The 57,671-nt window shown below is 56.9% G+C and carries 52 protein-coding genes, 1 tRNA gene and 1 pseudogene (2 of these 54 running past the window's edge); 16 read left to right on the forward strand and 38 right to left on the reverse strand.

Translation table 11 applies throughout. From position 1 onward, the window contains the following. The 8 genes from AB4Y89_RS06080 to AB4Y89_RS06115 all read right to left on the reverse strand — a co-directional run. A protein-coding gene (locus tag AB4Y89_RS06080; protein ID WP_442300014.1) for a penicillin-binding protein 1A crosses the window boundary here: on the reverse strand, nt 1–694 show its 5' end (the start). It extends 1,832 nt beyond the left edge of the window; 694 of the gene's 2,526 nt are visible here — the first part of the coding sequence; it begins with the start codon at nt 692–694; its stop codon lies off the left edge, out of view. A 105-nt stretch (nt 695–799) separates the two neighbouring features. Continuing rightward, nucleotides 800–2,002, reverse strand: coding sequence for a S41 family peptidase (locus tag AB4Y89_RS06085; RefSeq protein ID WP_442300015.1), 1,203 nt, complete (start codon nt 2,000–2,002; stop codon nt 800–802). A gap of 277 nt (nt 2,003–2,279) precedes the next feature. Beyond that, the gene (locus AB4Y89_RS06090) at nt 2,280–2,432 is read right to left on the reverse strand and encodes a hypothetical protein (protein WP_442300016.1); all 153 of its coding nucleotides are present in this window, start codon (nt 2,430–2,432) and stop codon (nt 2,280–2,282) included. A 132-nt stretch (nt 2,433–2,564) separates the two neighbouring features. Beyond that, entirely contained in the window at nt 2,565–2,765 is a 201-nt protein-coding gene (locus AB4Y89_RS06095) for a hypothetical protein (protein WP_442300017.1), read from the reverse strand. A 126-nt stretch (nt 2,766–2,891) separates the two neighbouring features. Next, complete coding sequence (locus AB4Y89_RS06100; RefSeq protein WP_442300018.1) at nt 2,892–3,206, reverse strand: L-rhamnose mutarotase; 315 nt, start codon at nt 3,204–3,206, stop codon at nt 2,892–2,894. Nucleotides 3,207–3,311: 105 nt separating this feature from the next. After that, a complete protein-coding gene (locus tag AB4Y89_RS06105; protein ID WP_442300019.1) occupies nt 3,312–4,808 on the reverse strand; it encodes a GH39 family glycosyl hydrolase in 1,497 nt (498 codons plus the stop codon). Between the two features lie 40 nt (nt 4,809–4,848). After that, entirely contained in the window at nt 4,849–6,285 is a 1,437-nt protein-coding gene (locus tag AB4Y89_RS06110; RefSeq protein ID WP_442300020.1) for an arabinose isomerase, read from the reverse strand. Between the two features lie 137 nt (nt 6,286–6,422). Further along, the gene (locus AB4Y89_RS06115) at nt 6,423–9,773 is read right to left on the reverse strand and encodes a TonB-dependent receptor domain-containing protein (RefSeq protein ID WP_442300021.1); all 3,351 of its coding nucleotides are present in this window, start codon (nt 9,771–9,773) and stop codon (nt 6,423–6,425) included. A gap of 228 nt (nt 9,774–10,001) precedes the next feature. Between AB4Y89_RS06115 and AB4Y89_RS06120 the strand changes: the two genes are divergently transcribed. After that, complete coding sequence (locus AB4Y89_RS06120) at nt 10,002–11,162, forward strand: substrate-binding domain-containing protein (RefSeq protein WP_442300022.1); 1,161 nt, start codon at nt 10,002–10,004, stop codon at nt 11,160–11,162. A 54-nt stretch (nt 11,163–11,216) separates the two neighbouring features. Here the strand turns inward: AB4Y89_RS06120 and AB4Y89_RS06125 are convergent, their stop codons facing one another. The 3 genes from AB4Y89_RS06125 to AB4Y89_RS06135 form a co-directional block, all read right to left on the reverse strand. Then, complete coding sequence (locus AB4Y89_RS06125; RefSeq protein WP_442300023.1) at nt 11,217–11,729, reverse strand: response regulator; 513 nt, start codon at nt 11,727–11,729, stop codon at nt 11,217–11,219. Nucleotides 11,730–12,165: 436 nt separating this feature from the next. Next, nucleotides 12,166–15,471, reverse strand: a complete 3,306-nt coding sequence (locus tag AB4Y89_RS06130) for a carboxypeptidase regulatory-like domain-containing protein (protein ID WP_442300024.1) — start codon at nt 15,469–15,471, stop codon at nt 12,166–12,168. Between the two features lie 120 nt (nt 15,472–15,591). After that, nucleotides 15,592–16,770, reverse strand: a complete 1,179-nt coding sequence (locus AB4Y89_RS06135; protein WP_442300025.1) for a substrate-binding domain-containing protein — start codon at nt 16,768–16,770, stop codon at nt 15,592–15,594. Between the two features lie 247 nt (nt 16,771–17,017). Here AB4Y89_RS06135 and AB4Y89_RS06140 point away from each other — a divergent pair, with 247 nt between their 5' ends. Next, nucleotides 17,018–18,241 carry an FG-GAP repeat domain-containing protein gene (locus AB4Y89_RS06140; RefSeq protein WP_442300026.1) on the forward strand — a complete coding sequence of 408 codons (1,224 nt, stop codon included), beginning with the start codon at nt 17,018–17,020 and terminating at the stop codon, nt 18,239–18,241. Nucleotides 18,242–18,286: 45 nt separating this feature from the next. Here AB4Y89_RS06140 and AB4Y89_RS06145 read toward each other — a convergent pair whose 3' ends face one another. The 5 genes from AB4Y89_RS06145 to AB4Y89_RS06165 form a co-directional block, all read right to left on the reverse strand. Beyond that, nucleotides 18,287–19,573: a four-carbon acid sugar kinase family protein gene (locus AB4Y89_RS06145; RefSeq protein WP_442300027.1), complete on the reverse strand. Its 1,287-nt coding sequence runs from the start codon at nt 19,571–19,573 to the stop codon at nt 18,287–18,289. A gap of 5 nt (nt 19,574–19,578) precedes the next feature. Further along, nucleotides 19,579–20,850 (reverse strand): ribulose-bisphosphate carboxylase large subunit family protein, encoded by a 1,272-nt coding sequence (locus AB4Y89_RS06150; protein ID WP_442300028.1) that lies wholly within the window; start codon nt 20,848–20,850, stop codon nt 19,579–19,581. A gap of 12 nt (nt 20,851–20,862) precedes the next feature. Continuing rightward, entirely contained in the window at nt 20,863–22,620 is a 1,758-nt protein-coding gene (locus tag AB4Y89_RS06155) for a beta-L-arabinofuranosidase domain-containing protein (protein ID WP_442300029.1), read from the reverse strand. A 260-nt stretch (nt 22,621–22,880) separates the two neighbouring features. Continuing rightward, nucleotides 22,881–24,152 (reverse strand): MFS transporter, encoded by a 1,272-nt coding sequence (locus AB4Y89_RS06160; RefSeq protein WP_442300030.1) that lies wholly within the window; start codon nt 24,150–24,152, stop codon nt 22,881–22,883. Beyond that, the gene (locus AB4Y89_RS06165) at nt 24,149–24,850 is read right to left on the reverse strand and encodes an aspartate/glutamate racemase family protein (RefSeq protein ID WP_442300031.1); all 702 of its coding nucleotides are present in this window, start codon (nt 24,848–24,850) and stop codon (nt 24,149–24,151) included. Before AB4Y89_RS06165 ends, AB4Y89_RS06160 begins: the two co-directional genes overlap by 4 nt. A 233-nt stretch (nt 24,851–25,083) precedes the next feature. Here AB4Y89_RS06165 and AB4Y89_RS06170 point away from each other — a divergent pair, with 233 nt between their 5' ends. Beyond that, nucleotides 25,084–26,244 (forward strand): hypothetical protein, encoded by a 1,161-nt coding sequence (locus AB4Y89_RS06170; protein ID WP_442300032.1) that lies wholly within the window; start codon nt 25,084–25,086, stop codon nt 26,242–26,244. Nucleotides 26,245–26,255: 11 nt separating this feature from the next. Further along, nucleotides 26,256–27,899: an alpha-L-fucosidase gene (locus AB4Y89_RS06175; RefSeq protein ID WP_442300033.1), complete on the forward strand. Its 1,644-nt coding sequence runs from the start codon at nt 26,256–26,258 to the stop codon at nt 27,897–27,899. A 241-nt stretch (nt 27,900–28,140) separates the two neighbouring features. Here AB4Y89_RS06175 and AB4Y89_RS06180 read toward each other — a convergent pair whose 3' ends face one another. The 5 genes from AB4Y89_RS06180 to AB4Y89_RS06200 form a co-directional block, all read right to left on the reverse strand. Then, nucleotides 28,141–29,064 carry an alpha/beta fold hydrolase gene (locus tag AB4Y89_RS06180; protein WP_442300034.1) on the reverse strand — a complete coding sequence of 308 codons (924 nt, stop codon included), beginning with the start codon at nt 29,062–29,064 and terminating at the stop codon, nt 28,141–28,143. A 21-nt stretch (nt 29,065–29,085) separates the two neighbouring features. Beyond that, on the reverse strand, nt 29,086–30,015 hold the full coding sequence (locus tag AB4Y89_RS06185; protein ID WP_442300035.1) for an NmrA family NAD(P)-binding protein: 930 nt from the start codon (nt 30,013–30,015) through the stop codon (nt 29,086–29,088). A 33-nt stretch (nt 30,016–30,048) separates the two neighbouring features. Continuing rightward, on the reverse strand, nt 30,049–30,372 hold the full coding sequence (locus tag AB4Y89_RS06190) for a hypothetical protein (RefSeq protein ID WP_442300036.1): 324 nt from the start codon (nt 30,370–30,372) through the stop codon (nt 30,049–30,051). A gap of 110 nt (nt 30,373–30,482) precedes the next feature. After that, nucleotides 30,483–30,977, reverse strand: coding sequence for a hypothetical protein (locus AB4Y89_RS06195; RefSeq protein WP_442300037.1), 495 nt, complete (start codon nt 30,975–30,977; stop codon nt 30,483–30,485). Between the two features lie 49 nt (nt 30,978–31,026). Then, entirely contained in the window at nt 31,027–31,914 is an 888-nt protein-coding gene (locus AB4Y89_RS06200; protein WP_442300038.1) for an NmrA family NAD(P)-binding protein, read from the reverse strand. Between the two features lie 152 nt (nt 31,915–32,066). Between AB4Y89_RS06200 and AB4Y89_RS06205 the strand changes: the two genes are divergently transcribed. Further along, nucleotides 32,067–33,053 (forward strand): GlxA family transcriptional regulator, encoded by a 987-nt coding sequence (locus AB4Y89_RS06205; RefSeq protein WP_442300039.1) that lies wholly within the window; start codon nt 32,067–32,069, stop codon nt 33,051–33,053. 342 nt (nt 33,054–33,395) lie between these two features. Here the strand turns inward: AB4Y89_RS06205 and AB4Y89_RS06210 are convergent, their stop codons facing one another. The 7 genes from AB4Y89_RS06210 to AB4Y89_RS06240 all read right to left on the reverse strand — a co-directional run bounded on the left by AB4Y89_RS06210 (nt 33,396) and on the right by AB4Y89_RS06240 (nt 38,966). After that, complete coding sequence (locus AB4Y89_RS06210) at nt 33,396–35,069, reverse strand: FAD-dependent oxidoreductase (RefSeq protein ID WP_442300040.1); 1,674 nt, start codon at nt 35,067–35,069, stop codon at nt 33,396–33,398. Beyond that, on the reverse strand, nt 35,066–35,521 hold the full coding sequence (locus tag AB4Y89_RS06215) for a nuclear transport factor 2 family protein (protein WP_442300041.1): 456 nt from the start codon (nt 35,519–35,521) through the stop codon (nt 35,066–35,068). Before AB4Y89_RS06215 ends, AB4Y89_RS06210 begins: the two co-directional genes overlap by 4 nt. A gap of 141 nt (nt 35,522–35,662) precedes the next feature. Then, nucleotides 35,663–36,292: an FMN-dependent NADH-azoreductase gene (locus AB4Y89_RS06220; RefSeq protein ID WP_442300042.1), complete on the reverse strand. Its 630-nt coding sequence runs from the start codon at nt 36,290–36,292 to the stop codon at nt 35,663–35,665. A 55-nt stretch (nt 36,293–36,347) separates the two neighbouring features. Then, nucleotides 36,348–37,001, reverse strand: a complete 654-nt coding sequence (locus AB4Y89_RS06225) for an isochorismatase family cysteine hydrolase (protein WP_442300043.1) — start codon at nt 36,999–37,001, stop codon at nt 36,348–36,350. A gap of 93 nt (nt 37,002–37,094) precedes the next feature. Beyond that, complete coding sequence (locus AB4Y89_RS06230) at nt 37,095–37,640, reverse strand: hypothetical protein (protein ID WP_442300044.1); 546 nt, start codon at nt 37,638–37,640, stop codon at nt 37,095–37,097. Nucleotides 37,641–37,728: 88 nt separating this feature from the next. Continuing rightward, the gene (locus AB4Y89_RS06235; protein ID WP_442300045.1) at nt 37,729–38,526 is read right to left on the reverse strand and encodes an alpha/beta fold hydrolase; all 798 of its coding nucleotides are present in this window, start codon (nt 38,524–38,526) and stop codon (nt 37,729–37,731) included. 161 nt (nt 38,527–38,687) lie between these two features. Beyond that, nucleotides 38,688–38,966 carry a hypothetical protein gene (locus tag AB4Y89_RS06240; RefSeq protein ID WP_442300046.1) on the reverse strand — a complete coding sequence of 93 codons (279 nt, stop codon included), beginning with the start codon at nt 38,964–38,966 and terminating at the stop codon, nt 38,688–38,690. Nucleotides 38,967–39,224: 258 nt separating this feature from the next. Between AB4Y89_RS06240 and AB4Y89_RS06245 the strand changes: the two genes are divergently transcribed. The 6 genes and pseudogenes from AB4Y89_RS06245 to AB4Y89_RS06270 all read left to right on the forward strand — a co-directional run bounded on the left by AB4Y89_RS06245 (nt 39,225) and on the right by AB4Y89_RS06270 (nt 45,809). After that, nucleotides 39,225–41,318, forward strand: coding sequence for a sigma-54-dependent Fis family transcriptional regulator (locus AB4Y89_RS06245; RefSeq protein ID WP_442300047.1), 2,094 nt, complete (start codon nt 39,225–39,227; stop codon nt 41,316–41,318). A gap of 320 nt (nt 41,319–41,638) precedes the next feature. Next, entirely contained in the window at nt 41,639–42,382 is a 744-nt protein-coding gene (locus AB4Y89_RS06250) for an SDR family NAD(P)-dependent oxidoreductase (protein WP_442300048.1), read from the forward strand. A gap of 620 nt (nt 42,383–43,002) precedes the next feature. Continuing rightward, nucleotides 43,003–43,428, forward strand: a pseudogene (locus AB4Y89_RS06255) (winged helix-turn-helix transcriptional regulator); the annotation flags it as partial. 406 nt (nt 43,429–43,834) lie between these two features. Next, nucleotides 43,835–44,134: a hypothetical protein gene (locus AB4Y89_RS06260; protein ID WP_442300049.1), complete on the forward strand. Its 300-nt coding sequence runs from the start codon at nt 43,835–43,837 to the stop codon at nt 44,132–44,134. Between the two features lie 95 nt (nt 44,135–44,229). Further along, nucleotides 44,230–45,240: a hypothetical protein gene (locus tag AB4Y89_RS06265; protein ID WP_442300050.1), complete on the forward strand. Its 1,011-nt coding sequence runs from the start codon at nt 44,230–44,232 to the stop codon at nt 45,238–45,240. Nucleotides 45,241–45,512: 272 nt separating this feature from the next. After that, nucleotides 45,513–45,809, forward strand: a complete 297-nt coding sequence (locus tag AB4Y89_RS06270; RefSeq protein ID WP_442300051.1) for a hypothetical protein — start codon at nt 45,513–45,515, stop codon at nt 45,807–45,809. A gap of 120 nt (nt 45,810–45,929) precedes the next feature. Here AB4Y89_RS06270 and AB4Y89_RS06275 read toward each other — a convergent pair whose 3' ends face one another. Then, a complete protein-coding gene (locus AB4Y89_RS06275) occupies nt 45,930–46,292 on the reverse strand; it encodes a hypothetical protein (RefSeq protein ID WP_442300052.1) in 363 nt (120 codons plus the stop codon). 456 nt (nt 46,293–46,748) lie between these two features. Between AB4Y89_RS06275 and AB4Y89_RS06280 the strand changes: the two genes are divergently transcribed. Continuing rightward, nucleotides 46,749–47,564, forward strand: coding sequence for a tyrosine-type recombinase/integrase (locus AB4Y89_RS06280; RefSeq protein WP_442300053.1), 816 nt, complete (start codon nt 46,749–46,751; stop codon nt 47,562–47,564). 6 nt (nt 47,565–47,570) lie between these two features. On the opposite strand, the gene AB4Y89_RS06285 is transcribed toward AB4Y89_RS06280, so the two are convergent. Continuing rightward, nucleotides 47,571–47,647 (reverse strand) — tRNA-Met (locus tag AB4Y89_RS06285). A gap of 90 nt (nt 47,648–47,737) precedes the next feature. Here AB4Y89_RS06285 and kdsB point away from each other — a divergent pair. Beyond that, entirely contained in the window at nt 47,738–48,478 is a 741-nt protein-coding gene (gene kdsB / locus AB4Y89_RS06290; protein WP_442300054.1) for a 3-deoxy-manno-octulosonate cytidylyltransferase, read from the forward strand. Nucleotides 48,479–48,532: 54 nt separating this feature from the next. Here kdsB and frr read toward each other — a convergent pair whose 3' ends face one another. Further along, nucleotides 48,533–49,117 carry a ribosome recycling factor gene (frr, locus tag AB4Y89_RS06295; RefSeq protein ID WP_147649147.1) on the reverse strand — a complete coding sequence of 195 codons (585 nt, stop codon included), beginning with the start codon at nt 49,115–49,117 and terminating at the stop codon, nt 48,533–48,535. A gap of 340 nt (nt 49,118–49,457) precedes the next feature. On the opposite strand from frr, the gene AB4Y89_RS06300 reads away from it, so the two are divergent. Next, the gene (locus AB4Y89_RS06300; protein ID WP_442300055.1) at nt 49,458–49,766 is read left to right on the forward strand and encodes a hypothetical protein; all 309 of its coding nucleotides are present in this window, start codon (nt 49,458–49,460) and stop codon (nt 49,764–49,766) included. Between the two features lie 3 nt (nt 49,767–49,769). Here AB4Y89_RS06300 and lipA read toward each other — a convergent pair whose 3' ends face one another. The 4 genes from lipA to AB4Y89_RS06320 all read right to left on the reverse strand — a co-directional run bounded on the left by lipA (nt 49,770) and on the right by AB4Y89_RS06320 (nt 52,644). Further along, entirely contained in the window at nt 49,770–50,684 is a 915-nt protein-coding gene (lipA, locus tag AB4Y89_RS06305; protein WP_442300056.1) for a lipoyl synthase, read from the reverse strand. Nucleotides 50,685–50,824: 140 nt separating this feature from the next. After that, nucleotides 50,825–51,193, reverse strand: coding sequence for a hypothetical protein (locus tag AB4Y89_RS06310; protein WP_442300057.1), 369 nt, complete (start codon nt 51,191–51,193; stop codon nt 50,825–50,827). Further along, the gene (locus AB4Y89_RS06315; RefSeq protein WP_442300058.1) at nt 51,190–51,549 is read right to left on the reverse strand and encodes a c-type cytochrome; all 360 of its coding nucleotides are present in this window, start codon (nt 51,547–51,549) and stop codon (nt 51,190–51,192) included. Before AB4Y89_RS06315 ends, AB4Y89_RS06310 begins: the two co-directional genes overlap by 4 nt. Nucleotides 51,550–51,555: 6 nt before the next feature. Beyond that, nucleotides 51,556–52,644: an A/G-specific adenine glycosylase gene (locus AB4Y89_RS06320; protein ID WP_442300059.1), complete on the reverse strand. Its 1,089-nt coding sequence runs from the start codon at nt 52,642–52,644 to the stop codon at nt 51,556–51,558. A gap of 64 nt (nt 52,645–52,708) precedes the next feature. Between AB4Y89_RS06320 and AB4Y89_RS06325 the strand changes: the two genes are divergently transcribed. Beyond that, nucleotides 52,709–54,310, forward strand: a complete 1,602-nt coding sequence (locus AB4Y89_RS06325) for an MGH1-like glycoside hydrolase domain-containing protein (RefSeq protein WP_442300060.1) — start codon at nt 52,709–52,711, stop codon at nt 54,308–54,310. 142 nt (nt 54,311–54,452) lie between these two features. Here AB4Y89_RS06325 and AB4Y89_RS06330 read toward each other — a convergent pair whose 3' ends face one another. After that, on the reverse strand, nt 54,453–55,061 hold the full coding sequence (locus AB4Y89_RS06330) for a YdeI/OmpD-associated family protein (RefSeq protein ID WP_442300061.1): 609 nt from the start codon (nt 55,059–55,061) through the stop codon (nt 54,453–54,455). Nucleotides 55,062–55,184: 123 nt separating this feature from the next. On the opposite strand from AB4Y89_RS06330, the gene AB4Y89_RS06335 reads away from it, so the two are divergent. Beyond that, nucleotides 55,185–55,664: a metal-dependent transcriptional regulator gene (locus tag AB4Y89_RS06335; RefSeq protein WP_442300062.1), complete on the forward strand. Its 480-nt coding sequence runs from the start codon at nt 55,185–55,187 to the stop codon at nt 55,662–55,664. Between the two features lie 252 nt (nt 55,665–55,916). Here AB4Y89_RS06335 and AB4Y89_RS06340 read toward each other — a convergent pair whose 3' ends face one another. Continuing rightward, complete coding sequence (locus AB4Y89_RS06340; protein WP_442300063.1) at nt 55,917–56,582, reverse strand: HAD-IA family hydrolase; 666 nt, start codon at nt 56,580–56,582, stop codon at nt 55,917–55,919. Further along, nucleotides 56,575–57,671, reverse strand: partial view of a phosphoglucomutase/phosphomannomutase family protein gene (locus tag AB4Y89_RS06345; protein WP_442300064.1) — the 3' portion only. It continues 337 nt past the right edge of the window; the window shows 1,097 of its 1,434 coding nt (coding positions 338–1,434); its start codon lies off the right edge, out of view; the stop codon is at nt 56,575–56,577. The genes AB4Y89_RS06340 and AB4Y89_RS06345 overlap by 8 nt, the downstream gene beginning before the upstream one ends.

Below are 57,671 nucleotides of genomic sequence, written 5' to 3' on the forward strand. Positions count from 1 at the left end.
GCCCTTTGGGCAGAGCAGCCAGCAACGCTGCCTCGGGCAGGTTGAGTTCATGAACGTGCTTGGAGAAGTAGTACTGCGCGCCTGCCTCGAATCCATAGGTGCCACGGCCGAGATAGATCTGGTTGGCATACAGCGCGAAGATCTGTTCCTTGGTAAAGTGGCGCTCGATCTGCAGCGTCAGGAGAACCTCCTGCGCTTTACGGCTGAAGGTCTTCTCCGGCGAAAGGAAGAGGTTACGCGCCAGTTGCATGGTGAGCGTGCTGGCGCCCTGCGCCCGGCCCTTACTATGCAGATCGCGATAGGCGGCGCCGATAGCACGGAAGAGGTTAACACCCCAGTTGCGCTCGAAGCTCTTGTCTTCAATCGAGAGAATCGCCTTGCGCAGAATCGGCGGGAACTCGCTGTATGACACAACCACACGCCGCTCCAGCGAGAAGGAGCCAAACTGCTTCCCGTGAATGTCGTAGAGTTCCGTCGTGGTGTTGGGACGATACCGCTCGAGGTCCTGCATCTGCGGCAGGTCAACGGAATAGACCAGCATCAAGCCGCAGAGAGAGCCGAAGAGGGCGGAGATCCCCAGCAGACCGATAAAGGCGCCGCGTCGCATCACAGCGCGCGTGCGCGCGGCGACACGACGCGTCCGCAGGTTAGGACGATGTGTCTGCCGCGGGTCTTCAGTAAAGATGGAGTTCACGGACGTAGCACTGCCTATGGAAGATCATCCCATAGATCCTGGGATGCGGCCCGTGATACTAGGGCGGGCTTATTCTTTTCGCCTAGGCGGCTTTGTTCTTCCCGCTTAAGCGGCTTTGTTCTTCAGGATCTCCAGCGCCTTCGAGAGCTGATCGTCCACTTGGTCCTTGCGAGCTGCAGGAGCCGCATTGTCGTCCTCACCATCATCGATGGCTCCGGCGACCAGGACACCGGGAGTCACTCCGTCATCCTCAATCTTCTTCCCTGCGGGCGTGGCGTACTTGGCCACGGAGAGGATGAGAGCGCCGCCGTCCGGCAGGTCAAAGGTCTTTTGCTGGCTGCCGATGCCGAAAGTCTTCTCACCTACGACCTCAGCACGCTTATTATCCTGCAGCGCAGCCGCTACCAGCTCGGCCGCACCAGCAGTACCACGGTTGACCAGAACCACCACAGGAGCCTTCTCGGCGACCGTCTTCGAAGGATCAGCCGTCACGGTCTGCTTGGCGAACTTCTGCCCCTCCAGCACGCTGATAGTTCCGGACTTCAGCAACATATTCGCCAGGCGCTGCGCCTCGGCCATATCGCCGTCGGCAACATTGCGCAAATCCAGGAGCAGCTTCTTGTTGCCACCCTTGTTCAGTCCCTTCAGCTTGCCTTCGATCTGCGAGACATGATCACGGTCCAGGATGCCGGGCTTGAGGTACAGAATGGTCGAGTTCTCGTAAAGGGTCTCCGCAACCGGAGCCAGCGGCGTCATGGCGCGGGTCAGATCAACCTTGTCCGGAGCCGCCTTGCGAGGACGGACCACAGCGATGGTCACGGTCGTGCCGGGCTCACCGCGCAACATCATCTCGATGGAAGCCAGCGAGAGGTCGTGGGTCGACTTGTCGCTAATGGACTCGATGATGTCGCCGTCGTTCAGATTGGCCTTGTCCGCAGGGCTGTTCGGCACCACGCTGACGATAGTGGCATAGCCATAGCGCTTGGAGACGTTGATTCCAACCTGGGCCTTGCCTCCCTTCAATGTCTTGTAGGACTTGTTCTCCTCCGGCGAGAGGTAGCCGGACTCCGAATCGAGCGACTCCGCCAGTCCACGCAGCGCACCGTTGGTCACGGACGGAATGTTCGGCTCTTCCACATAGTCGGACTGAATATGGCTCAGAACTTCGCTGTAAACATTGATCTGCCGGTAAGCGTTCTCCTGCGGGTCGCTGGCCGCGCTTACGCCAGTGGCGTTAGCACCCAGAAAAACAGTCAGCACCAGTGCGACTGAAGCAAGGAGGAGCAAAATCTTAGGGATACGGGGCATCAGGGAACCTTCTCCGGCAAAAACGATACGAGCTGACCGCGCGCTTGGCTTTTAGACGCGGCGGGGTAGAAATAGCATACTCCCGCTTGGTGGCCGTGCGGAAACCAGAATTTTGCCCATCCGACCTACTGGATGGTTTAAGATTTACGACGCAAGTTGCTGGAAATAATAGGCTTGCTACTCTCGACAGCCCAAAATGGAATCCACCAATATCTTGAGCGGGTAAAGGACACGGCGTACGCGATCCATTGGCTATCTCGAACTTATCGATTACGTTTTAATGTTCGCGCCAGATGCGGACGGCCTTTACATCTTTCATCTCGCGGTGAAGCCGGGCGAGATCCCGAAGGCACTCCGCCTCTTCCTCGCTGGAAGAAAAGCTCTCTGCCTCGGCTTCAAGCAGTGAGGCAATATATTCCCCCACCGTCATTCGTATCTCGTACTCGGCCGCCATCCACGTAAGGTAAATGCAGGCCAAAAAAGTACAAAACGTTTTTCACGGTCAAATTACCGTTAACGTTTACCTACTAGATGCGGATTTACCTGACTAACCAGGAATTCATCAGGCGTTATCGAGAGGTCGTTGCATAGAAGGCGGCAGCGAGGCTGCGGTGATCACCTCACCATGAGGGGTCCACATCTCTACATGGTCAAATCGCTGATGGCATTGGGGGCACTCCTTCGGCATGCTGCCGGCACTGTAACCGCACTCACATGTAAGCACCTGAACGGAGCCTGCGAATTCGATTGTCAGTTTTGCCATGAGCCCACCTCCACCGGGTTCTTTATTATGCACCCCGAGGACCAAACAACATTGAATTTATGTGAAAAGGATAAGTTTCACCTTAGTACGGCGGACTCGCTTCCCTTCTCCACCGAAGTGAGATAACTAATCGAGATGGAAGATTTCCACAAGAGGGCGCATCGCGTCATCCGCCTTGCCGTCTGTCTCAAAGAACGGCAGCATCTCAACCTGCCAGCGCTCGTTCACCTCAAAGGCCTTCATCCCTTCTACGGCCTTTCCGAAGTCTTCGACTTCAACATAGCCGATCAGGGTTGCTCCCGGTCCAAGGAAGAGTGAGTAATTCTTCCATCCCGTTGCGCGCAGAGCATCCTGCATCTCCGGCCAGACATGCTTGTGCCGCTCAACATACTCGTCCAACCTATCGGCGCGAAGCTTCAGTGTGAAACAGACTCGCTGCATTTACTTAAGTCACCTTCTCGTAATCGTCAGGGCTCGAGACCTGACGAGGCAAATTGTATCTTGCGGGCGGCTATCCCCTCTGCAGAGGCAGCCGCCCGAGATGACTTACTGCACAGTGATGACAGCAACCTCGAAGGGCTCTAGAGAAACCACATTGCCTTGCGGCTTTCCGGTCGCAGCCTCGTGATCGCCGGTTGACGGAGCCGTGTAGGTGATCGACTGCACTAACGTTCCCGCAGGAAGTTCGACACTCGTTGCCTTCTGACGCTTATTGACCAGCAGGACCTTTTTGCCGGCCGATGTCTGGATCGCCTGAATGGCAATATCGCTGTTTCCTCCCGAGGTTTCTATAAAGCGGTCACCTGGACCGAAGTTATCTTTGAGCAGCTTGAGTGTCCAGAAACGGGCATTTGGTTCCGAGGTGTTGTAGTTCATCATCGACACACTTGGAAACTGCGTCGGATATCCCACCAGTTGAGACTCCCCAACAACGTCAACCCCTAACTTGACTGCCTCAATGTAAAGGTAGGCATACATCGCGCTTGTCAGATTCCAATACAGCGCCGGCTCCTCCGGTGTCTTCTTGCCATGATTGCTGTCATCATCTTCCGGCAGAATGGCTCCCAGTTCGTCCCAATCTGTCTTGGTGCCAGGCGAAAGCTCGTGCTTGATCTGCTCCACATACCTCGCGATATTCAGGAAGCCGTCAGCCTGGTCAAAGAAGGTGTACTGCATCGCCTCGAAGGGTTCTCCCTTGGATGGCGAGGCATAAAAGTGATAGCTCAGGAAATCGATCGGTGTTCCAGGCGCGTGATTCTTTGGATCGAGAAAGTAGCGAAACATCTCTCCGTGCTTCGCTGGGATCGCCGACGCACATGCGACAAATTTCAGGTCCGGATCGACCTTTCGCATCGCCGTAGTCACAACATCGAAGAAGCGGGTGTACTCCTGCGGCGTCCAGTGATGTTCAAAGTCAATCTCGTTGAGCAACTCCCAGTACGCGAACTTATAGTGATGGTCGCTCTTGTGGAACTTCCCATTCTCATCGGTAAAGCCGCCCTTCTCATACCAGGAGAGCAGACGCACATAATAATCAGCCGCCTCTTTATAGGTGGGGTCGTTGATCTCGGTGCCCCGCGTATAGGTCCAGTAGACCTGATTCGGATCGGCAGGGTATGTCACCGGCTTGTCTGTCTTCCATAGCCAGGCTGGCATGGTGCTGAAGTTCATGATGACCGAATGCCCCGCCGTTGCCTTCATCAGGTCTTCCACCATTGGGTCGATCAGGGAGAAATCCCACGAGGTCTTCTCTTTCGTCGGCGGCTCGAGCTCTGCGACGGCAAGCTTCGGATACGGCAGCCACGGGACATAGCGGACGTAGTCCGCGCCGATCGTAGCGATTGCTTTGAAGCTGCCATCGTGCATCTTTGCCCCTCGCTCCAGCATGGGGTTCACCACAACCTGGTATGCGGGGGTGGCATTCGATGTGACGGCGGTCTTCGTCCAGTCAACCTTGATGCCGGAGACCGTAGCCTGTTGAGCGTGCAGCAGGCCCCAGCCAAAGACAGTTGTCAGGGCGACGGCCGCAAGAGTGTTCTTCATGATTCCTCCAGTCCAGACATCTCGTTGTTAAGGAAACTCACTAACAGACCTGATGAAAACCAAGGTTCATCAGAGCTGCAATCTTTCTAAGCTGATCTCCCAAATGACCGACACCGATCGCACAGTGATGTGCCGGTCCCTGGGCATTCCACGCCTCAGAAAATCGGTGGGCGCCAATCGGGAATCGGTAACGGCTGTTGGTGTTGCCGATCTCGAGAATCGGGCCGGGCACACTCTCGCCTTCCGCGACCAGAAGACGAAAGCCATGCTGCTTGTCCTCAACCACAGAGAGCAGCGTGACCGGCCCGTGCTTCACCGCCATCTCTACGGAGAGACCGCGCCCCACCTTGCCGTGGTACACGGGTAACGGGCGCACACGGATCTTTTCCTGAGCAATGCGTGGATGCCCCGGGCCATCATGCCCCATCAGAACAAGATCGTCAGTGAAGTCCATGGCGTAGTACTCGGTAAATGATCCTCCGGCGCCAAGCTCATCCAGAATCTTCATGGCGAGGACGTTCTTCACCTCGTACTCACCGGCAACAGGCACACCTCTCCCTGTCAGCATCGACGTGCCAAGAATGATGGAGCTCATGGTGTTCTCGTTTTCGGGTATTCCGGAACCGCTGTAGTAGTACGCCAGCATGTCGATTCCCTTGCGGCGCACAAGCTGATCCAGCGCGGCTGCGGTGGTTGCGGCGCGGGTCAGCTCCTCCGGAGGGCAATCCTCGTCCAGTGCGAAGAAGTCATGGAAGTCACTGACTTTCTTCTCAACGTCCTGTGGCGTTACGGCACGGCGGATCGCGCTTAGCTCATCAACCTCGAAGATATGAATCAGTGTCCCAAACCGGCCGCTCACCTGCACCAGGTCCGTCGCGATATCGAGCATGCCGCTGTAGTAGTGCCCCATCAGTCCCAGCCGGCAATGGTTCATGGTCTTCACCACGTCGGCTGCCTTCAACCATCCTTCAAGATCGGCCCAGCACTGCGGATCGTTCTCGAGCATGCCCGTGACCTGCTGAAACGGGATATCGAGGCGGCGCAGGACATTAGCGATCTCGGGCACGGGGCAAGCCGAACAAAAGGCCAGCCACTCCCCGGTCATCGCCGTACGATCACCAAGGCGATTGAACTTCACATAGTCAATCGCCGCCGCGGGAACAAGGTTGAGCAGAACAACGGGAACCTTCGCCCGCTGGATGACCGGCAGCAACGTCGAAGACAACGCGTACGTGGTGACATAGACCAGCAGGATGTCGATATCTTCAGTCCTGCAGGCATGACCCGCATCCACTGCCTTCTCCGGTGTGTCGATCAGCCCCAGCAGAATCGACCTGCGGCCGCTCTCCTCTACCTTTCTGGAAACCAGTTCAAGATAACCTTCCAGACGTTGCTTCAGACCTTCGAATTGTGGCCAGTAGCTCTCCAGGCCAAGACCGATCAGGCCGACGCGAAGCTGAGTGTCAAAACGCTGCAATGTGTGCCCTCCAGGCTTCGGGAAAAAATATCAAAAGTTTCACCCTGAACGTTCACCCCAGCGAACTTGTTCGCTGGTAATTAGTGAAGGACCTGCTTTTCCATGCTTCGGCTGACACCAACAACAGGGAAAATGCTCTAGAACACCAGCCGCCCTCCGATCTGTACGACCCGTGCTGCTCGCGTGGACGTAATCGCTCCGAATCCCGGCCCGAGCGACGTGCTGGCGTGCCCGAACTGAGTGTGGTTGAAGACGTTGAACGCCTCCATGCGAAGCTGGAAGTTGGCGCGCTCGCCCAGAGGAAGCGATTTGAAGAGACTGGCATCCCAGTTCTGATAGCCAGGCTGCTCCAGCGAGTTTCTGCCTGCATTGCCAGGAGTACCGTAACTCGGCTTTGAAAAAGCCGCGGTGTTGAACCACTGTGTAGGAGCATGCCTTCCGGCGCTGACATTGCCCACAACATCCGGGCGGGACTGGCTGAAGTCACCGATATTCAGGTTGTCGCCGGCCAGCGTGGGCGTGTTGTACTGGCCGGAGCTGAACGTTGTGATGCCGTTCAATTGCCAGCCGCCAATCAGGTACTCCACGCCGAGTGGTGCGCTGTTGAAGAGACGCTGACCGCGGCCGAATGGCAGTTGATAGGTATAGCTGGCAACCAGGCGATGCGGCACGTGATAGTCAGAGACACCCCGGTCATAACGGAAGAAGTCACGCGACAGTGACGAGAAGTCATCGGTGATTCCGATATCAATGGCTTTGGAGTAGGTATAGGCCACCAGGAACGAATTGCCATGGCTCATACGCTTCTCCAGCTTTGCAGTAAGGGCGTTGTAGTTTGAACGGCCATAGTTGCTGCTCACCAGGATGAAGCCATATTGAGGGAATGGTTTGCGCGAAGCGAGCGGAATAGTTCCCGTCGTATCGATTGCGCCGATGTTAGCATTCTTGCGTTGCGCCAACTTCTGGCCGCTGGAACCTGCATATTCAAGCTCCAGCAGATAGTCCGAAGCGAATGCCTGCTGGATATCCAGACCCCACTGGTTGATATAGGGGGTCCGGTTGTCCTGGTCCAGCGTAAAGATATTGGCATGAGCAGGCGGGAATGTCGTCGAGGTGCCGGCGAAGGGATTGAAGATCGACACCGGCGTCGTTGTGCTTGGTGTATTGCTGCGCGAGGTGTAGAAGGGACTTCCCTGATTCTTGAACTGCTCTTCGTTGAAGTTATCCGTTGCGTAGTATGTCCCCACGCCTCCGCGGATGACGGTGTTGGGGAGAAAGGACGGCCTCCACGCAAAGCCAACACGCGGAGCGAAGTTATTGAGGTCTGGCTTGACGATGGAACGCCGAATCGAAGAGCCCGCATAGGCAAACTGCCCAGTGACTGTATCGAAGAACTGGCTGCGGTTACGCGACTCAACCGGTGAGCCGGCGTACTCATAGCGCAGCCCGAGATTCACGGTCAGAGAAGGCAGCACCTTCCAGTTGTTCTGCGAGTAAAAGCCGTAGTAGGAGCTGTGCAGATACTGGGTTGAGTCACCGCTGGCAGCCGTAATCTCGTATGGCTGCCCCAGCAGAAAGTCACTCAGGCCGATGCTGCTGACACGCTGCCCTGCCGCGTTCCGCGTGGAGTACCCGTTGTTGTAGGAGAGCGTTGGGTTCGAAGCAAAGTCGGTGATCTGCGTAAAGTTCTCATGAATGTACTGCAGGCCATTCATTGATGTCAGCTTGCCATGCGTCCAGGTCAGGTTATCGGAGACCTGGTAATACTTATCGTCCGCGCCAATCACCTCAGCGATAGAACCCACGGAGCCGAATCCGGCGATGCCGAAGACAGGAACGCCGTAGGTTGCCGGATTGTCATTGTTGGCATACGGAAGGCCAAATAGAACGCCCGCATAGTTCGGCCCGTAGGCTCCTTCCGAGTTACGGAAGGTCGCGGAGTCATTCACGCCGAAGCGGAACTCGTTCACCAATGTCGGCTTGAAGGTATGCAGATAGGCAGCCGTCCACAAATGATCGTTGAGCGGAACAGCATTGCCCCCCAATGGGTTGATCGAAGCGTTGAAGAGATTGTCGTTGCTGTTGGACCATGTGGCGTACAGGCTGTCGCGGTCTGAAAAGCGATGATCGAGCCGGGCGTTGTACTGATTGATCGTCTGCGTGTTCCGCGGCGAGGCAACAGTGTTATAGCTGGGGAAGGCCACACCGCCACCGGCAGCAAGGTTAGGCCTGGGGATGAATTGCAAGGCCTTCATCGCGGTCCCATCGAGTTGGTTAGATGGGATGACATTCCCGGCGAATGGCTGGCCCGTTTGAGGATTGACGATATTCACACATTTGCCGGATCCCGGATTGGCCGCGCAGAACGTTGACGACGTCGGGAAGAGTCCGGTGCCCGCGCTGTCATCCGCCAGGTTGCCTTGAAGCTGCGCAACGGAGGGATAGAGCCCCGTCAACGTCTGTCCCTGGATGAGGCGGAAACCTTCGAAGTTGAACATGAAGAACGTGCGGTTCCGTCCGTTATAAAGCTTCGGAATCCATACTGGCCCGCTGAAGGTAGCGCCGAAGTTATTTTGATTCAGAGCGGGCTGTGAGAGCCCTCCCTGCTTCGCGAAGTAGGTATTCGCGGCATAGGCACGATTACGATTGAGCGCGAAGAGCACCAGGCGAAATGGGTTCGCGCCTGCCAATAGTTCCGTATTCACGATGGAAGCTGCATGGCCGAACTCCGCACCGAAGGTCGTACGCTGCACGCGAAACTCCTGGATCGCATCTACCGACGGCCGGATGCCCGTATTACCGAAACGCGAATTACGTGTCTCGATGCCGTTCACCAGAAAACTGGTATCGCTCTCCCGCAGGCCAGCAATAGAGATCGTCGTATCGCTGCGGCCGGTCCATGTGGTGGCAGGTGAATTGCCATTGCCTATCGGTGCCGCTCCGGTGGTGAGCTGCGTGAGCTGCACGAAGTTGCGGCCATTCAGCGGCAATGTCTGAATGCTGTTCTGATTGATGACCTGTCCAACAGCAGCGCTCTCTGAATTGAGCATTGCAGCCTGGCTCGCCGAAACGGTGACGGACTCAGTGTTGTCGCCGACTTGCATGTGGACTTCCAGATTGGTGCGCTGCCCAATCACAACCGTGATGCCGTTCAGCTCTGCCCGGCGGAAGCCATCGCGGCTGGCGACCAGCTTGTAATTGCCGGGCCTCAACGAGCTGAAGACAGCGAGCCCGTTCGCATCGGTCTTCAGGACCGTCTGCTGGCCCGTCTCTAACTGGGTAAGCACAAGGCTGGCATCGGGGACCATCGCACTGGATGGGTCCGCGACCGACGCGATGATGTCACCTGTTGTCGACTGAGCAACGCACGGCAACACCAGCAACAGAAGACATACGGAAAAACAACCAACCATCCTGCACTGCCGTACGAAGCCTACGTGTCTCCATGGCCTGAAGATCTTGTAGCAAAGCTGATCTTTCTGAAACATGTTCGCCTCCGGACTCAGGCATGGACATGCGGTAGACCTGAGAATGGCGAACATCCTAGCCACGCGAATTGCCTACTCTCCAAAGGAAAGTCCGGCGTGGGATAAATTTCACACTGCGAAATCTTCAAGACTCGGAATTGCCAGATTCTCACTGATTTTCTAAAACAAAACCTCGCACTGGCGGTTTCCTTTCGCAGCATGATATTTTGCACTGCGGAAGAATCTCCAATGCCCTCAAAACGTGAGCCCACCACGCGTAACGGCGCTGTGCAGTCGGTTATACGCGCCTGCGAGATCCTGAAATACCTTCAACAATCGTCGGGAGACGTAAGCCTCGACGCCGTCTGCAGGAATACGTCTCTCCCAAGGCCAAGCGCTTACCGTCTGCTGTCAACGCTGGTTGGGTGCGGCATGATCGAGCGTATCTCCAAAAACAGCTATCGCCCTGTCGTCCTCGCAGGCATCAAGAAGCCTCGTATCGGCTATGCGTCACAGACAGAGGAGTTTTCGTTTTCCCGGCTGGTTTGTGACAGCATTCGAAGCAGCGCTTACCACGCAGGGATCGAGCTTCTGGTGCTGGACAATCACTATTCACCGAAGGCAGCGCTGCGCAACGCGGATACCTTTGTACGGGAGCATCTGGACCTCGTGATCGAGTTCCAGACGAATCATCAGAGCGCCTCACTCGTAGCCGCGAAGATTCTCGAAGCAGGGATCCCTATGATTGCCATCGAGGTGCCGCATCCCGGCGCTACCTACTATGGAGCAGACAACTACAGGGCCGGCATTCTGAGTGGGCGCGCTTTGGGCAAGGCATGTCTGCAGCAATGGCAAGGCATTGTCGACGAGGTCGTATTGATGGAGCTGCCCGTTGCCGGACCGCTGCCTCGGTCGAGAATGACCGCAACTCTCGCCGGCCTGCGCGAGATTCTTCCACGGTTTCCAGAGGAGAAAGCAGTCTTTCTCGACGGGAACGGCCGCTTCGAGGGAAGCCTCGCAGCCATGAGGAAACACCTGAGGCGAAGCCGCGCCAAAAAGATACTGCTGGCGGGCCTGAACGATCCGAGTTGTCTCGGTGCGCTGCAGGCACTGGAAGAGAGTGGCCGCTCACAGGACTGCCTGGCGGTGGGACACAACGCCAGCATTGAGGCACGACGAGAGATGCGGCGTCCGCGCTCGCGGCTCATCGGCTCTGTCGGCTATTTTCCAGAAAAGTATGGGGAGGCCGTGATTCAGTTGGCCATGGATATGATCCACGGACGGGAGGTACCAGCCGCAACCTTCGTAAAGCATCGGCTGATCCATCCCGGCAACGTGGATGCTGCATATCCGAACGATCACGAAATCAGCATGGCCAACTCCGATTCGCTCCTCTATAGCAAACGATGACCTTCGTTCATAGCATATTAATCGAGCAACCTCTGCTGAATGTCAGGAACACCATCATTGCAGGGTGGCAATCTCCTCCAGAAGTTGCCTTGGATGGACAGGTTTTGTCAGCAATTGAAAAGAGTAGCCCTGTGCGCGGGCGTCATTCATGAGATCGCTCGTTGCTGCCTGTCCAGAGAAGAGAAGAATTTTACAGCGGGGATATATCTTTGCCACCTGGATCGCAAGTTCAATGCCTGAGATCTCGGGCATCATGACATCACTGATGAGGAGGTCGGGGGGCGATATTTTCATACGCTCCAGAGCTTCCAATGGGTTCGTAAAGTATGACGCATCATATCCTTCACGACGAAGAATGATAGCAAGCGACTCGGAGATAACCTGTTCATCATCCACGACGAAAACGACAGAGACATGCTGATCGGACATAACACCTCCGTCTTTTGGCGGGAGAAGCGAGTAAAAAGTTCGTGCCAAAAGAACTTCCTTTCGTCTTACGCCGCGCATTTTCTGTGATTTATCAACGCGGTCTATGTATGGTTGAGCAATTAGCTTGCCAATAGCCACACATTGAGATCCCTCAGGATGCTCTTCGATTGATCTCGCTAAACATATGTCAGCAAGGCGTTTAGCAGAATTCGCGGATATCCAACGAGGTGAGACAGCTTATTGGCGTTCCCCACCATCTAACGCGTTGAAGTGGCGTCCTTAGCTCCAGGTCTCATAGAAATCCTCCGCTCTACTCTCGCGCGGGTAGAGCAGAAGCTAGGTCTTTCCCCCCATGACAATGCGGTGGTAGAGCTTCGGCATTCCATCGTCCGAATGATCACGGAACTGGAGATCGCAAAGATTCGTGAGACTGAGAAAGAACAGGAGTCGGAGCCTGACGAACAGAAACGCGAGCCGGCAGCCTGACCCCGATCCTTCATGACTCACCTTCGCTCGATCCTATGAAAATAAAAGGCGCTCCTATGAGGAGCGCCTTTCACGTTCTTCCTGAAGGTCAGAACGCCAGCTTCATGGAAAGCTGTCCGATACGCGGATCGTTCGCCGTCGTAATCCGTCCGAAGGTTGATGCGTTACTGAGATTGTTCGAAGGCGTGTTGAAGTTGGTGTGATTGAAAAGATTGAAGTACTCGGCGCGGAACTGCAAGTCCGTATGCTCCCTGATCTTGAAGTGGCGCGTGAGCGAGGTATCGAAGGTCACGAAGTTTGGACCGGAAAAGGTATTCTTCCGGACGTTGCCGAAGGTTCCCTTCGCCGGTGTAGTAAAGGCTGAGAAGTTCAGCCAGTTCTTGCAGGATGTCGTGACCCCATTGCACGCGTTCCCGCCATAGGCGTTTCCGGAAAGGATGGGCGTATCGCGATTGATGCCTGTGAGCGATACGTCCTGGCCCAGCGCAAGCGTAATGGGATCGCCGGTCCGAGCACTTACCAGCCCGGACGACTGCCATCCGTTCAGGATGGCGCGCAGCGGCGCCCAGCCGTTATCGATCGACGGGAAGACCCACACGTACTTTGCCGTAACGACGTTGCGGTGATCGAAATCCGAGGGGCCGACATCAAGCCGTTTATAGTTCGGCAGGTAAACCGGAAGGACAAAGCTCTGTCCAGCTCCAGCACTGGTTGTCGCCGCACCGTTCGGCACACTGTCCAGAGACTTCGACCAGGTGTAGTTGAGCGTAACGCTCAGGCCGTGGGAGAGCCGCTCATCCAGCGTCGCCTGCATCGAGTGATACGACGAGTTGCCTCCCATGTCGGTCAGACTGATGGTCGAGAAGCCCTGGTAGGGACGGCGGGCGTTCGTGTTCGATGTGGTGGCGGAGCTGGTGTAGACCGCCGGATTGATCTCAGGCGAAGTGAAGATATGGCTGCCGTGGCCGCCAACATAAGCCAATTGCATGCTTAGGCCGTTGGTGAGCTGCTGTGCAAACGCGAGATTCCAGGCATAGGTCAGCGGCACTTTGAAGTTGCCGGAAGGATCAAAGGTGATAACCGGAATCGTTCCAATGAACGCTCCGTTCGGCGTTGAGACCGGGAATGGATTGGTGGTTGAACCATACGGATTGGAGAAATGCGTTCCTGCAGGGTTCAGACTGACAGTTGTCACAAATGGAGCGCTGCCGATCCAGCCATTGTTGAAGAGACCGTTCGAGCGCGTGTCATAGAACATTCCGGTGCCGCCACGGATACTGGTTCTTCCGTTGCCGAAGACGTCATAGGCAAATCCGACGCGGGGCATCAGGTTGGTATAGACAGGGCGAATACCGTCGACAGGAACACCGGAGTCGCCGGCAAACAGCAGACCTGCGGGAGCGTTGGGAAACTTTGTCGATCGCCGGCCCGCGGCATACGCAGCAGGATTGAACTGCCCCATGCGCAGCCCACGCTCATGCAGCGGCAGGTAAGGCTCATAGCGAACACCGAAGTTCAAGGTAAGGCGCCGGTTGAGCTTCCAGCTATCCTGCGCATAGACACCGATGAACTTCGCGCGGTTCTGCTGGAACTGGCCGGAGCTCTGCGAGAACGTATTCAGATAGCCGAAGAGGAAGTTCGTCAGAGCCGTATTGCCGTTCGTTGCGGTGAAGCCATAGGTGCCGGGCTGACCGTTCTGGTTTACCACATCGACCTTTGCCATCTCACCATGGAAGCCGAAGGCCATGGTGTGATGCCCCTTCACCCAGCGCACATCGTCAGCAAGCGTCATGTTCGAGCGCAGAAAGTCCGCGTGCGGATTATCACCCACGGAAAAGTAACTCGCCACGCTGATGCTCTGAATCGACTTGAACCCAGGCTGCCATACATTCACGCCCAGGTCGTTCATGTTGATGCCGCCGGAGAGCGGCCCACGGGTTGCGTAACCACGCTGGTAGCTGAGAATGAAGTTGTTCAGCAGGTTGTCCGTGAAGGTGTGCGTCTCAGAGATCAGTGCGTTCTGATAATCAATGTTGGAACCGTCGGAATAGGTGGGCAGGTTGCTGAGATTTAGCACTCCGGCATTGGAAAACTTGTCCAGGAAGTAGCGCGCGGTAAAGCGGTCCTTCTTGCCAAGGTTTTGGTCATAGCGGGCCACGTATTCAAGGAAGTCCTGCGCGACCGGGCGAATGAAGTTCAGCGTGACCGGTGCGGTGCTGGTGATATTGGCGACTGCAACATGGGAAAGCAACGCCAGCGATGCAGGATCGAAGTTGGACGGGTTCACAAACGCCGCACCCGTAGCAGGATTCACCGGGTAGAAGGTGTTATTGAATGGATTGGTGATGCCTGCCTGACCGCTCAACACCGGCAGATTGCCTGCAACATTTGCGGTCGTTGGTACGGTAGACGAACTGGGCGCGTTCTGCGTGTGCAGTATGGTGCGCTGCATCCCGAAGAAGAAGAAAGACGATTTGCTCTGCCAAAGTCCGGGCAGCCCCACAGGGCCACCCACCGTGCCGCCAAACTGATTGCGCTTCAGCGGGTCGACAGCGGTTTGAAAGTAGTTGCGTGCATTGAAGACCCGGTTGCGGACATACTCGAAGAGATTGCCGTGAAACTTGTTACTGCCGCCCTTAGTGATGACGTTCACCACAGCGCCGGCGTTCTGACCGTACTCCGCCGTGTAGTTGCTGGTCTGTACGCTGAACTCCTGCAGTGCATCCGGGAACGGAAACGGCGCGTTGACGTTGGTGTACTCATCCACGTTGTTGCCGCCATCCAGTAGATAGCTCGTCTGGTTGGCGCGGGTGCCGTTGGCAGAGATCGTCACCGCTGCCGGGAAGGTCTTGGTGTTCCCCTGGTCGGCTGCGCCGCTGGGTGCGGCCACGACCCCAGGCGTCAGCGTTGTGAGCTGTGCGGCATTACGGCCATTCAGTGGCAGCTCATTCACCTGCCGCTCATTCACGACCTGAGAGATGGTGCCTGTGCTGGTATCAACCTGCGGCGCGGCAGAGCTTACCTCAATCGTCTCCGATGTCTGACCGATGGAGAGTGCCGCATTCAGAGTGACGGTCTGGTCTGCAAGCAGCGTGACCGAGCTGTTCGTGTAGGTCGAAAAGCCTGCGGCCTCCACACTGATCTTGTACGTAGCGGGCGGCAGAGACGGGAAGACGAATCCCCCATCGCTGTTCGTCACGGTCTCTGTCTGCGTGTTCGTCGTGACCTGTGTTGCTTTAACGCGTGCGCCCGGTATTGCCGCGGAGTCCTTATCCGTGACAAGGCCGACGATACGGCCCAAACCTTGCGCGAGTGAGCACGTTGACGTCAGAACGAACAGCATCAACAGCAAGGAGGCGTTCCGAAACAGGCGTTCGCAGGGAGAAGCTTGCATGATCTTCATAACGAAGGTGAATGCTAAGGAGTGAACTCAGCGCCTGTCAACCTTTTCTTGCATTGATGCATATTTATGCAATCAGCAACGCGGGACTTGATGCGCAGGATACATCCCTCTTTACGAGTTCAGTCGAGGGCGCCTGAGCTTCGCTCCAGTGTCCAATGGATAAACCAAATCGACATTCTTCGAGGTCAGAAACTGGTGCTTTACGAACACCGCAGGAGCAACCGGTTTATTACGAAGAAGATTCAGCGCCAGAGGAATGACGTAGTTGCCATATCTCTCTGGGAAGTACGCGACCGAACCAATGAGCCGCGTCCCCAGACGACGGAGTTCGGCTCGGGCCTCAGGCGTGGCGTTCTGACTGGCAACAGCACAGGTCTTCTCGGCACCAAACTCTTCCCATACGCGAACAGCCGCCAGGGCACAGATGTCGTTGACGGTGCCGACGAGTGTTCGTTTCGCACGGGCTCTACGCAGATATTTCCGCAACATCTCCTGCACCTGTTCGAAATCGCCACGGCCATTCAGATGAACAACGGATGCAGAGGCGATCTCCGGGAGTTCGGACTGAAGGCCATGCAGAAAGCCGGTACCGCGCAATTCAAGCAGAGAGCCGGCAATCGGAAGCTCCATCAAAACGACGCGGTCTACGCGGCCGTTCCAGTTATCGTTTGCCCAACGTCCCAGGGCTTTCCCGGCGATCACGCCAGCCTTGTAGTTATTAGCGCCAAAGTAGGTAGCTCCAGGGTGTGGAACCTCGATGGCGATGACCGGCGTCTTTGCTTCAAGGAACTTGGACGCGATAGCCGGAGCCACGCGCTCATAAGTCTGGAACTCCAGGACAAGGTCTACGCCCTCGCGGATCAGGAAGTCGGCATTGCGTAGTGCCTCACGGGCGGAGTAGCGGTTATCGACCGTGATGAGATCAACATTCTCTCGCGCAGCCACGGTCTCAATGCTGCGCAGCACCTCCTGTGAGAACTCCGTCACTCCCTGCGTGGCAAACCCAATTCGATATCTGCGTCCCGTAACAGGGCCGAAGCGATTGCGATAGACGCCGGCGCCGACGCGCTCCAGCAGGCCCCCATGGATGAGAGTACGTAGCAGCCGGAAGGCCGTGGTCTTGGGAAGTTGCGCGCGCTCCATTACCTCCAGAAGCGTGAGCTCTTCGCCAAGACTCTTAAATGCTTTTAGTACTTCGCATGCACGAAGGACGGTCTGTGACTCGTTGCGATCGCTGCGGCGGCTGGTCTGCACATTTGATCGACGCTCCAGATGTCTTGGCGGGCTCAAGTCACAACTCCATTAAGACTGGATCTCTGTATTCCGGATTTCGGAATGCGCTCCAGTACACTCGGCAGAGTACGAGGATCAGAACCATTGCGGCAAGGATGAATCAGTGTGGATATTCCGAAATGCGGAATTCCGGGTATGACTCCAATCCCTGCCAGTCGAGGATTTACGAAGTTCCAAAGTCTTGCGAAAGATCAGATGACTGTATCTACTGATCTCGTTACAAAACCGCTCTCCGGAGACAATCGTGTCCAAGCCTGTTCTTAACCTGCGCATCAACGATAAGAAGATAGCCTCGCCAGGATGGGTGTTGTTGTTTGCAAGTGTTCTGTTGGCCCAGGCGCAGCCGGCATCGACCCCGGTCCGGCGTTCTTTCGATCGCGCTCTGCTGCTTGAAGAAAAGAGTGAAACCTCGGCCGGAGTCAGCGTGGGTGACCTCAACGGAGACGGCCTGCCGGACATCGTTCTTGGCAAAGGGCGGCATTGGCCGCTCTTCAACCGCGTGCTATTGAACGATGGCCATGGCAGCTTCACCGCCAATAATCTGGGAACTGCGCCCGACCGCACCTATTCGGCGGCGCTGGCCGATGTCGATGGTGACGGCCACCTGGACATCGTGGTCAGCAACGACGCACCCGATCGCAAACTGGTCTACCTGAATGACGGCAAAGGGCACTTCACCGAGGCCGGTACATTTGGCAGCCCCAACTGGGCGACGCGTTACGTGACCCTGGCCGACCTGAACGGCGACGGTTATCCGGACATCGTGGCTGCCAACCGCGGCGATTATCCGGACCTGGTAGACGGAAAACCCGGAAAAGGCCCACAGAACCCCACTCCGAGTTACATCTGCCTCAACGACGGCAAGGGCCATTTTCCCGCATGCGAAGCGCTTCCAACAGAATCGGCAACGTCCATCGTCGCGGCTGACCTCGACGGCGATGGAGCGCTCGATCTCTTCGTCCCTCATCGCGATGGCGGCCAAAGCATCGTGCTTTGGAACGACGGCAAGGGACACTTCCCCACCTCGACCAAGATCGGCGCAGCCGAAGCCTGGATTCGCATGGGAGCAGCTGGCGATCTCGACGGCGACGGGCGGCTGGATCTCGCGATCATCGATGAACGCCTGAAGGCTTCCTTCATCCTCTTCAATCGCGGCAGACGCCAGTTCGGAGAACCGGTCAGGCTTCCCGGCCCCGCCCGGGCTCCGTACTGCCTGGCGATCGCCGATCTGAATCGTGACAAGCGGCCAGACATCATCGTGGGCTACGTGGAGTTGCCCGGATCGATATTCTTCAACAACGGGCAAGGACGCACGTTCCACGAGGTCCCCTGGAACGACGGCAAAGGCACCGTATACGGCCTGGCCTTCGCCGACTTCGATGGAGACGGCTGGCCAGACATCGTGGCGGCGCGTTCCGATGCTCCCAATGGCATCTGGTTCAGCACGAAACCGAGCGGTGGTCACTAACTCTCGTGAAGCCGAAGGGTTCGTAACAGCTTCATGACACACGCCCTAGGCGTCACGCACGAGCTGGAAGAAATCCTCATCGCCCATCTGCCCGCCCTTGAGCGCAAGTTCGATGTCGAGTGCGCCATGCGTGCGGCAAAGAGGCACGCCGGTATGAAGATTCGCTTGCCAGGTAAGTGCCCTGAGTCCAAGCTGCCGAACCGCGTGCGAGCTGGTATCGCCACCGCAGAGGAGAACGCGCGAGATGTCAGTAGCCTGCACAATCTGGCGCATCATGACACCGAGGGACTCGCCGAGGCTTGATCCCGATGCCGGCGCGCTAACCGGCCCCATCGCGCTATAGATCACGATGTCTCTTCCCTGCCGTATGGACTGAATCGCCTGAGCTACGATGGCACGCTGACGGCCGGCATCTCCAATAACCTCCTCTGGATGGAGGGCGATGCCGGCGAAGCCATGCGCGAAAGCCCAGCGCAGTTGGTGTTCTGTAGCGACAGAACATGAGCCGCTCAGAACCAGGAGAGGTCCTCGCATCTTCGGTGGTAAAGATGTGTCTGGCCTGGGAGCAGAATCCTGCCCCGTATCCCGCCACGCCTCTACCAATGCGGCCGTAAGACCCGAGCTTCCAACGGCAAACATCTGCCGTTGCCCTACGACCTGCCAGAGAAGCTTGCCTATCGCTCTTAACTCCGATGGACGCACCGTATCAAAGAGAACGGCATTCGCACCTGCAGCTTCGGCTTTCGCAAAGGCAGCGAATCCATCTCCTTTGCCAATATCCTTGTAGCTCACATGGTCTATCCGCAGCGTTGTCTGCGCGCAGAGATGCTTCCGCAAGTCCGCTTCACGCATCGGCGTCACAGGATGCCGGCTCATCGGGTGTCGATCGATACGCAATACCCTGCCATCGGGGCCGGCAGCATACAAGCGGCCCCGCCACACGTAACGACGAAGATGAGGAGCGCCCACAACGATGGGAACCGTGTGCCCCTCGAAGATCTCTCGTCCTATCTCCATCGCACAACCGATGCTTCCGACCTGCGGTGACGAATCGAAGGTGGAGCAGACCTTGTAGTGCGTGATGGCAGCGCCCGCCGCCTGCAACGAACGAAAGACCCCGGGAAGGTTCTGCTTCATCCATTCGGGTGATTGAGAGCGGCTCTCTCCAGCGATTCCATAAGCGCGGAGCCCAGGCGCCAATGCAAGATCCTCGGCCGTCGGCGGAGCAAAGAACAAAGCGGCAGGAATGCCACCGCGGGCAAGCTGCTCCAGAACATCGGTTGAGCCGGTGAAGTCGTCGCCGTAATAGGTATAAAGCAGCGGGTTGCGCATTCAGCTTAGGCTCCGAAGAGCTCAAGCGCCTGCGCCAACTCCTGATGGCGGCTCGCGAATTCGGCCAGAGGAACACCTTCAACGGCAGCCTGCCAGGCCTGCTGCAGACTGCGCACACCTGCGGCCGGACCGCCGGGATGTCCCATGATGCCTCCGCCACAGGCATAGATCAGATCAGTACATCCAAGCGCCTTGTAGGTATCGGGCGCCTGACGCGCGCTTTGTCCCGACGAGAAGACTGGCATGACCTCGCAGCCGGGCAAAGGTGCGGAAAACATCGGCGTAAGACAGGAGCGAGCAGATGCAATCACCGACTCGTCGCTCTCGCAGAACTTATTGCGAAGCCCATTCACATGCGTGTGGTCGATGCCGGCAAGCCGCCACAGCTTGCTGAAAGCGACGAAGCTCATCCCCAGGGCAGGCGACCGGCCAAGCATCCCCCAGCCATTGCGATGCCCATGGATCGGAACCTGTGCGTGCGCACGCAGAACCTTCATCGCCGGCAGGCCGATAGAGTTCATGCTCACCATGACACACAGTCCGCCTTCAGCGACGACGTGGTCGTGACGCCGCAGCATCTCGTCGATCTCACCGGTCAGGTTCGGCGCGTACATCACGTTCTTTCCTGTCCGCTCCGCGAACTCCCGCAAAACGCGCATCACGGCCGAGACGCGAGCCGTAAACGAACAGTGCGCACCATCGGTCTGCAGTTCATCGTCCTTGATGAAATCGATACCCGCTTCCGCCAGCACACGCACCTGTGCCGCTGTCGTTTCGGGATCCATTCCGATGCTGGGCTTGATGATGGTGCCGATCAGCGGCCGCTCATACACACCTGTCAGAGCCCGCGTGCCGCTGACACCAAACTGCGGCCCCCGATACCGCGAAAGGAATTCGGGTGGCAGTTCCAGATCCAGAAGCTTTAAGCCGGAGAACGCCTTCAACTCCGAAAGATTGCCGGCAACCGTAGATAGAAGATTGGGCAGTGAGGGGCCAATATTCTCAAGTGGCCATGAGAGCGTGACCTCGGCCATGCGTCGAACCCCATCCCAGTCCTTTGGTGTTCCGGCGCCTGGCAACGACGGAGCAGCAACCGGTTCGACCTCCGCAATGAGCTCGACCTGCGCCGCAAACCGCTCGCGCAACGCCTCCGTCTCTCCAGGAACACGAAGAAATGTTCCAGTGGACTGCTCGCCGGCCATGATTTCGGCTGCCTGCTCCAGCGGAAAGGCTGTTTCGATGAAGTAACGCGCGCAGATGCGCGGATGAGTGCTCACTCTGACGTCTCCTCAACCGCGATAAAAATAGCTCGTATAGCGTTCATTGTCGATACGGTACAGCGGTACAAAGACAGCGTCCCGCCCCGCGTACCGTTCGGTATAGGCCTGCGGACCCGCCGCCTTCAGATTGGATGGTAGCGGCAGCTTTGCGTGTGCCTCGGCTGCGGGGATATTTAACGCAACATACTGCATCGGTCCCCGCATCAGGGCGACTACATCCGGGTTTCGGTCATCGATGCTTTCGGTACGGAACTCCTGCGGAAGCATCAGCTCCACATGGTCCCCTGCCTTCCACTGGCGACGCAGCGCGTGGAACGTTCCAGCAGAAGCATTGGCCGTTTCCACCTTTCCGTTCACGCGGATGGTTGCGGGCCGCTGCAGCCAACCAGGAATGCGAAGGTGCAGTGCAAAGGTCGCCTCCCGGGAGGGATTTACGGTAAGGGCCACGTGATCGTCGACCGGATACTGTGTCTCCTGGGTTAGAACAACGGCAACATCCCTCACCTGGGTCTGCACGCGCGACGGCGTATACAGCGTGACATACAAACCGTCGTCTGCACCGAAGTAGATGTTGAGCGGATAGTCCGCCACGGTCTGCACCAGCGTGCCGCTACAGCAGGGCCACTTCTGCTTGTAGTAGACCTTGTCCGCGTAGGGAGAGTAGGTGGAGTAATACGGATAACGCCCCTCTGAGTCCGGCCGCTTCACGCCAAGGATGGTATTGAAGAGAACGCGCTCCAGGTTATCGGCATAGGCCGTGTCTTGTGGAACCCCAGTACGCAGCAGATAGCGCGCCAGCTTAGTTGCAGCATAAGCGCCACAGGGAGTCTCAAAGTGATCGACCGTGGTGCCGAGTGATGCATACAGCTCACCACGATGAGGCGTAACGAAGGTCTCGTTTGGGCCCCAGCCGCCGCTGGAGAACTGCTGCGTCGTCGTCAGCAGCAGAAAAGCATGGCGCATGGCATCGCGATACTTAACATCTCCGAGCGAGAGATACGCCTTACCTCCGGACGAGAGCGCAATCGCGTGCGAGTACGCATGCTGGCCGGGGAATGGATCTTCCTTGCTGGCAAGCCGGTCAAAGAACTCGCGGTCCAGAAGATACCGCACGGCATATTCGCGGAACACCGGATTCCCCGTGGCCTCTGCCGCGGCGAACAGATTCTCCGGCATGATGTATGTCTCGTCGTATGGCGGATCCTTCTTGCCGATGCGATCGCGTCCCTGTGCCGGCAGCAGAGGCTTCGCTCCATCGAACACGCGATTCAACAGCTCCGTCGTCCCTGGAACCTTCGACAGCGCTCCCGCATCCAGCAGACCAACCAGGTGCTTATCGACGGTGTAACAGGTCCAGAGGTTCGTCTCCGGCCGGAGGATACTGGCGTTCTGCGGTCCAAGTGTAGCCGCAAAACCCTCGACAAGATCATGGGCTTTGGCGTGGCACGCGCCATCTCCTGTAGCCGCGCCCATGCGTGCCATGCCCGAGATGTACTGTCCAAGACCGTGCCCCGGAACGAAGCCGTCGCGGTCATACCATCCGCCCATATCGTCACCGGGAGCAGGCAAACCGGCACGCTGCCGATAGACCTTCAGCAGGCGATCGTTCGAGAGGGAGAGGTAGTGTGCCTTGAGGGCGAAGTACTGCTCGGCAAGGGGACCGCCGGTCAACTGCACTTCGCTGTACTGCAACTGGCGCAGCGGAGCACGGTCAGCGCTCTGACCCGCCGCACCTTCAGCGCTCATCGCCGTTGCAGCGACGGTCATGGCGGAGGTCTTCAGAAATTCTCGACGGGTGAAGCTTTTTCCCTGTAGCTGTGAAGTAGGGCATCCGCATCTATGGGCGTTTTCCCTAATGAAAACGCCGCTGCACTCCTCTTTCGGGCTACCCAACAACGGGGAAAATGCTCTAAAGCTCACGGTCTCTCTCGTTTCCTGGCTGTGCAACGGAAGGATAAAACACGCTGCAGGTGATTTGCCGCGCGTGCCGGTATTCAGAACAGGATTCCGGAATGCGGAACGTCGTTCTATACCAGGTGGTCGGCCGTTTCCAGACCGCGTGTGCAGTCCACGCGGGCGAAGATCACCGCAGCCAGCAGGATCATGACCGCAATCATTCGCACCGGAAGATCGTAGTTTCCCGCAAACTTTACGACGTAACCGAAGACGATGGTGCACACCCAGCCACCAAGGTTTCCGGCGGTATTCATTACGCCGGATGCGGTACCGCCGAAGTTGCCGCCAAGCCCCATCGCCATGGCCCAGGCGGAAGGCAACATCAGGTCCATCACACCGAAGCCCGCTGTCGCCAGAACGATGATGCCTGTGTGCGTCTGGACTGCGGTCATGCCATACAACAAGCAGGCCGAAACGCCGAGGCAGATTGCTGTCACCCAGCGGTAGGCTCTGCGTCGGCCAAAGCGTATGACCAGCCATTCCGATAGCACTCCACCTGCGAGGTTGCCGGCAAGTCCCATCAGGAAAGGCACCGATGCCCAGATACCCATCTCCGCCACGGTAAAGTGCGCGCTGCGCACCAGCCAGGTGGTAAACCATCCGAAGAAGAACCAGCTACCCCACGCATAACAGAAGTAAGCCAGTGATAGCAGCCATAGATCCGGCAGCCGGAAGAGCCGCGACCACGGAACCTTCTCCTGCAGCTCTGCCCCCTGATAGCCGGCAGAGGTGACTGTTGGGGAACCGATCTCAATCAGCTCCTCGATGTCGATGCCAGGCCTAGCCTCTGGGCTTTCACGAAACAGAAACAGCCATAGGGCAACCCAAACCCATCCGATCGCGCCCATGCACCAGAAGATTCCGCGCCAGCCCACCGATCGCGCTAACGGCACAAGCAGCAGCGGAGCCAGCGCTCCACCAAGCCTGCTGGCTCCCCACACGAAACCCTGTGCGCGCGCATGTTCTTTTTTAGGGAACCAGCGGCTGATGACACCGGCAGCATTCGGGTACGCTCCGGCAGCTCCCATACCAAAGAGGAAGCGTGATGCGGTGATCTGCAGAAAGCTGCGGCACCATCCTGTCATTGCTGTAAAGAAGCTCCACCAGGTGACGATGCGTGCGAGCTCTTTGCGCCGTCCATGCCGGTCCCCGAGGGCTCCGGACGGAATCTCAAAGATGGCATTTGCCAGGATGTAGGCTCCGAGCACCCATCCCCACTGCTCTTCCGAGAGATGAAGATCGCTGCGGATGCCGCTCTCGGCAACCGGCAGAGCCAGCCGGTCCAGAAACGTAATGATGCTGAGGATGCACAACAGCATCAGCACCGTGTGGCGTTTCTTCAAACAGCAGCCTCCACCGGCTTGCCCAGCACCACGTCGCGAGCGTGCAGCACATCGCGAGCACGCAATACGGCAAGCTCAGGCGAGCTCAATACAGGCATGGGCAAAGCATCCGCTCCAATGGCCTGCACCACTCGCGCCATGCTGGCCTGTGCCAACACAACAACATCCACGTCCTTCATCTCCTCCAGCAATGCCTTCGACAGAATACGATCATGGGTCGCGGTATCGCCGGCGAGCACGGCCTCGAATGCTCCAACGCAGAGCGACGACACCAGCTCTACGCTCTTCCCCGCCGCATCTGCCTTATCGCGTAGCAACGCCAGCGTCGGTTCCAACGTGGTGCGCAGCGTCGCCATGACGCCGATACGGCTTCCCCGCCGTACAGCTTCTTCAGTCATGGCGTCATCCACGCGGATCACCGGAATATCCATCACCTGCTGCCCAATGCGGACACCAGCCCCAATCGAAGAACAGGTCACCATCACGGCATCCGCACCTGCATCCTGCGCCGACTGCAACATGGCCAACAGCCTCCGCATCGTCACCCGCCGTGGCGCGCCGTGGCGGATGGTGTCCTTGATCAGGCTCTCATCCACCATATGAAAGACGTTCACCCCGCTCAGATGCTGCGCGCACAGCGCGCCGAAGATGGGCGTAAGCGTAGGGCTGGTATGAATCAGAGCGAGCGTCTGGGACACGGGAAAACTCCTTGCAAAAGGTAGGTCTGGTTCTATCTTGCCCATCCTCGGATGTAAAGCGTGCGTTGCAGAAATCCCACAATCGTTCCAGGATGATTCATTCTTGAATTCCGTTTCGCGGAACGATCCTGCCCGAGGACAGGCAAAAGGTCTATCGCTTTGACAGGGATCATCGTCGCACTTGCCACCCGGAGCAACCCACGTGTACTTCTACTGAGAACTGTGGAGATGCAATGATTCGCACCAACCGCCGCGAGTTTCTCGCCATGGCAACTGCCGCTGCACTTGCTCCGGCGGCAATGGCACAGGATGATCCGGTCGCCCCGTTTCGGACACCCTACAAATATCCAAAGCTTGTCCTCGCTCCAGTGAATCCGTCCATTCCGAGTAACGCTCCAGCCGGCAGTGAGGTCTTCGACTCTCGTGGAGTCGATGACCCAATCGTCTTTCGCGCTGATGGAAAGTTCTACATGTTGTACATCGGCTTCGACGGAATCGGATATCAGACCGGCCTCGCCAGCAGCCACGATCTGGTGACATGGAAGCGCGAAGGGAACGTGGGACCGCGCGACCCAAACTCGAAGTACACACAATTCAATCTTGCGATCAGCACCATCCTGCGCGACAAGAACCTTCATGGACGCGGCGACGCAATCAAGGTCAATGGCCAGTATCTCGCAGCCTGGCATGCCTATCCCGCGGCCGGCTATGAGTCTGGCCCCGCCGTCATTGGCCTGGCGCGCTCTCGCGACCTTCACCACTGGACACTTACGGAACCGATCCTCCGCCCTGAAGAAGGAGAGGCGTGGGAACGCGGCGGCCTGTACCGTCCGGACCTCTTTGTCGAAGAGCACCAGGGTAAGCGGACCTACTTTCTGTACTACAACGCGAAGACAGAGGCGCTGCCCAAAGATGAAGGCGGAGGCTGGCATGAGCGGAGCGGAGTCGCGACCAGCACCGATCTGGTGCACTGGACACGATCGCCGCTCAATCCTCTGCTGCAGAATGGTCCCCGGGGTGCGGCAACTTATCCCAAGGGAAGCCCACTCACCGCGAATGCTCCTGGGGCCGACGCGCGTGACAGCCGCTTTGCTTCAAACCCCTACGTCATGAAGTTGGATTCGACCTATGCGATGTACTACTTCGGTTTCAACTACGAACGCCCGGGCCGCGCGCGTGAACTGCTCGCTTTAGGCCGCGATCCCTTTCACTTCCAGAAGGTGCCGGAGATCCTGATCGATACCGGAGCACCTGGGTCCATCGACGAAACCTTCGCCCACAAGCCATCGCTTATCTATCACGATGGTGCGCTTTACCACTTCTATTGCGCCGTCTCGGGCAAATATCCCAATGAGATTCGCGGCGTCGCCGTCGCACGGTCCAAGCCATGGTGAGATTCCCTTTTTTGAAGACCACGGCCATTGCTGGTTTAGCAGCCTGGCCATTCATCGTTGCCTCTGCTGCCGCTCAGACACAGGCAACCCACGACAAGGCGGTTGCAACACAGGTCAGCCGGGTGCAGCGTTACACAACAGTGGCCAAGCCATTCGCACCTGACTGGGGCTCGCTTGCGGTCTATCGCACACCCGCATGGTTTCAGGATGCAAAGTTCGGCATCTTCATTCATTGGGGCGTGTACTCCGTTCCGGCATTCGCCAATGAATGGTATTCGCGGAATATGTATGTCCCGGGCAACAAGGCCTACGAACATCACATCGCTACCTACGGACCGCAGAGCAAGTTCGGCTACAAAGACTTCATCCCGATGTTCCGTGCGGAGCGTTTCGATGCCAATGCCTGGGTCGACCTCTTCCAGAAAGCCGGAGCGCGCTATGTCGTTCCCGTCGGCGAACACTGCGATGGCTTCGCCATGTATGCCTCCGATGTAACGCCGTGGAACGCCAAGGCCATGGGGCCGCATCGCGACATCGTCGGCGAACTCGCAACGGCTACGCGGGCACATGGCCTGCGCTTCGGTGTCTCCTCGCACACGGCTGAGCACTGGTGGTGGTACGGCCTTGGCCGCACCTTCGACTCCGACGTGCGTGCCATGAGTTCCGCTGCGACAAACGAACTGCCGCCCACATCCCTGCTGTACGGTCCCGCATCCGCGCGAAACCTGCCTGATGCAAGTGGCGCCGTGGATGATCACAAAGAACCTGATCCAGATCATCTGGAGCGCTGGGTGCCTCCCAGCCAGGATTTCCTGAACGAGTGGCTGGCAAAATCAACCGAGGTCGTCGATAAGTACCACCCCGACTTCATGTACTTCGACTGGTGGATTGGTCAGCCGGCCTTCAAACCAGCACTGCAACAGTTCGCCGCCTACTATTACGACCGCGGTGCGGAACGGCACGAACAACCGGTCCTTACCTACAAGCAGGAGTCGATGCCCGCCAACGTCGCCACCCTGGACATTGAACGCGGCAAGCTCGACACGCTCCGCCTGCTGCCCTGGCAGACAGATACTTCGGTTTCGATTCACTCCTGGGGATACGCGGAGCACGATGAGTACCGCACGGCGAAGTCACTCGTGCATCAACTGGTCGACACTGTCTCCAAGAACGGCAACCTGCTGCTGAACGTTGGACCGAAGGCCGATGGCACCATTCCCGAAGAAGCCAGAACGGTTCTGCTGCAGATCGGGGACTGGTTACGAGTGAACGGCGAAAGTATCTACGGCACGCGCCCCTTTACCGTCTTCGGCGAAGGCCCCACCAAAGCGGCAAAGAACGCAACCGAGAAGAACAACGACATCCAGAGCTACACAGCTCAGGACATCCGCTTCGCCGTCTCGCACGGAACAAAAGAACCGCTGCTCTACGCCACTCTTCTAGGCTGGCCTTCGCAATCTGAAACCGTCATCCACACACTCTTCGCCGGAAATCCATACCTTCCAGGTGCGGTGTGCTCTGTCGATCTGGTGGGAGGGCAATCGAACCTGAACTTCCAACAGCGGCCGGACGGAATGCACGTGACCATGCCGTCCTCCGCTGAAGGCCTCGGCGATATCGCCTACGTATTGCGTATCCATACACACTGTAAGTAAGCGTGTCGCAAATCCGAGTCGCGAAGAGGATTCTTTTTTGATATGGAATAGGTTCCTGACCCCGTAGAGACGGGTGCCCTATATCTGGCGGCTTTATCGCCAGATATAGGGAATGGGTATCACGAAAATCCAGGTATCCTTCAAACCCACATCTCGGCATAGCCGAGATATGGGGCACCCAGTTTTTAGGGGTGAATAGACATGGATCGCCCTGATCCTCAGACCACTATATGGACGCAGGTTATTGCGAAACAACCTCCTGAACGCGCACCTCGGAGAGCATGAGGCGGCCTACCTGTTCGGGTAGGTCGAGCTGTACCCAGTGGCCTGCGTCGAGTACGTGCTTGGAAGCGCCGCGAAATGTAGCCGCGAACTCCTTTGCGACGCCCAGGTTCAGGTACGCGTCCGCATCGCCCCAGATAATGCTGCAGGGGATCTCAATCTCCTTGAGGCGAGCCAGCGATGCCGCATTCTTTCCGAGTTGCGGGAAGAGCCCACCCGCAAGCTGCACGAATGCGGGCGCGGCGCTGGGTGTCTGCGCGAAGTTCTGTTGGATGATCGGTCGCACCAGATCATCGATCACGGCCTGCTGCGTCCCGCTGCCGCCTGCTTTGAATTGGCTTTGCTGGAAGGTCAGGAGAAAGTCCAGCATGGCGGGGTCTTCCGCCATCTTTTGCGCGATTGCATTCACTCCGGGTGTGGCGAAAAACTGGATCAGCTCCGGGGGCCGCAGCGTCGCTGTGTTGGTGTAGAAGGTATTCAAAAGGCAGAGGTGAGCGATACGCTCCGGAAGGGCCAGGAGATAGTTGATGGCTACAAATCCGCCTGAGTCATGGCCGACGGGCACGATCTGCTGCAGGTTGAGATGATCTACAACAGCATCGAGGTCGGCTAGCTGCTGATCATAGCTGTAGGCGTAACCTTGGGGCTTGTCTGATGAGCCGAAGCCGAGAAAGTCGAATGCCACAACATGGCGTCCGGAGTTGGCAAGGAATTGGCCCAGCGGATCGTAGATGTGATGATTGTCCGGGAAGCCATGAAGCATGACGAACGTTGGACCCCGTCCCGGAAACTCCTTCGCGTAGAGGGAGTGTCCGTCGCGCGGGATGCGGTGTTCAAGAACCGGTGCCATTTCGTGAAACGCTGTGTTTTGATGTGTGCTCATGACTAGCCTTTCCAGTTCTCACTACGCCGAGACTCGCGCAAACGCCTGTGCGTTCCGCTCGACGAATTCGCGTACGCCCATGGGGAGCACGCCAGTTAATGTCTCGACATCGTCGCTATACCTGTCATAGCGATTCGCTTGATGTAGCTCCGCCATTGTGACTACATGGGAGACCACATGAGGCGGCAACCCCATCTTCGACAACGTCTCCTTCCAGACATCAAGCGGCACATCAACGTAGGTGATGGGGCGACCAAGAGCTTGCGAAAACTCCTTCGCAATGCTCGGCATGTCCTGTGAGCTTGGTCCGGTGAGGTGATAGGTTTTTCCGATATGCTTTGCTGGATCGCTTAGGATGGCGGTAACCGATCGTGCCACGTCAAAAGCCGCAACTGCGGAGTTCTTACCGTTGCCGAGCGGCGCCAGCAGCCGGTCTTGCGTTGCTACGCCTCCCGCGAGTTGCAGGAATAGCCCTTCGAGAAATGCTGTTGGTCGCACCTCAACAACCGGCAACCCGGACCAGGAGAGAACTTGCTCGAACAGCCAGTGCTGCTTCTGTTGCGGACTGGGTGTGGTTGCATGGATGTCCATCTCTTTGACGGTCATCTGCGAGATATTGATAAAGGCTTTGGCGCTGTAGTGCTTCGCGACGGCCGCGAGATTGATTGCTGCTTCCAGATAGGTGGGAGCGATCGACAGACCGCAGTAAATACGCTCACATCCTTCCACCGCGCGATGAGCAGCTCCAAGATCAAGGAGATCTCCCACAACGACATCAGCGCCGAGCGAACCTAGTGCCGCCGCACGGTCATCGTCCACCCGCACCTGGGCCCGGACACGGAAGCCACGTTCGAGAAGCTGTTCTGTAACCAGGCGGCCCACCGAGCCGACCCGTCCAGCTGCGCCGGTCACCAGGATAGGCAGGTTGTAGTTGCTGTTCTTTACAGCCACGTTCGCACCTTCGTTTCGGTTGATGCCGGCGTGCTATTTGCCGGCAGGCTTATCGTTCAACAGCATGGCCAGCGGCGTGAGGGGGCCAACCTGAATCAAATCGAACTCCATCAATTTCGCCTGCCCCAAGGGAAGCTTCTCGAGAATCTTGTGAGCTTCATCTACGTCAGTCACGTTCATCAGAAAGATGACGCCCGTCTGATCGTGGCGGAGCCAACTCTGATCAATCTTGCCCACGAGGATGAGACGAAGGGTGTCAGGAACCTCATGCGGCATAATCGCTGCCCACTCATCGGACGTCAGCGTTCGGGTGAAATGGCCAATTGCAAGGATGTGTGTCGTAGGCGGAGCTGGCATGCGAGCTTGCTGTGTTTGTGCGAATAGCTGAAACGAAGCCGCTAAAACGAGCACAAATGAGTAGATAGATTTGCGCATTGTATGGTCCTCCTACCCAGGTTTAATTTCGACTAACCAATCGCCACTGCTTCACGCGCTCGCTCGGTATGAAATCTCTTCGCCGCAAAGATGCCTAGCACCACGAACAGAGCCATGACTACGAGCTGGGTAACCAGAAATGGGGGCTCCGACTGTGTCGGAGCCGTTGCTTTCAGGGCGGGCACTTTTTGAAAAAGCTGTGCGATCAATACGAAAACGTTTAGATACGTCGCAATGACGGCGTTTACTGCGTAAATCCAACGCCAAGCGCCGACAAGACGGCGGACATAGCGTGCCAGGATTGCAATTGCCAGTACCACCAACGACACGACGCCTATTACATGCGAGGGCAAGAGTTTATGGAAAGGAAACAGGAATCCGGTCAAGCTCGTTGCCACCGTGGTCGAGAGAAACACCACGGTCCACCGATTTAGCTGCTTTGCCGCGATCAGCCCAAATATAACGACGAATCCTGCGCCGATTCCTACCAGACTCAACACGACGTGAAATAGAGTGAATGTGTTCATTTGCAATCTCCTAAAAGTTCCAGAAGCGATCGGAGTCGAAACGCCTTAGCTAAGCCGTTTTCCTTGGGTTCAGTTGGGCTAAATGTACGCGTGCGAACTCACCTACAGTCATGGGCTTCTGTCCTGTCAGCTTTTCAATGTTGTTATCCGCGCCCGCCATGTGTCCGTGTTGGTAGTCGAGCATGGCGCCGCTGAAGTGCTGAACGACATAGGGCGGAAGGCCCATCGCAGTAAGAGACGCCGCGTACTCCTCGATCGGCACATCCTGATACACGACCTTGCGGCCGAGCGCTTCGCTTAGTTCTGCCGCCATCTGCTCATAGTCCATCTCGACCGGGCCAGAGAGATCGATGACAGTCCCGATATGACTTTCCGGGCTCTTCAGGAGGGCTGCAATAGCGCGGCCCTGGTCGTCGGCGGCGATGGGAGAGTGGCGGCCTTTGCCTCCTGGAATGCGAAGGATGCCGTGTTGCAGATATCCGATCTGCCACGGATAGAGCAGCCATTCGAGAAAGAGCGTTGGCCGCAGATGAATAACGGGCACATTCGACCAGTTAAAAGCCTGTTCGGAGATGTAGGTATCGCGGCAGGAGTCGCTGGTCGAATCGCGGTTCTGGGAGCGTTGCGATAGGTTGATAACGGCTTTCGTGCCGGCTTCCTTGGCAGCCAACGCGAAGTTGACGGTGGCGGCGATAAGGCCTGGGGCTACCGGATAGACGAAATATGCCGCATCGACCCCCTCCAGCGCGGCGCGGATTGAGTTGATATCGAGCAGGTCGCCAACAACCACTTCGGCATGCTGGGCAGCAAGTGCTTCCGAGCGTTCGTCGATCTTGCGTACCATCGCGCGAACATCCAGCCCACGACGAAGAGACTCTTTAACTGCGGCGCGGCCGGTATCCCCAGTTGCTCCAGCGATCAATACTCTGCGGCTCATACTTGCGATCTCCCCTCAATGCATTAGCAGGAAAGCATGCAGAAAACTCTCGGGATGTCTCCATGATCGGATTTTAGGAGCGCGCCCGCACGGCGGTAAGTCATAAATCCGGCGTTTTAGGACATCCTGCAGTTTTCTGCTAGGGTGAAGGCGTGAAACGCCCGCACCAAATCGGCTTTGTCTTGTATCCCCAGATATCGACGGTCAACCTTGCGGTCTCTGCTGTCTTCGAGATGGCCAACTTGCATGCCAGATATCCGGCATACGAGATTACGCTGGTGTCAGAACGTGGAGGGCTCGTTGAGACCTCGGTTGGAAGCAGAATTCATACGGAGACCTTAAAGCGACGCTCCTTCGACACGATTTTGGTAGCGGGCGAGCATGATCCCTCCGGTGGTGCTCTTCCGGGAGTGGTAAAGTACCTGCGGGCCCAAGGCCAGCGAGGGGTACGCATCGCTTCCGTATGCACCGGCACATTTGTGCTCGCCGAAGCCGGGTTACTCGATGGACGCCATGCGACTACCCACTGGTATCACGCGAAGTCGTTCCGGCAACAGTATCCCAAGGTAATTCTCGATCTCGATCGTATTTTTACCTCCGACGGTTCCGTATGGTGCTCGGCCGGAATGAGCGCCGGAATTGATCTCGCGCTGGCGCTGGTGGAACAGGACTTTGGCCGTGAGATGGCGCGAGAAACCGCCAAGTTGATGGTCGTCTATCACCGCCGGGCAGGCGGACAGTCGCAGCATTCGACCCTCCTCGATCTCGATGCGACGTCCGATCGTATGCAGACTGTGCTTGCCTACGCGAAACGAAATCTGGCTAAGCCCCTCTCGATGACGGTCTTGGCGAAGGTCGCCTTTTTAAGCCCGAGACAGTTCAGCCGGGCCTTCAAAGAAGAAACTGGACAAACGCCTGCCAAGGCCGTTGAGCTGCTACGTGTAGAGTCCGCTCGCTTGATGATGGAAGGTGGTCGTTTCTCCGTTGAGGAGATCGCTCGCAGAAATGGATTTGAAAATCGCGACCGGATGCGGCGTTCCTTCCTGCGAATCCTTGGTCTGCCGCCACAGGCCGTTCAACGCACGGCGAACATGCTGAATACACAAACATCTGGTCTAAGGCCAAGGAGAATGCAATAGACGGCAGGCTCGACGAACTTCACGATGATGAACCTTCGAGGAATCTTCCATTGAACAATCGGTTCGACACTCATTCCTCGGCGACTATCGGTGAAACCGGCTTCGCGGGGAAAGTAGTCTCAGCCGCCGGACCCGTCTAGGACTTTGCATTAGCCCTCCGCTTATGGGAAGTTATCTCGCGAGTCGATGAGTGATTTGGCGATTTACCACGAATCGAGAAGCAATCCCAGAGACTCGTGCGTTTCTTGGATACAAGCATTTCGAGAGAAAGCAGGAGATGTCTCATCTCAGGCTGGGCGAACGATACAGGAGAACGAATGGGATCCATTGTGCCTACTATGTTTAGGCGGCCAGACTCGGCGAACTTTCGGTTATCTTTTGCTGAAGAGCAAGGTACTGATGGATGAAAGCGATGGCCATGCTTCCTTCCCCAACCCCACTGGACACACGCTTGATCGAATCATGGCGAACGTCGCCCGCGCAAAATATCCCGGGCATACTGGTTTCGAGCAGGAACGGTGCGCGGGGTTCTTCCCAGTCGGGAAGATCGCGTCCAGCAAGAACGAATCCCTTCGCGTCGCGCTGAAGAGCCTCCGGAAGCCAATCGGTCCTTGCAATTGCACCGATCATGACAAAAAGGGCGTCCGCGCTGCGTTCAAGGGGAGGCGCGCCGCTTATTGAAGTATGGATCGACTGGAGAGAGTTTTCTCCGTCGACGGACACAACCTCCGTGTAAGCTTCCACTGTTATGTTGTGTCGTTGATCCAGCTGGGCAATCAAGTAGTGTGACATTGTCTGTGCAAGTCCCTCCCCGCGCACGAGCACCGTCACGGACGCCGCATAGCTCGAAAAATACACGGCCGCCTGGCCGGCGGAGTTGCCTCCTCCGACAATGAATATGTCTTTCCCGACGACGGATGGCGCATCCATGCGAGAGGCTCCGTACACCACGCCTTTTCCCTGGAGCCGATCGATTCCCTCAATATTGAGTTTGCGCCAGTCCACTCCGGTTGCCAGGATTACGGTTTTTGTCTGCAATCGACTTCCGCCATCGAGTTCTACGCAATAGCCGTCGGACGTGGGCTCAATTGTCACAACCTTGCGGGTCACCACCATCTCCGCGCCAAAGCGAGCAGCCTGCTTCACGGCTCGCGCGCCCAACTCCTCACCGGAGATGCCGTTCGGAAAACCGAGGTAGTTCTCGATACGGGATGAGGTGCACGCCTGACCGCCGGCAGCGGTCTTTTCAACTAAGAGAACGCTCAATCCTTCCGATGCTCCATAGACTGCGGCCGCAAGACCCGCGGGCCCCCCTCCAATCACAACCACGTCATACGATTTCTTTCTAGGATTTGTGTGAAGGCCAAGCGCCTCGGCAACCTTGCGAGTCGTGAGCGGTCGGCTGACTATCGCAGAGTCGTCTACCAGAACGAATGGACCTGAAGGGTCAGAAATCACGCACAACGGCACGCGATCTGGATCGCGTTCGTTGTCCACCCATTCATAAGGAATCCGGTTGAGAGACAAGAACGTCCGAATGTTCCGACATTCGCCGTCGTATTGCGAACCCACTATCAACACCCGGAAGGGATTATTGTCCTGCGTGTACTCGCGGATCGCGGTGATGCGCTGGGTCATGGTATGCACGATGGTACTGGCACACTCCGCCGATGAGTCGAGAAGCTCTTTGAACTGCATCCGGTCCATGCGAAGAACGCGGGAAGGAGCGTGCGCACGTAGCGACGCGATGGTTGGTGAGTCGAGCAGAATTGGGGTCTCGCCGTAAAAGTCCCCAGGCTGGTAACGTCCCCTCACCTGACTCGTTCCGCCATACTCCTTCTCCACTTCGAGAACTCCCTCAAGCAGGACAAAGAACGAAGGAACCTCGCCTTCGCGGATGAGCCACTCTCCCTTTTGGACGCGCAGGTCGGCCGCATTTTGTGCGATACGCTCGCGCTGCCCATCTGTCAGGCAAGCAAAGATCGGTACCTTCTTCAATTCCTCCGCACGAATCATTGTGTCTCCTCCGCCACTTTCAGCGAGGCGCTTCGCTGAACTGCGACATCTGACAGACCATTGGGAAGAATGGTTTGCGCCGCACTGATGATGTTGAGTGCCTCGCGCAGTAGCTTGATCTTGCCACTCTCTGCCACAAGCCTTCCGAAAAACAACTGGTGATACTGCCTTTTAGTCGATGGCGCTGAGCAATGGACCTCATATTCGCTCACCACTTGATTCGGTGATTCCATGAAGAACTGCACCTTCATGAAAGCCACATCTGGGAAAAGCGCATTGATCTGTCTGAGGAAATTCAGAATCTCCTCGTGTCCCTTGAATTGCCCCGGCAGGCCTACTTCAACCAGGTATGGAATCTCAATGGCGGCGTCCTCAGCGAAGAGGGAGATTGCCTCGTCGGGGTTTCTTATCAGGTCCATGTATGCAAGCAGGAGTTCTTTGGCGGTAGCCATTGAGTCCTTTCTAAGTGCTTGTTGTCGATGAATTGCGTTAACCGCATCGTCGTTCGCGGCTTGACGATCCCTTGGGTGTGTACTCCAAGGCTGCAACATTTGCAACCTTGGAGCCGACGGAGGGTGCGAGTTATCGACGGCTTATCCGCCGGCTGCAAGTTTGACCGCGGCTATCAAGGGCGCGATGTGCTCCTCTGCTTGTTGAGATCCACTGTCCACTTTCCAAGTGGAACCGGATTGAATGAATGTGACGTCCGTCACCCCGATGAACCCTAGAATCTCCCGCAGATAAGGCTTCAAGGTATCGAGTCCTTCTGCAGGAACGTCGGGGCCGTATTCGCCCGCGCTCGCTATGATGACGGTGGCCTTCTTGCCGCTCAGAAGTCCTGTATAACTGCCATCTGCATTCATGGTGAATGTCAGTCCACTACGAACAATGTGATCCACGTACGCCTTCAGTTTTGCTGGAATCCCGAAGTTATACATCGGTGTAGCGATCACATATTCATCTGCCTTCTGGAGTTCTGCGATCAACTCATCGCTCGGCACGAGAAGAGCTTTCTGCTCCTCGGTTCGAGCTGACGATCTGGTGAGATTGGCAGCTATCCACGGAAACTCCAGAAACGGGAGGTTGGTCGTGGCGATATCGCGCTCGATTACCACACAATCGGCATGAGCCTCTCTCCATTGTTCGAGGAACAGAGAACTGAGTCTCCGAGAGATGGACAAGTTGCCGCGCGAGCTGACGTCGACTTTCAGTAGCGTTGACATGACGGGGTGCCTCAGTTCTTACCTTTGTGAGTGTTAGGAGTGGATTGTTGACCTGCTACGCGACTGGAAGCGGGCTTGGAGTCGCTTTCGACTCAGGCAGAGCGGCTAGCAACTCGTCCGTCGTCAATTCCGCATGGGCAAACAACTTCGCATTCACCCGTGCGGCGGTCATGCCCTCAGGGTTGAAGGCAGCCGTTGCGTCTTTGATCAGGGTGACGTGATAGCCCAGTTCCATGCCGAATCGCGCTGTCGCTTCGACGCAGGAATTAGCTATGAAGCCAACCAAAACCAGCTTCCGCATTCCATGCTGTTTGAGCAGTTCGTCGAGATCGGTATTGGCGAAGCCATTCTGCGCCCAATGCTCGTGAACCACGACGTCACCTGGCTTAGGCCCAAACTCCGGGTGCCACTCTCCGCCCCATGTATCGACAGCAAAGCACATCCTGTTCTTGGTGTCCATTTGCACTGGGTTGACATTGAGCCAGTTGTCGAAATCATCCGGCCTGGAACGGTGATGCGGCACAATGAATACTCGAATCCCGGCAGCGCGAACTGCGGGAATCAACTTTCGCATGTTCTGGTAGAAGCCGACAGAATCGGCTGTAGGTTTGGTGGCCGCATACAACTTGCCGCCTTCGCTCATAAAGTCGTTATACGGATCGACGATCAAGAGCGCGGTGTTCGTCTTTTCATAGATTGCTGTTGTCATAAGGCTGCTCCTTTGAAGGAAGAGTTGGCGCCTTCAAGTGTGAAGGCGCGATGAGATGAAGCTGAGCAACGAACTGCTCAGCCATGAGGGCGGCTAGCTCTTGACAGCCCTGGCCTTCGCCGCGAGCGCTTTCTTCTCGATACTTAAGGCGAACAGTGGGGTTTCCTGTGCATTGTGAGCAGTAGTGGCGTTTCCTCTCGATGCCTTGGCCATTTCGAGCGGCACACCTCGTTTACCCAGGGCCTTGAGAAGTTCTGGAGTCGTGCTGCCGATAACATGGTTGGTCAACTCGCAGGTTTCTGCGTCGATGGCTTTTACACTCAGTTCCCACAGAACGTTCGTGGTCGTCCACCCGCTGGGCGTCAGCAGGTCGGACTTCGAGAGCACACGGCAATGGTGCTTTTCTCCGATGTCTTCGACGTAGTGTTGCACCATGAGTTCTCCGCCGATCGTCTCAACGTTGATCGACATTCTTCGGCCATCGTCCGTTCTGGTCGCAGCGGCGGCGATGTGGGCCGGGGAGCACCTTTGATATTCAGCATCAGGAAGATTGAAGAGCCATGTCGGTATATCGACGAACTCGATAGGCGCGTTAATGGTGGCAGTGCAGCTTGATTCGGTAAGGATTTCATCGGTCATAAGTCGCTTCTCCTGGAAGATTGATGACGCATTGCATCACCGGTTGATGTTGGTTGAAAGTTAGAGCCAGCGCAGGATGCTCTGCGGACTAGTGCGATAATTTCTCGGCATGGCTAGCCTTGAGGATCAAGGCGCTCACTGCCTCGGGGTGCGCCAGGACGACGGCATGGCAGGACGAAACTTCCACCGTTTCCGCGTCGAGCTTCTGTGCCATAGTCCTCGCCAGTTCCACAGGGATCACTCGATCCTTGGTCGTAATCAGGAACCAGGAAGGTTTCGTTTTCCACGCCGCCTGGCTGACAGGCGCCCCAAGAGCGTTTACGGACCTGGGGATCTGCGTTGCAAACAGGATTTGCTTCTCGATTGCCGGAAGTTCCTCTGCAAAGTCTTCGCCGATGCCCTTTTCCGTAAGCTTGAGAAATCCAGACGCGTCGGGTCTGAGTTCGGCGCCCACCGGGGACGGCGGAACACTCTTTAATAGAGTGACTGCGGATTCTCCGGCATCTGGCGCAAAGGCAGCAATGTATACGAGTCCTCTGACCTTTGGGTCATTACCCGCTTCGGTGATGACAACTCCCCCGTAGGAGTGACCGATCAACAGCACGGGACCATCCGCAAGAGCAATGGCCCGCTTCGTTGCGGCAACATCGTCCGCGAGTGAGGTGAGCGGAATCTGAACCGAGACGACATTCAGTCCCTTGCTCTCAAGCTCAGGAATAACCTTTGCCCAACTGGACCCGTCCACCCACGCGCCATGCACAAGCAACACATTCGTGACAGGCGTCTTAGGCTCAACCTGAGTAACGGCATTTGTCGAGAGAATTAACGTTGAGGCGCAACTGAGCGCCAGGAGTGCTACGACGTATATCTTTCCTAGTACATTCATCGGCATTCTCTTCGTGAAACCTTGCAGGCTAACCAAAAGCGCAGCCTGGCAGAATTTGATTTACTGGTCCATCTCGGGTGCGACACGCTTACTGGAGCGGTCGGGCTACGATCTACCAGGGAATTCTTGCGAACTTGACTTACTGGCTTTGCTCTCCTTTCTCAGTCCGTCGTCTTTTTCATCTTGTTGCGCTCTCTGTTGATCCAATCTCGAATGTAGGGGGAACAGTCGACGAGTTCGACGCCCGCGTTTTCGCAGTTTGCGAGAAATCGGACCACTTCCACGCCGACCAAACTCACATCGCCCAGGTTCAAAACTGCCTCGGGGCTCGCGTTATCGAGGAGAGCCTGCAAATCTTCCAGACACTCTTCTTTCATTCGGCCGCTCAGCCTTAGTGTCAGTTTGTTTCCGTCAAAGTGTGTTTCGATCTTTAGCGTCATCTGCCCCCTTGTGGCGTTCGACGAGCGTATAGATTGCAATGTGAGGGCCAATCAGCCCGGCTGAATTGAAAGCACTTAGAAGCGGAAACCGTGCCGCATTATCAGCGTTCGCTGAAACCTCGGCTTTGACTGAGTGGCTTTGCTATCTCCTGGAACGCTCCGCTAACGCGTACGATAAGGAGCACGGTATAGGCGTAGCGGAAAACATCTTGTATCGAAGTGTTCCCGCCGGGAATCTAACCATGCCCTGGAGAGTCTATGAATTCGTTGGAGCCTGGCTGTGAAACAGATTCTTCGCCCATCAGCAACGGCGCTGGTGAATCCAATGCACTCCGGACAGAAGAAAGCGATCCTTCCACTCGGCCTCAAGCGCATAACAGTTTAGAGCGCGAACTCAGGGACCTCAAACGGGCTCAATCACTCCTGTTGACGGAAAAACGCGCGTTGGAAATGATCACCGACGGAGCCAGCGTCGCGGAGATTATGGAAAGCTTGTGCGCCCGCTTTGACGCCGAGTCCTCCGACTTCATCTCGTCCATTTTGCTGATGGAACCGGATGGCAAGCGGCTTCGATTCGGAGCAGGTGCCCGAGTCCCCAAGGAGTGGGCGGAGTTCATCAATCCTGTCACGATCGGTCCCTGCGTGGGCTCTTGCGGCACCGCCGCATTTCTAAAAGAGCGGGTGATTGCTTCGGATATAGCCACAGATCCCTTATGGGCTGGGCTGCGGGATGTCGCTTTGCGTTGTGGTCTCCGTTCGGCATGGTCGCAGCCCATTCTCTCGAAAGATGATGAGGTTCTCGGCACCTTTTGTATCTACTCTTCTGAGCCACGAACTCCCACGCCCGACGACATCCAGTTGATTGAAGGAGCCGTACACGTCGCGCTGATTGCAATTGAGAGGGGACGAACTCAGGCCGCACTGGTGAGTGCTCTAGAAGAGATCAAGAAGTCGCAAGAACAACTCCGCCGGGACGAACAGGAATTTCGCCTGATTACGGACGCCATCCCCCACATCATCGTCGTGATGCAACCAGATGGCCGCATTGTCTATGCGAATCGATTGGCGCTCGACTACTGCGGTCTGAGCCTGGAGGATGTTCGAGCTGAGACGTTCCGCGCGCGCGCCTTTCATCCGGAAGATATCGAGAGAGTCGAGAAGGAACGGGCAGAAGCGCTCAGGAAAGGCGTTCCATTTGAGAATGAGCAACGTTTTCTCCGCAAGGACGGCAAGTATCGCTGGTTCTTGCATCGCTACAACCCGCTTCTGGACGAGCAGGGAAAGGTAGTTCGCTGGTATACGACTGGTACAGACATCGAAGATCGCAAACAAGCCGAAGACAGAGTGCGAAATGAGAATGTGGCGCTGCGAGAGGAGATCGAACGATCTTCGATGTTTGAAGAAATTGTGGGCTCTTCTGACGCATTGAGTGCGGTGCTGGGACTGGTCTCGAAAGTTGCCCCCACGGATTCTACGGTTCTCATCCTGGGTGAGACCGGGACGGGCAAGGAACTGATTGCGCGCGCAATCCATAGGGGGTCTAAGCGTGCAAACCGTGCTTTCATTCGCGTGAACTGTGCCGCCATGCCTCGTGATCTGATCGCGTCGGAGCTGTTCGGTCATGAACGGGGTGCATTCACTGGAGCCTTGCAGCGACGACTTGGGAGATTTGAGTTGGCGGACGGAGGAACGATATTCCTGGACGAAGTCGGCGAACTTCCAGCCGAAACTCAGGTTGCTTTGTTAAGGGTTCTTCAAGAGCGGGAGTTTGAACGCATTGGAGGCAGTCAAACGGTTGCGGTCGATGTCCGAGTTCTGGCGGCCACTAACCGGAATATGAGCGCAGCGGTTGCAGAAGGCATTTTCCGACAAGATTTGTACTACAGGCTCAACGTCTTTCCCATTCAAATACCGCCATTGCGCGACAGGCCGGACGACATTTCCTTGCTGGTTGAATACCTGATCGACCGATACGGAACAAAAGTGGGAAAGAAGTTCCGGAACATCAACAAGAAAACCCTTGAGTTGTTCCAGGCTTATGACTGGCCAGGCAATATTCGCGAACTGCAGAATGTGATCGAGCGGGCAGTGATCCTATGCGACGGAGACACTTTCTGGGTAGAGGAAGCCTGGCTTTCGCGAGTGGCCCCGAAACCACTATCGACATCCGTCCCACTCGTGGCAAGTCTCGTGGAGCGCGAAAGAGAAATGCTCGAAGCTGCACTGCGGGAAGCCGAAGGAGTCATCGGAGGTCCCAGGGGCGCGGCCACCAAGCTTGGCATACCACGGCAGACCCTTGAGTCGAAACTAAGAAAACTGGGAATCAACCGGCACGGTTTCAAGACCGCATAACGTTACTCGCACCTATCGGCGTCTCGCACTTCCGGATCTACCCCTCTAAGGCGCTATTCATCTCAAAGCTCTGTTGTGTTTGCATACCCCCAGACTCTCTCGCTTCAGGACTACCCAACCAGTTCGCAAAGCGCCGAGGCTTGACGCCGAAGTTTCAGCTAATGCTGAAAAGGCGGCTCGTCGCAAATACCTAAACGCCCGTCGAATCAATGGATTCTGATTGGTTGCGTGATTGCACTCAAGGACGGCAGAACTGCATTCACTCGTACAACTCCGGAGCACTCCGGTATGGAGTGAGCGGATAAAAGAGAGGGAGAGAAATGAAACTTGCTAACAAAGTCGCCGTCGTGACTGGGGCATCGAAGGGTATCGGAACTGCCATTGCCGTGAGGCTCGCAGCGGAAGGCGCTTCGGTCATAGTGAACTATCACACCAGCAAGGATGGCGCGGATAGGGTGGTTTCACAAATCGTCGCGGCTGGTGGTAGTGCAGTTGCGATCGGTGCCGACGTATCTAACGAGCGAGAGATCGCTGAGCTATTCGCGAAGACGAAAGAGATATACGGCAAGGTGGACATTCTGGTGAACAACGCGGGCATTTACGCCTTTGGACCGCTCGAAGACGTCACCGCCGAGAAATATCATCGCGAGCATAACCTTAACGTCCTGGGGCTGCTCTTGACGACGAAGGCTGCGCTCCCTCTCTTTCCTACTGAAGGCGGCAGCATCATCAATATCGGATCAAGGGTAAATACGGTCGCGCCAGCCAAATCGGTGATTTCTTCCGCTAGCAAGGCAGCCGTAGACGCCATCACCAAGGTACTATCCAAAGAACTTGGACCCCGCAAAATCCGCGTCAACTCCCTCAACCCTGGTGTGATCACAACTGAAGGATTTATCTCAGGCGGTCTCGCCGACAGTCCAATGCAGAAGCATTACGTAGAACTGACTCCATTGGGACGCATGGGAGAACCTGATGACGTAGCCCTTCCGGCTGTGTTCCTAGCTTCCGACGACTCCCGCTGGATCAGTGGAGAGTTGATCCTGGTTGCGGGAGGAGAATAAGTCCCGGCATCCCATGAGATCGCAGCATCGAAGTCCCCAGTAGATCGCGAATCTCTCACAAAACAGCAGCAACATGCTCGTATGATGAGGAAGACGTTGTTTTCTGGATCGAACAGACCCTCAGTTTGTCAGATGTATGGGCGTATTGAGGCTCAGGACCTAGATTGCCCGCCAGGTGGCAATCGTATGAAGCGATCCTTACACCGCGGAACAACGGCCCTTAGCTCCGAGAAACTATTCGGGCGTTCACTCGCCGGCACGTTTGTTGCACGCATGATCCATGAGATCGTGGGCTGCTGAGTGATCGTTGAGATAGGTCCACGCACATAAGAGAGCGTAAGGCCATGCTGCTTTGGCAGCGGCTTCCAGGCACTGATCAGAAGTAGGATGCCCGGTCGAATAGGCCCAACTCCACGTCGGCTCTTGCCAGATACGACCCTGTGGCGGCATATGCGAGCGTTCGTCTCGAATGGGTTAACTACCTTCAACGAAGAAAGTATAGACCACGAATAATTTGACTTCTCTATGCAAAAAAAAATCGCGCCCCTGCGCCCCAAACGGCGTTTGAAAGTGCCTTTAGTAAGAGTGGGACCAATCTCTGCTGTGACCGGCGGTGAAACATGCTGGACGATGTACAAAACCAAGCTGAATATGGATTAGCCCCTAAGAGAAGACAGCGCTTGCAGGCAAATACAAGCGACAGTAAAAGACATTCGGGAGCCTCAAGATCCGGTCGCAGGCGGCGAGCAGAAGATCCCCGGCAGTCCACTAGTTCCCAAGGATGTTCGGCGCAAGCCGCGATCAAGCTCATTCAGGGCAAGTGGAAGATACGGATTCTGTCACAGCTCCAGCACAGGCCGCTTCGTTTGGGCGAACTGCATCGGCTGTTTCCTCAGGCGACGAAGAAGATGATTGCGCAGCAGCTCCGCGAAATGGAAATGGATGGCCTTGTCACTCGCAAGGATCTCAGTGAGAGAGTGCTGCGCGTCGAGTACTCTCTGTCTGATTCAGCAGGCCCTGCCGTCCTAAACCTTATCCGCATGTTGAGCGATTGGGCGATATGGACCTGCCTCTCGATGCAGGAGGGCGCCCACAAAATAATCCTAGAGCCGAGGCATCTGATATCGGATCAGCTCAGTGCCAGACTCATCATCTTCAAGCGTGATCTCGAGCACCTGGTTTGTCAGGTCCATCCCGGTCGAGATCATCAAGAGCTGCTTCAAACAACCGACGATGCCACTCTAGATCCATCCCCGACTGGACCATGTGATGGAGCTGCAGCTTTAGACGGTTGACGGCGAACTTCTTGACTTTGGCGAAATTCAGAGAAGAAGTACAGGTGTAATTGATTAGTAAACTCCCCTGAAACTAAAGGATCTATACCAAGGTCATATTGACCCGGAAAGAGGTCACCCCATAGGGTCTCGATATACCGTTTTCGGAGGTATCTTCATGGGGCAAGAATCTGGTCATATCCAGGGTTCGGACGGCAAAGTGCTGTCCGGCTCGGGCGGTTTCTCCGTCGAGAAAATTGGCCCAGGCCAATACGACCTCACCTTCTCAGGCAATTATGGGACAAATATCCCGGCCGTGCTCGTCACTCCGCTTTCACGGTACACGACGGCACGCGCCACGGTTAGTCCCAATGAGAACTGGCTTGGTTTTGTGGTGTTGACCGGCTATACGGATCAAGGCAGCACCAATTATCTAGATTGCGACTTTAGCTTCGAAGCGCTCTGGATGGGGAAGTAAACGGGATCGGCGCTGTCGCGTTGCCCAATCACAGCCGGATGGATCGGGCCGTACGCCGACCGTCCGCCCTAGGCAAAGCAAAGGAAAGGACTGTCGTGGCCACCATAACGATACCATCAGACTATGAGGATGTCGCAGTCATGTTTGCCGATATCGCTTCGTATGAAACTAAGTTTCAAGGCCCCCTTACGGCTATCACTGGTACAGTCGAGTACAACACCGTAGTCACTTTCGCCGAGAACACTGGCGTTCCGGAATCACCTGTCGTGGTTACTGACGGTGACCTACCTTGGGATCCCACGTTTGGGCTGGTATGCAACGGAACTGCATACTACCAGCAAATATGCGAGGCATTTGTAATCGCCTATCGCAAGTTCTGGAAAGGTAGGGCATTTGGCCTCGTCTATCCCGACGGCACAGTGGCGGACGGCTCCACGGGGAATTTCTCCGTTGAGAAACTCGGTCCAGGCAGATACAGCATCACGGTCCAGGGTGCATCTGGGCAGGTCCCAGATGCGCGCGCAACTCCGTATTCAGCCAACATAACCGCAAGCGCCACGCTCAGCGACGAGGGCGGAGGCGTTTTTACGGTGTTGACCGCCTACTCGGATCAAGGCAGCACCAATTATCAGGATATTGATGGCGGCTTTAGCTTCAGCGTGTCCTGGCCTCGGAAACAGGGCTACTACCAGGTGCACTACACCAACTTGGACACCGATATTGGGACCCTCACCGGGATCGGTCCCGCCTATTGGGACGGCAGCCAATGGAGCCCCATGACGATTGTCGAGGGTGGGCAGGTTACCGACAGCGGCCCGGACGACAACACTCTCATTACACCGGACCAGAGCCAACTCGATCATATCTCTCCATGCCTGCAGCCTCCCCTCCCGCCTCCCACGGCCCCTGGCTGGGTCAACGGTGCGGACACGCCTCCCACGAGCCCTGGCTGGTATTGGGTCAAGTCCTCGGACAAGGAGTTGGATCTCGCAGCGCTACTGGTTCCGAACTACTCCGATAACGCGATCTTGGCCCGCGGTGGTATGTATTCGCTCGACTTCATCGAGTACTTCGGAGCCAAAGTGCTGGATCTGGAGTCACATTAAGCGTCTGCGGTCGGGCGGGGTATCGGGTGAGCGCGATCGTCTCTGCCGTGGCACGTGGCGGCGACGCCGAAGACGACGCCACTGTCTGCGAGGCACACTGCGTTGGAATGATTCAGCTGGTCTTGGGCATTGGCGGTCCTGGGGCGTTGGCCACGCGAATCATTTTCAGGCATACTGCGCAGAGATGTTACCGCTGCCAGGCGGAACAGCTTGTGACCTTGCTACGTTTTCTCTCCGTCTGCTGAAGCAAAACGAAAAGAGGGATACTTCTTATGAATATTTATGTCGTTGTGCTGACGGGAATATCGGCGTATGCCGATTCCCTAATTGCTTCCTTTAATCAGGCTGCTCAGACAAGTGGACTTGACATAGCGTTACAGCTCATCAATTCCAATAATGGCCACCAGATTTATGCGGGCACATTGCACGACATGTCTCCATGCCCTCAATTAGGTGACTGCCTAAAAAGCAATTTCCCTGATGACAATGACACCTTCTATAGAGTCTTTGTGAGCGCCGACGGCCGAAGCCTTTACCAAGACCTGAATGATTATCAGTTTTCCAATTAGTAAGAAGTTCAGATGCGTCTCATACGAGCCGGGTGAGGGAACGGCATTACTGCCGTTCCCCCCGTAAGAGCCAGACTGAAGCCGACTCAAGATGTCATAGAATCCGCCCCCCCCCGCAGATCAGTAGGACATCTTGCTGCAGTAAAAGGTACGGCCGGCCTGTGTTGTCAATTGCCAGTCGGCACCATACGTATAACCTCCATCGGTGTCACCCCAATAGAAATCGTTGCCATCGCAGGCCATAATGTCTACCTTCCAGCTCGGCGGAATGCCCATCGTCATGCCTGGTGGCTGCCCCCAGATCTGCGCTATATAGTTATCGTCGTGGCGCATAAACACAATGTAGGAGTTGTTCGTGTCGTTCGCAACCCAACAATAGCTTGAATCCAGGGTTTGCGCTTCGCCTTCAGCAAGGATCTTCGTCTTGGAGGCTGGGGCCTCAGAGGAATCGAGTTCAATCCGTTTCGGTACTGTTGTGCTCATCGTGTCGTCTCCTAATACGGTTGTTGTTGTTGTCGAAGGGCGGGTGGCCCACTTGTAGAAAGCGGAGAGGAGTCAAACCTTCCGCGATTGTAGCGCTTGAGCTTGTAAAGGATAGTAAATCAGGTAGTTACCGAGGTCTGTAGACCTTGGGAACGATGCTGAGAGGAGAGAGGAGCGGCTCTTACGGCACGAGCTGCCGTATAGCTCCCCGTGGCACTTGTCCCGTATCAACAGCCTCTATATGCAGTTATGCTGCCAGTAGCAAGCGGGGAGCCCATGGAAGAACAACCAGACGGGCCAGTACAAGGCCACCGGAGCTTCCAACAGCATCCATAATGTTCTCCACCTAAAACGGCAATCGAACCCATCGGACCAAGACAACTTACATTGGCTACTTAGACAACATCATCCTGCCCCGATTGGGGGAGTTTCGCTTTAACCGAAGTGAAAGCAGTGATGGTCGAGCGTTGGCTCGCCGAGATCTCTGGAGCTCCGGCAACCAAAGCACACGCTCGCGCTGTCTTCGGCATGGTCTTTCGCCATGCTATTCGGTACGAATACACCTTCATCAATCCGATTGCCTCTGTGAGACAGACGCGCAAGCGGATGTTCACCCCAGTGATGCTCGAACTCACAGAGATTTGCGATCTCTTGAGGGAACTATGGACACATCCGGAGCCATGTTTCACACTCGTGTTTACCGCGGTCGTGACCGGTCTCCGCAGAGGAGAGCTGATTGGGCTGAAATGGAGCGATATTGATTTTGAAAAAAAGCAGATCAACATCGTTCGATGCTGGGTCAACAAGATCGTAGGGGAACCGAAGACCTCTTACTCGAGACGCCCCATTCCTCTTGGTGACGAACTGGCTGGCGTCCTGTTGCGGTGGAGAAGCATCACTCCCTATAACGCTGAGGAAGATTGGGTATTCGGAAGCCCGATGTCTTTCGGGAAGGAGCCGTATTGGCCTGACTCGATGTTTTACAAACGAATCCGGCCGGCAGCTCTTAAAGCCGGAATCATGAAAGAGTTCGGATGGCATAGCTTCCGGAGATCAACTGCGTCGTTACTTGTCTCAGGCGGCACCAGTATCCGAACGACGCAAGAGATCCTTCGCCATGCTTCTCCAACGATGACCTTGGGCACTTATGCTCAGTCCGTTTCGTCGGAAAGGATGGAGGCGCAGCGCAGCATTGCATCCCTTTTACCTAATTGGACCCAAATGGACCCGCGCGAAAATCCAAACGACGGAAATCGTCAGCCTAAGTGTTGAAGTGATTGGTGGCGGTGGACAGAATCGAACTGTCGACCTACGGGTTATGAGTCCGTCGCTCTAACCATCTGAGCTACACCGCCGGCGCGTGGAAGGAACTGACGCACCAAGGTGGCGCAACCAGCTAAACTTCATTTTACGGCAAAACGCCGCGAACGGAAACCTGCATCCCGATGTCCACCAAACCACACGTCCTTGGCGTCATTCCTGCGCGCCTCGCATCCACACGGCTCCCACGTAAAGTTCTGCTCCCTATCGCCGGCAGGCCCATGCTGGCGTGGGTCTATGAAGCGGCGAAAGCCTGCCCCGGGCTCGACGACCTGATCGTCGCTACCGATGCCGAAGAGGTCGCAGCCCTGTGCCGCCAGAACGGATGGCCCGTCGCCATGACCGCCTCTGACCTGCCCAGTGGCACCGACCGCGTTCGCGAGGTGGCCCGGCATCACTCGGCCGATATCTACGTCAACATCCAGGGCGATGAGCCGCTGCTCAAGCCGGAGCACATCGATGCCCTGCTGGCGCCCTTCAATAAACCCGACGTCGACGTCACCACCATCAAGACGCTGTGCACGCCGGAGAATATCCACAATCCCAACGCCGTGAAAGTAGTTACCGCCCTCGACGGCCGCGCTCTCTATTTCTCTCGCGCTACCATTCCCTACCACCGCGACCGCATCGGCGATGTGCCCTATTGGAAGCACATCGGACTCTATGCATACCGCCGGCAGACCCTGGAGCGTTTCACCGAACTCGGCCCTTCCGCACTGGAACAGACTGAACGCCTGGAACAGCTACGCCTGCTCGAAAATGGCTTCGCGCTCTACGTCGAGCCGGTCCACTTCGACACCATCGGCGTCGATACGGAGACCGATCTGAAAGCCGCCGAGGCTGTCCTGATGAAGCGTCACGGTTAAATGCAAGCGGGGACCCCGTAGGGTCCCCGCTCTCCGTGACAGGCTTGCGCCAGATCAGATGGTGAGAATCTCTTTTTCCTTCGCCTTGAAGAGCTCGTCGATGCGTTTGATCTCCGCATCGGTCAACTGCTGCACCTCTTCGGTGGCGCGCTTCTCGTCGTCAGCCGAGATCGCCTTATCCTTGCCGGCCTTCTTGATCTGATCGTTGCCGTCGCGGCGGATGTTGCGGATCGCGGTCTTGTGGTCCTCAACCGTGGAGGAGAGCTGCTTGACCGCCTCTTTGCGGCGATCTTCGGTCATCGGCGGAATCGGCACACGGATGATCTTGCCGTCGTGCATCGGATTGAATCCCTGACCGCCCATACGGATGGCCTTTTCGATCAGGCCAACGACACCAAGATCGAATGGCTGCACCACAATGAGCTGCGGCTCCGGCGTGTTGATCTGCGCAAGCTGATTGATGGGCATCTCGCTGCCGTAGTAGTCCACGCGGATGTTGTCGAGCATGTGCACGCTGGCCCGTCCGGTGCGAACACCAAGGAGATGGGCGCGGAATTCCTCCACCGACTTCTCCATGCGTCGCTTGAGATCCTGATGCAGATCCTTGAGCGCGGGAATATTTGCCATTACCGATGCCATACAGTCTTCCTCAATGCGCGGATGCGCAAATGTTGATTCTAGAGGATTGGCCTGATTTTGTGGGGGCGTCAATCGAATCCCGGTATTTTTGTTGGGTCCAGGGCGCGTCGGCTTCGTCTGAACAAATTTGCGCTCGCAACGCCAGAGTATTTCCCTGTGGGTGTCATGTAGGGCTTCCGCATCTGTGGGCGTTTCCCGCGATGAAAACGCCGGTGCGCACTCCTTCAGGGATACCCAGCAACAGGAAAAATGCTCTGACGACAAAAACTTGATGACGTGCCCCGTGTCCATACGACGAAGACCTGCGGAGCAGTGCCCTACCCCCCTGATGGAGATCGATATGACGTCTGTCCCCCTCTCAGAGGAGGTTGAGAACAGAATTCAGGCCACGTTTTCAGGTGAAGTAGCTCGCGAGTCGGCGCGCAGCATGTTGCTGGAGTATCAGACCGAAGCGTGGCATGGCGAGGTGGAACGGGTCAGGATCGGAATTCTACGAATCTGCCAGGGCCACCTGGAACGAATGCGGCGCCTGGTTGACGTGGCCAAGAGGGACTATCGGGATCTGCTGATGCTTGCCGAATATCTGCCGGCCGACAGCAGCAAGCCGGTGAACCTGAGAGACGCACACAGGAAGCCTCCCGACGAGTAATCCTTATGCTAGGCCGGTCGATTGCGCCTGCTCATGCGCGTGGTAGCTGGAGCGCACCAGCGGACCGCTCTCCACATGCCGGAAGCCCATACGCAGCGCCTCTTCTTTCAGAAAAGCAAACTCCTGCGGCGTGTAGTACCGCTTCATCGGGATATGGTCTTTGCTGGGCCGGAGATACTGTCCGATGGTCAGAATGTCCACCTTGATCGCCGCCAGATCGCGGAAGACCGCGAGCAGCTCATGCGTCTCCTCGCCCATCCCGACAATGATGCCGGTCTTGGTCACCTGGTTCGGATTCAGCTCCTTCGCCAGCCGCAGATAGCCAATGGAGCGCTCGTAGCGGCCGCCCGACTTGGCGACGCGATAGAGCCGCGGAACAGTCTCGATGTTGTGATTCAAGACCTCAGGCCCCTCGGCGACCACCATGCGGATGGCCTCTTCGGTTCCCTGAAAATCAGGCGTCAGCACCTCAACCTGGCACTCCGGCGCCATCACACGGATCTGGCGGATGACCTCTACAAACGCCTGGGCGGCGCCAACGTTGTCATCGTCGCGATTTACGCTGGTGATGACGGCATGCTTCAGACCGAGCGTAGCCACAGCTTCGGCCACGCGACGAGGCTCCCCATGATCGATGGGCTCGGGCTTGCCGCTCGGCACCGCGCAGAATCCGCAGCGGCGGGTGCAGCTATTGCCCAGCATCATGAAGGTGGCGGTCTTATGGTTCCAGCACTCGCCGATATTCGGGCAGTGCGCGCTCTCACATACGGTGTGCAGCCCAAGCTCACGCGTAAGCTTCTTCAGCGCATGGAAGGTCTCGCCCATGGGCGCCCGCGCCTTCAGCCACTCCGGCTTGGGAGCAGGCTTACGCGGAGAGAGATCGATCTGAACCAGGTCTGACGCGGCAACAGGAGCCATCACTCTCTATTGTAGTACTCCGTCCCCTAAAGCATTTTCCCTGTTACTGGGCATCCCGGGAGGGGCGTGCAGAGGCGTTTTCATTGCGGAAAACGCCCATGGATGCGGAAGCCCTACATGACACCTACAGGGAAAATGCTCTAGTGGACGCGGTCGCGGACCTCTGTCCGGATCAGGTACAGGAAAAACACCATACCGAACCCAGCCATCACGATCAGCCGAAAATCGCGAGTGGTCGTAAAACCGAACAGGTAACCGAGAGCCAGCAACAATGAGCCGGCGGTCACAATCGCCCATCCCCAGCGGCGCAGACGCAACAGGCCAAAGACACCGACGACCAGCAGACTGGCGATCGGCAGCACAACGTACTTGCCCTGCTGATTCCACACTCCGTTGATCGCGCCAAAGACGCCGAACAGCGCTACCACCAGCATGAAGACGGAGATCATAGCCATGCCAGGCAGCATGCCCGAGGCGCGGGGAGCAGGTTTTTGAGGAACGTCACTCATAGGGTATGCAGATAGGCCAGCAGATCAGCCATGTCCTTCTCATTTACGCTTCCGCCCATGGCGGGCATCATGTTACGGCCGTGCAGCACGGTGGACTGCACGCGCTCGTCGGTCGCCGCCGCCCCGCTGGGCAGATATTTCTTCTGGTAGATCCCCATGAGAGCCGGGCCCTGCAGAGCTTTGTCTTCGCGATCGTTATGACATTGACGGCAGCTTGTCTGAAAAACCCAGTACCCGCGGGTCTGCTGGTCATTCAGCTTCTGCAACGGAGTCGGCGGACCAAGGTGACGGCACCCCAGTAACACGGTCGCGACCACAGCGGCCGTCAAAACAATGGATGTCTTCTGCAGCGGCATGCCTTTCTATTGTCGCATCATCGTTTCGGGTTGCGGCATGCGCACGCCGGGCGACGCAATCAGGTGCAGGCGCCGCAGCACCTTGCGCGCCAGCCCCGTCAACGGAAGATCGGCGAGTTGCCCCAGACGGCACCACTCATACTCGCGGATCGACAACGGCAACTCCCTGAGCAGCGTCTTGTCAGCCGTGAAGACCTCGACGTAGTAGTTCGTATTCGTGATGGAGTGACGCACACGCAGCGTCGGCGTATGTTCCCCAACTCCATCCATGGGGAGCTCCGGCAGCTCATACATTCCCGGCATCAGGGAAGCATCCGTGGGACGGCGATGCAGCATGACCTCGATTGCAGAACCGCGCTTACGCTGATGCAGCAGATACGCCACCCGCCGGCTGCGCATCTTCTCGCGAGTCTCGGTCTTGTGCTCTCCCCTGGTGCGGCAGAAATCGTAGACCGGACACTGCAGACACAGCGGCCCTTTGGGCAGGCAGATCGTAGCTCCAAGCTCCATCATGGCCTGATTGTGGTCTCCAGGGGCATTCGTCCCCGATCTCCGCTGCGGCACCAGGGCAGCAGCCTGATCGGTGACAAACCGCTTGCTCTCAGAGGTCGTCTGCTCCGGCCTGCCGGTCAGGCGAAGCAGGACACGCTCGACATTACCGTCCACCACGGCGATGCTTTCGCCAAAGGCAATACTTGCGATGGCCGCAGAGGTGTACTCTCCAATGCCGGGTAACTTGCGCAGCTCAACTGAGGTTGACGGCAACACCCCGTCCAGTTCCGCGGTGATGAACTGCGCCGCCTTGTGCAGCATGCGCGCACGCCGGTAGTAGCCCAGGCCGCTCCACACTGCCAGTACATCCGCCTCCGGCGCCAGCGCCAGAGAGACAATCGTAGGAAACTTCCCCAGGAAACGCGCATAATGCTCCAGCACGGCGTTGACCCGTGTCTGCTGCAGCATCACTTCACTGACCCATATGCGATATGGATCCCGGGTCTCGCGCCACGGAAGTGAGCGCGCATGCTGCTTGTACCACCGGGCGAGCACCCGCCGGAAATCGGCCGCCCGCTCGGAAGGTAAATCTGTATTCGGCATTACGACTGATTTTAAAGCTTCCATCCCGATGGAATGCCTTACCAAACAAGATATTGTTTCCTATATGAAACGACGCGATTTTCTCGCGGCCTCTTCTCTTGCAGCCGGATACCTTGCTCTCGTTCCACGGCAAGGCATCACCCAGCAACTGGCCCCCGCGTATGCTGAGTCCGCGGAGATTGAGTTTCATACCGCCGACACGCGTTGGCAAACGACGTACGACAAAGCTCTGGCCGTCCTGGCTGGTAACGTCCGGACTCTGCCGCGATACGATCGACCGGTTCTGATTGAAGGCGCAGACTATCCCGGCATCTGGCAGGAGTGTGCTCCGCACGAAGGCCTGGTGTATCGCCATATTCGTCCCGATGCGGCGCGCAACAACCATCTCGGCTTCTTCCAGTTGCAACGCGAAGAGGGTCAGCTTCCGGCAAGCATTAAGGTTTCAGAGATTGGATACGGTCAGATCCAGATGGTCGTGCCTATCGCCGCCACCGCCTGGGAGCTCTCGCAGGCTAGCGGCGACCAGGAGCTGCTGGAGAAGGCCTACACCGCCTGCGCTCGCTGGGATGCGTGGTTGATGAAGTATCACAACTCACGCGGCACCGGCCTGGTAGAAGGCTATTGCACCTACGACACCGGCCATGACAACTCCTTCCGCTGGCATGGCGTACCGAACCGCCGCAAGGATGCGGACGCCACAAAGTGGCCCGAAGGAATCCCGGGGCTGCCGCGATTATGTCCTGATCTTTCTGCTACGGCCTACGGTGGCCGCGTCGCTCTGGCTGCGATGGCAAAAGCTCTCGGCAAGCCTGGCGATGAGTCCATGTGGCTCGAACAGGCTGCTCACATCCGCAGACTGATCATCGAGAAGCTCTACTCCGCTGAAGACGCCTGCTTCTTCGACCTCGATAGCAACAACAAGTTCGTGAAGGTCCGCGGCGACGCGATGCTCCGCGTCTGCGGAGAGCATGTACCCGACCAGAAGCTCTTCGATACCTTGTGGGAGCGCCAGATCCACAATCCCAAAGCCTTCTGGGCGCCGTTCCCTCTACCTTCCATCGCCATGGACGATCCCGGCTTTGAGAAACGTCCATTCCCGCGCAACACCTGGAGCGGACCGTCACAGGCTCTACTGGCATTACGCACACCGCGCTGGATGGAGTTCTACGGACACACGGCCGAGATGAGCTACATGATGGATCGCTGGTGCGAAGCCATCATGCGAGACGGCACCTTCCGCCAGCAACTCGATCCGTTGACAGCCGAGTTCACCCAGGCCGACAAGCCCGGCTATTCCCCTTGCGCTCTGGTGATGCTGGACTACACCTGGAGACTTGCCGGCGTGCGTATCGAAGGCGAGACACTCGAGTGGAACATTCGGCCAAACTACGCTGCCTCCAGCGATGCACGCTTCTCACTGAAGTTCAACAAGGCCCATCGCGCGGAGTTGAGATACACCGGCAACAAAGCGACACTCATGCTCGATGGAAAAGAGCTCGGCACAGCAACAGGGACCTTCCGCCTGGTGACAACGCTGGATGGAAAGTCCGTAAGGACCCTCGGTATTGGGGAGAAGCCTGGAAAAATTAGCTACAAGCCCACCGGTGCTGCGCAAATAAACCAGACGATTCAGCCTAACCAATCGGTAAAACACACTAATCTCTGAGTCACCAATCGAAAAGCAGGTTCCTCCGCTTCCCTTACTCCAGCCAGCAAAGCTGACCGGGTACCCCAATCGCTACGGAATGACAAACAAAAGGAAGTCCCAGCCATAGCAGAATGTCCCGCCCCAACTGGCAACTGCCTCTCTAGCAGTTCTGGTACTTCCAGTTTCTCTGCTTGCCTTCGGCGATCCAGGTCACGGCCTGCTCGATTCGCGTAGTACGAGTGGCATCACGCTTAGCCTCGTTGATCCACTCCAGGTATTCGCGCTTGCAGGAGGGGCTGAACGCCTCGTAGACCTTCGTCGCGGCCTTGTTCTTTTTCAGAGCCGCGGCAAACTCCGGGTTGATCTCCGGCAGAGCCTTCGCCGCGGTCTTCTTTCGCTTCATCAGGCTTTCGCCGCCCTCAACCGCCGCAGCCGCCTCTTTGATCAGCTTGAGCAGCATCCTGTCGGCGGGAAGGTCCTTCACCGAGGTGATACGTCCCAATGTCCCCATCGATCCATCGGATTCGAAGCCGGCCGCCTTCAACTGCTCACGGACGCTCGAAGCCCAGAGACCGAAGCTGCAGTGCGCCTTGAACGCCGCCATGTTGGCGATGATCTTGCCGCCGGGCGTGGTGAAGAACGGCATGCTCCAGTTGATCGTCTCCTGCACCTCGGGCAGCGCCCGGTGCACGGTCTCGCGGATGTGGTTCAGAATCGGTTGGGCAAAGGGCTGTGCCTTTGCAATATAGGCATCGACGCGCGCGTCCATGCGCACCATCATACGGTTGAAGCACCGGAACCGGTCGAAGAACCGCAACGGTTACCTAAATTCCGTCGTTACAAGTTCATGCGACCGGCGAGCTGTTTTCTTCGTCTGAAATAATGTCAGCACGTGGACAAGAAGCCGCCAAGCCGCCGTAGCGAGTCGATCGATAACTATCTGAAGGCCATCTTCTCCCTGGGCGGCGGAGATGATCATCTGGTGGGCTCGAAGCAGATCGCCGACCGCCTTGGCATTGCTCCCGCCTCCGTGACCAATATGCTGCAGCGCCTTGCCGCACAGGTTCGTCCGATGGTTCGCTATGAGCGCCATCGCGGCGTGAAGCTCACCGCCGTGGGACGGAAGCGGGCGCTGGAGATCGTACGCCACCATCGCCTGCTCGAGACATTTCTCTTTGAAGTACTCGGCTACCCGATCGAAGAATTGCACGACGAAGCGGAGCGCCTGGAACACTTCATCTCAGAGCGTTTCGAAGAGCGCGTCGCCTCACGCCTCGGCAATCCGACACAGGACCCGCACGGACATTGCATTCCCGCACTCGACGGCTCCATGCCGCCGCAACACCGCGCCGGCTGCCGCTGCTATGTCTAGGTCTAGTTGCTAGTTCCTGGTTGCTAGTTTTTCCGGACGATAGATTCGGGAGAACCCATGCGTCGGGTGCCCCATGTCCCTAGGGGACATGGGTATATCGAGCGCCAGCTCGATCCCCTTTTTGTTTGTCATTTCGTAGCTCCCACTGGGAGCTACGAAATCTGCTTCTCTACCAATACATTTGGCTGCATCACCAACATCCCACCCATCGCTATGCGATGGATGGGGCATCCAGAGTATCGGCAGTCTTGCCTACTTCACCGACGGGAAGGTCAGCGTCAGTCCATCTTCTGACGCCGTGAACTGCACCTCGTCCAACGACGGCACGATCCAATCCGCCTGCGCCAGCTCTTCCTCGGTATGTGTTCCCAACACCGCCAGAACACGAGCTCCGGCAGCCTTACCAGCCCCCACACCCGCAGGAGCATCTTCAATCACGATGCACTCCTCCGGAGCAACACCCAGAAGCGCAGCACCGCGCTGATAGGGTTCCGGATGCGGCTTACCGTTGGTCACCATATCGCCGGCAACCAGCTTCTCCGGCCAGGGCAGGCCCGCAGCTTCCAAACGAACCTCCAGCAGACGGCTGGTGCAGGAGGTCACAATGGCCCAGCGCTCCGGCGGAAGTGTCGTGAGCAGACGTCTTACTCCGGGCAGCACCTCGATATCGTCCGTGTCGGCCATCTCCAGGTCTTCAATCACCCGCAGGCCAGCTTCTGGATCGATATCTGGACGAAGACTCTTCACCGTATCGATAGCGCGCGCACCATGGGGAACGTTGTAGTTCTCAGCGTCAGGAACGCCGTACATCTTTGCCCACTGGCGCCAGCAGCGGTTCACGCTGCCAATGGAACTAATCAGAACTCCGTCATTGTCGAACAACAGGCCCTTAGCAAAAACGGTGATGTGCTCAGCCATGCAACACAAACTCCCGCGCAGCCTCCAGAACCTTGTTTACCGACTCGACCGAGCACGACTCACAGTAGACACGCAACAACGGCTCCGTCCCGCTGGCGCGCAGCAGCAGCCAGGTCTCGGCTGCATTCGGCTTGGTCGCGGCCTCCGGGTTCTCCAGGAAGAACTTGATACCGTCCATCGTCTCCACCCGCAACACCTTCATTCCGGCGAAGGCATCTACGCCTGCCTTGGCGCGGTTAATGGCGCTCTGCTTCAGACCGTCGTCGATGTGCATGTCGATGCGGCCGTATTGATGCTCGCCGTACTCCGCCTGCAATGAAGCCACAAGCTCGCCCAGCGTCTTCTTCTCGTCAGCCATGATGTTGGCCAGCAGCAGGCTGTTCAAAAGGCCATCGCGCTCCGGCAGATGCTTGGAGATGCCCATACCGCCGGACTCTTCTCCGCCGATCAGGATCTCTTTCTCCAGCATCAGGTCGCAGACGTACTTGAAGCCGATGCCGTGCTCATTCAGCTTGCGGCCGTGCTTGGCGCAGATGCGATCAATCATCTTGGTGGTATTGAAGGCGCGCGTCACCTCTCCCGGCCACTGCTTGCGCTCAATCAGCCACTTCAGCAGCACACAGAAGATCTTGTGCGCATCCACCACATTGCCGTGCTCATCCACGGCGCCGATGCGGTCTGCATCTCCGTCGGTGACCAGACCGGCATCGCACTTCTCTGCAACGACCACCTTCTGTGTCAGCGCAATATGCGGAAGAATCGGCTCGGGGTTGATACCCGGGAAGCCTGGATTGATCTCGCTGCGCATCTCGACATTGGGAATACCCGCTTCGTCGAAGATGCCCTTGATCACACCACGGCCCGCACCGAACATCGTGTCGATCAGGAAGCGGTAACCGGAGGCCTTGATCGCGCCCAGATCGACGAACTTCCTGATCGCCGCGATGTACTCCGGATTGAAATCAACCTCTTCAATCGCAGCCGGCTTCTCCGCCACCGGGAGCGGAGCCAGCAGATAGCTCTCAATCGCTGTCATGATGGAGGGCTTGCCACTGCCGCCGTAGCTGGCCTTGTACTTCACGCCATTCC

The organism is Terriglobus sp. 2YAB30_2, assembly GCF_052114765.1.
Lineage (GTDB): Bacteria > Acidobacteriota > Terriglobia > Terriglobales > Acidobacteriaceae > Terriglobus.

What these genes read in the sequence shown, in the direction of transcription:
- AB4Y89_RS06090 (WP_442300016.1), bottom strand. Translation starts at nt 2,432, where the DNA reads ATGACGGTGGGGGAATATATTGCCTCACTGCTTGAAGCCGAGGCAGAG.
- AB4Y89_RS06300 (WP_442300055.1), top strand. Translation starts at nt 49,458, where the DNA reads ATGACGTCTGTCCCCCTCTCAGAGGAGGTTGAGAACAGAATTCAGGCC.
- AB4Y89_RS06245 (WP_442300047.1), top strand. Translation starts at nt 39,225, where the DNA reads ATGAATTCGTTGGAGCCTGGCTGTGAAACAGATTCTTCGCCCATCAGC.
- AB4Y89_RS06270 (WP_442300051.1), top strand. Translation starts at nt 45,513, where the DNA reads ATGAATATTTATGTCGTTGTGCTGACGGGAATATCGGCGTATGCCGAT.
- kdsB (WP_442300054.1), top strand. Translation starts at nt 47,738, where the DNA reads ATGTCCACCAAACCACACGTCCTTGGCGTCATTCCTGCGCGCCTCGCA.
- AB4Y89_RS06250 (WP_442300048.1), top strand. Translation starts at nt 41,639, where the DNA reads ATGAAACTTGCTAACAAAGTCGCCGTCGTGACTGGGGCATCGAAGGGT.
- AB4Y89_RS06105 (WP_442300019.1), bottom strand. Translation starts at nt 4,808, where the DNA reads ATGAAGAACACTCTTGCGGCCGTCGCCCTGACAACTGTCTTTGGCTGG.
- AB4Y89_RS06325 (WP_442300060.1), top strand. Translation starts at nt 52,709, where the DNA reads ATGAAACGACGCGATTTTCTCGCGGCCTCTTCTCTTGCAGCCGGATAC.
- AB4Y89_RS06235 (WP_442300045.1), bottom strand. Translation starts at nt 38,526, where the DNA reads ATGAATGTACTAGGAAAGATATACGTCGTAGCACTCCTGGCGCTCAGT.
- AB4Y89_RS06100 (WP_442300018.1), bottom strand. Translation starts at nt 3,206, where the DNA reads ATGCAGCGAGTCTGTTTCACACTGAAGCTTCGCGCCGATAGGTTGGAC.
- AB4Y89_RS06225 (WP_442300043.1), bottom strand. Translation starts at nt 37,001, where the DNA reads ATGACAACAGCAATCTATGAAAAGACGAACACCGCGCTCTTGATCGTC.
- AB4Y89_RS06215 (WP_442300041.1), bottom strand. Translation starts at nt 35,521, where the DNA reads ATGGCTACCGCCAAAGAACTCCTGCTTGCATACATGGACCTGATAAGA.
- AB4Y89_RS06340 (WP_442300063.1), bottom strand. Translation starts at nt 56,582, where the DNA reads ATGGCTGAGCACATCACCGTTTTTGCTAAGGGCCTGTTGTTCGACAAT.
- AB4Y89_RS06120 (WP_442300022.1), top strand. Translation starts at nt 10,002, where the DNA reads ATGCCCTCAAAACGTGAGCCCACCACGCGTAACGGCGCTGTGCAGTCG.
- frr (WP_147649147.1), bottom strand. Translation starts at nt 49,117, where the DNA reads ATGGCATCGGTAATGGCAAATATTCCCGCGCTCAAGGATCTGCATCAG.
- AB4Y89_RS06210 (WP_442300040.1), bottom strand. Translation starts at nt 35,069, where the DNA reads ATGATTCGTGCGGAGGAATTGAAGAAGGTACCGATCTTTGCTTGCCTG.
- AB4Y89_RS06220 (WP_442300042.1), bottom strand. Translation starts at nt 36,292, where the DNA reads ATGTCAACGCTACTGAAAGTCGACGTCAGCTCGCGCGGCAACTTGTCC.
- AB4Y89_RS06180 (WP_442300034.1), bottom strand. Translation starts at nt 29,064, where the DNA reads ATGAGCACACATCAAAACACAGCGTTTCACGAAATGGCACCGGTTCTT.
- AB4Y89_RS06145 (WP_442300027.1), bottom strand. Translation starts at nt 19,573, where the DNA reads ATGCGCAACCCGCTGCTTTATACCTATTACGGCGACGACTTCACCGGC.
- AB4Y89_RS06155 (WP_442300029.1), bottom strand. Translation starts at nt 22,620, where the DNA reads ATGACCGTCGCTGCAACGGCGATGAGCGCTGAAGGTGCGGCGGGTCAG.
- AB4Y89_RS06085 (WP_442300015.1), bottom strand. Translation starts at nt 2,002, where the DNA reads ATGCCCCGTATCCCTAAGATTTTGCTCCTCCTTGCTTCAGTCGCACTG.
- AB4Y89_RS06275 (WP_442300052.1), bottom strand. Translation starts at nt 46,292, where the DNA reads ATGAGCACAACAGTACCGAAACGGATTGAACTCGATTCCTCTGAGGCC.
- AB4Y89_RS06170 (WP_442300032.1), top strand. Translation starts at nt 25,084, where the DNA reads ATGATTCGCACCAACCGCCGCGAGTTTCTCGCCATGGCAACTGCCGCT.
- AB4Y89_RS06195 (WP_442300037.1), bottom strand. Translation starts at nt 30,977, where the DNA reads ATGAACACATTCACTCTATTTCACGTCGTGTTGAGTCTGGTAGGAATC.
- AB4Y89_RS06310 (WP_442300057.1), bottom strand. Translation starts at nt 51,193, where the DNA reads ATGAGTGACGTTCCTCAAAAACCTGCTCCCCGCGCCTCGGGCATGCTG.
- AB4Y89_RS06315 (WP_442300058.1), bottom strand. Translation starts at nt 51,549, where the DNA reads ATGCCGCTGCAGAAGACATCCATTGTTTTGACGGCCGCTGTGGTCGCG.
- AB4Y89_RS06260 (WP_442300049.1), top strand. Translation starts at nt 43,835, where the DNA reads ATGGGGCAAGAATCTGGTCATATCCAGGGTTCGGACGGCAAAGTGCTG.
- AB4Y89_RS06320 (WP_442300059.1), bottom strand. Translation starts at nt 52,644, where the DNA reads ATGCCGAATACAGATTTACCTTCCGAGCGGGCGGCCGATTTCCGGCGG.
- AB4Y89_RS06230 (WP_442300044.1), bottom strand. Translation starts at nt 37,640, where the DNA reads ATGACCGATGAAATCCTTACCGAATCAAGCTGCACTGCCACCATTAAC.
- AB4Y89_RS06330 (WP_442300061.1), bottom strand. Translation starts at nt 55,061, where the DNA reads ATGGACGCGCGCGTCGATGCCTATATTGCAAAGGCACAGCCCTTTGCC.
- AB4Y89_RS06190 (WP_442300036.1), bottom strand. Translation starts at nt 30,372, where the DNA reads ATGCCAGCTCCGCCTACGACACACATCCTTGCAATTGGCCATTTCACC.
- AB4Y89_RS06115 (WP_442300021.1), bottom strand. Translation starts at nt 9,773, where the DNA reads ATGTTTCAGAAAGATCAGCTTTGCTACAAGATCTTCAGGCCATGGAGA.
- AB4Y89_RS06200 (WP_442300038.1), bottom strand. Translation starts at nt 31,914, where the DNA reads ATGAGCCGCAGAGTATTGATCGCTGGAGCAACTGGGGATACCGGCCGC.
- AB4Y89_RS06280 (WP_442300053.1), top strand. Translation starts at nt 46,749, where the DNA reads ATGGTCGAGCGTTGGCTCGCCGAGATCTCTGGAGCTCCGGCAACCAAA.
- AB4Y89_RS06130 (WP_442300024.1), bottom strand. Translation starts at nt 15,471, where the DNA reads ATGCAAGCTTCTCCCTGCGAACGCCTGTTTCGGAACGCCTCCTTGCTG.
- lipA (WP_442300056.1), bottom strand. Translation starts at nt 50,684, where the DNA reads ATGGCTCCTGTTGCCGCGTCAGACCTGGTTCAGATCGATCTCTCTCCG.
- AB4Y89_RS06095 (WP_442300017.1), bottom strand. Translation starts at nt 2,765, where the DNA reads ATGGCAAAACTGACAATCGAATTCGCAGGCTCCGTTCAGGTGCTTACA.
- AB4Y89_RS06240 (WP_442300046.1), bottom strand. Translation starts at nt 38,966, where the DNA reads ATGACGCTAAAGATCGAAACACACTTTGACGGAAACAAACTGACACTA.